This window comes from Massilia brevitalea, assembly GCF_030711405.1.
Lineage (GTDB): Bacteria > Pseudomonadota > Gammaproteobacteria > Burkholderiales > Burkholderiaceae_D > Telluria > Telluria brevitalea.
Genome location: NZ_JAULSI010000008.1, coordinates 1 through 56,575, shown reverse-complemented (window position 1 = coordinate 56,575; position 56,575 = coordinate 1). Strand labels below are relative to the sequence as shown.

Here is a 56,575-nt window from a genome sequence, read left to right as displayed (position 1 = left end):
AGCACCAGCCACGCGAGTACCGCCAGTCCGCACCCGGCGAGCATCACGACGCCGAGCAGTTCGGCGCGGAACCTGGCCAGCTGGCGCTGGCGGTCCTGCAGGCGTACCGCCAGCGGGACCAGCACGGCCGTCAGTACGCTTGCCCACACCCCGAGCGGCCAGCCGATCACGGTGTACAGGAACTGGTAGGCATCCACCTCCGGCCCCAGGCCATAGCGGTAGGCCACGGCCATTTCCTTCATGGCGCTGACCAGTTTGCCGACAAACACGAAAGCGGCGACCGTGAGCATGCCTTTCAGGATGGCGGCATGGTCCGGCGCGGCCGCGTGGAACCGGGTGCCGAGCGCGCGCAAGGGCTGCACGAAGACCGATCCGGTGGAGCCAGGCCGCATGGCGTCTATCCTGCGGTGGCGTAATGCGCGGCAGGCGCGATGGCCGTCCTGCTGCGCTCGACGTACCACGGAACGGTCGCGGCCAGGCCCTCGCGGATCCGGTACCGGGGCACATAGCCCAGTTCGCGCATCGCCTTGTCGATGTTCGCCTGCGAGCACGCGATGTCGCCCGCGCGCGCTGCCGTGTGCTCGGCCTGCTGGCACACCGCGACCCCGTTCACCGTCAACAGCTCCTTCAGGTAGCCGAACAGCTGGGTCAGGGTCGTGACGTCGCCGAGCGCCACGTTATAGATGCGGGACGCCGGACCGGCGGCGGCATGCGAGGCAAGCATGTTCGCTTGCACCACGTTATCGACGAAACAGAAATCGCGGCTCGTCTGCCCGTCGCCGTGAATCAGGACCTGGTGGCCGGCGAGCATGGCGCCGATCCATTTCGGGATGACTGCCGCGTAGGCCCCGGCAGGATCCTGGCGCTTGCCGAACACGTTGAAATAGCGCAGGCCGACCGTGCCGAACCCGTAGCAGCGTGCAAACACATCGGCGTACAGCTCGTTCACGTATTTGCTGACGGCGTAAGGCGACAGCGGCCTGCCGATCTGCGCCTCGACTTTCGGCAGCCCGGGATGGTCTCCATACGTGGAACTCGACGCGGCGTACACGAACGATTCCACGGCGGCGTCGCGGGCGGCGACCAGCACGTTCAGGAAACCGTTGACGTTGGTGTCGTTGGTGGCGATCGGATCGTCGATCGAGCGTGGCACCGAACCCAGGGCCGCCTGGTGCAGGACCTTGTCCACGCCCGCCATCGCATGCCGGCACGCCCCGCGGTCGCGGGTGTCGCCCCGGATGAAGCGGAAGCGGCGCCACTGCTCCGCGCTGACGAGGTCGCGAACATCGTCGAGATTGCGGAGGTGACCGGTCGACAGGTTGTCGAGGCCGACCACTGTCTGGTCATGGCGCAGCAGGTATTCGGTCAGGTTCGAGCCGATGAAACCCGCGCAGCCCGTGACGAGCCAGGTGCGGGGACGGGACTGCATGTCGTGCTCGATGTCGTGGAGGGTGTGCATGAGGTCGCTCCTGGTCAGCCGGCGGCGCATGGGCTGCCGCCCAGCACGCCGTCGTCTCGGGGATGCCGCGGCTGCGGACGCAAGCCGAGGATGACCGCCCGATGCCGGCAGTGCCCCCAGTGCCCGCGTACCAGCCGCATGTACACGGCGATGTAGAGCACGAACTGGAACAGGACCAGGGCGAAAGCGGCGGGAATGCTGTCGCCGACGATCAGGGAACATGCGGTGGCGCTAGCGATCCAGGCCGCAATGAAACACGCGACACCCGCATTGCACATCCACGGATGTTTTCTTGCCCGGATTCGCTGGCGGGCGCAGCGCCGGTAAAACAGCGAATGCAGGTGCAGGCGATCGGGCGCGCCGGCCCGTGTGCCGTAGATCATCGTGCGGCGGTAGATGCTGAATAAGACTTCGATGACCGGGTAGGCATAGATGGCGAGAATCTGCCACGCGTTGATTCCCGGATTGCGCATGATCGTCAATACCGCAATTTCGGCCGCCAGGAATCCCAGGAGATAAGCGCCGCCATCGCCCATGAACAGGCGGCCCGTCGGGTAATTCAGCATCAGGAAGCCGATGGTGGCGCCGATTGCAGTGGCTGCAAGCTGGAGGATCAGCATATCGCCGCAGCGCCACGCCATGATGCCCATGCCGGTGAGCATGATTACGATCGCGATACCGGCAACGCCATGGAAACCGTCGATGATATTGATCGAATTGGTGATTCCGGCGACGGCAAATACAGTTATCGCGATCGAGAAAGGAATAAACACGAGCATGCCGTCGATGCCCCACACATCGACCCGGGGCAGCGAGGCTCCCAGCAGCCAGACGGCAAGACAGGCACTGGCCAGGATGGCAAACAGGCGTTTTTTCGGCGTCACGGCCTTCGTCAGGTCTTCCATGACACCCGAGGAAAAGGCGGGAACCGATGCGATCAGCAGCAGGAGCATCCCGCTTCCGGCGTGCGTGCCGGCGGCAGCCGTGGTCGTTGCGAAGGCGTCGACACAGGCAGCGGCAAGCACACCGGCGCACAAGGCCAGGCCACCGGTTCGCGGCACCGATTTCTTGTGGACTTTCTGCACGCCGCCGGTATCCGAATCCAGGGAAAAGCGTCCATGCCAGCGCTGCGTGGTCACGATCAAAATGCAAACCGAGAAACTCACCACGCATGCGACAAGCAAATTCGGCAGGAATGAAAAAGCGGGTAATTGAAGTGGTACTGAACCAATATCATGAAAAGCAGGGGCATTTGACATGACAACTCCTTGGCGAATCTGCCGGCCAGTTGCAACCATATGTGGAACACTGAAACAAAACAGACTCTAGCGGATTGCACATCATATAAAAAGTGCAAAAAATCGATTCATTCACGCCTGCTTCCGGCATGTATACATGCCGGTTGCAGATATGTTTCTCGCAGTGCTGTTACGGGATATTAAGAGTGACAGCGACAGCCATTCCGGATTTCCTATCCGGTATTTTTATATTGCCGATGTGCGCACGTGCACCCATCCATGTCGGCCTTTATTCCAGGCGGCACGATGAATGCAAGGGAATGACTTCAGCCGGGGCGGCCCTGTGCAATCAGGCGGAAGCGGGTGTGACCCTGCGCCGGCAGGAATAGCCGCTTGCGCTGCAAGAAGAAGTTCTTGATGAACGATGCAAGCAGGCCGGCGGCAATGCCGGCGCAGCACGCCAGGACCAGCATCGTGGACCGGCCCAGCGTTACCGGGCGCAGCGAGGATTGCGGCGGCTCGAGCACCCGGACGTCGTCGCGCCCGGACAAGGCGACGGCATCGAACTTGCTGCGCTGGCCGGCCACGGCCAGCGCAGCCTCGTCCAGCGCCTGCTTCTCGCGCCGCACCTGCGCCAGTTCGCGCGAGGCCGCGGCCAGGGACGCGTACCTGGCCGCGTTGCGGCCCAGTACCCGGCCCGTATCGGCGATCTGCCCATTAATGGCTTGCATCTCCGGATGGCCATCGCCGATCCTGGCCGACAATTCGGCTTTCCTTTGCTGCGCGGCGGCCAGGCGCATTTCGAGCGCGCCCGACTGCTGCAACAACAATTGGCCTTCCGCTTCCGGGTCGCGCACACCCGAGCGCTGCAGCAAGCCGGCGTATTGCCTGTCCACCTGCCGCACTGCCGCCTCCGCCGCCTGGAGTTGCCGGTCGTAGGCCGCCGAGAGCGCGGCTGCTTCCGACGCCTGCTCCCCCCGTCGCCGCTGCCTGTACTCCGCCACGATGTCGCCGAGGATACGGCTCATCAATTGCTGGTTGGCGCCTTGCAGTGTCAGCCGGATGACGTCGGATTGCTTGGCATTCTCGGTCACCACGAGGGCGCGCTGTAATTGTTCGGTCGCCTGCGCCGGCGCAACTCGGCGCACGACCCACCGGGTTCCGGGGGCGGCGGCGCTGCTACCGACCAGGAAGTCGATCGGTCCGTAGCGTGAAGCCATCCTGAGCGGGGTTCCTGCAACGCCATCGGCGCCGATCCCGAGTTCGTCGCTCGCCAAGTGGAACGCCCCCCGGGCTTGCACCGTCATCGTGAACGGGACCGCCAGCAGCGCCGGCGGCAGGTCGAAGCGGACGACCTGTACCTGCGCATGCGGAGAAAGGTCTCTCTCCGCCGACTGGTCCCGGCCCGGCAGGCGGCGCAGGACCTGCGTGAACGTCGGCGGCGCCGGGTCGAGCGTAAGGTCGAGTTGCAGGCGCTCGGCCACGCGTGCAAGTACCGAGCGCGATTTCAGGATTTCCATCTCGGTCCCGACATTCGCCGCCGTCTGGAAATCGCTGGCGAACCCTGCATTGCGCTTGATCTGGATGACGGTGCTGGCCTCATACAGGGGCGTCATGCGCAGCGCATGCATGACCCCGAGCGCGGTGACCACGACGAAGACGCCGGCGATCAGCCACGCATTGCCGAAGACGCCCGCGGCCCGGCTGACCGCCTCCATGGACTGGCGCTGGTCCCTCATGCGTACCGCTTGCGCGTACTTGTCCAGGTTCTTGTCCATGCCCTCGCTCCCCTTACACGCTGTAGAATGCCGGGGCCGCACCGCCGGCCGGATCGGCGTCGGGCCTGGTGGCATGCTCGTTCGTTACCGCATGCAAGGCGTCGGCGAAGCGCTGCGCGCTCGAACCGGGGACCACGGCATGGCCGCGGGTGAGGTACATCTGCACCGTGTAACTGGCGCCGCAGTCGAGCGGAAGCATGCGCACCCAGCCATCGTCGAGCCAGCCCTGCACGCGGTACCTCGGCAACCATGCGTAGCCGAGCCCGAAGCGCAGGGCCTCCGCCGCACTGTCGAGGCTACTGACGCGCCAGGCCGGCAGTCCCCGGGACGAACGTCCCACGCCTAGCGGCTCCGCGTCATGACCGCCGACGCAGAACATGATCTGGAAGCAGCGGGCGAGGTCTGCATCCGTGACGCACCGGTTCATCTTGAACAAGGGGCTGTCCGCTGGCGCAATCGCGATGTGCTCCAGTTCGATCAGCTTGTTGCTGGCAAAGCCAGACAGGGTCTCCGCACTGATCGCAAGATCGGCCTCATCCTGGTACATCAGCTGCCGGATTTCTGCAAAGTACGTTTCCTTCACGTTCAACCGGATGTTTGCCGATTCGGTACTCAGTGCATTGAAGGTGCGGATCAACAGCTCGGCCGGGTAGTTTGGCTCGATGACGAGCCGTATGTGCGGCTCGGCGCCCACGCGCAGGAATTCACCGAGTTTTTCGAGCTGGCTGGCCTGGCGCAGCAGGTCGCGCGAGCGCGCCAGCAAAGTCTTGCCCTCTTCCGTAATCTGAGCCTTGCGGCCTTTTAAGGTCAACAAGGGCACGCCGAGCTGATCCTGGAGCTTGGCCAGTGCATGACTGATCGAGGACTGGCTGATGTGCAGCTTGTTGGCGGCGCCGACGAAACCATCGTTATCGATCACGGCATGGAACAGCCGCCATTGCTTCAAACTGATCCGTGGCATTCGTTCATTGAACTGCGTCATCTCCAATGTGTCAAAGACCGCATGTGCCCGGCTTTCGCTATCCTTGCCCATCTCGGCGTTTATTTGGCCAATGATGTCCATATGCTTACCTTCACTTATACCCACGATGTTATAAGACCGAGGACACATGTTCTTGAAACTGCATAAAACGGGCAAGCATCTGCTATCAGTGAACGCATAGCGATATGTAACAATGCGTATCACACGAGCTTGGCATGAATAACTATACCTTATGCAAATTGATTAAGGTCGCCTTCTGTCGTATTTACATCGAATTTGTTTGCGCAATATCAAAGACAGAATGCGCATAAGAGGAACCAAACTGGCAAGGCAGCAACATAATCCTTTCCTGATTTAAAGAGCTTCTATGAAGATGGGAATGCGTCCATCATATGAATATCGACATAATCGATGGATCGCCAGCTTTTGCCAGGACTTCATGCAATTGCTTCCCGAGGTAAAAAGGCAAAGAAGCAGGATGCGTATCCCCTTCCGCCTGGTTTAAAACGATCTATTTAATAGATGGATCGCAGTTGCCAACGCCGGGGGCCACCGACATCCTCCAGGACCGGACCATGGTGCGCCAGCCGGATGGAAAAGGCCCTGCCGGGGCCCGGCCCGGCGTATGCGTTGCACCACAAAGGGGCAGTCCGGCGCTGCTTCTTGCCGCCCATCGGCGCCACGCTCGCCTTGTCCGCACTCCCTGCCCTGGCCAGTCCAAGCTCGACATCCAGCACGCCAGCGGCACCACTACCGTCGTCGCCAATCCAAAAAAGGTCGTGGTCCTAGACCTGACCAGGCTCGACACCATGGCCGCCCTCGGCATCGATCTTGCCGGCGTCCCTGAATCGCCGATGCCGAAACACCTGTTCCGCTTCAGCGACAAGAAGTACACCCGCCTCCTCGGCACCCTGTTCGAGCCTGACTTCGAAGCAATCCACGCCGCCGAGCCAGACCTGACCGTGGTCGGCGGCGGTTAGGTGGTCTACCTCGATGGCGGCAACTGGTACGCCCTTGACGGCGCCGGCTTCACTGCGATACGACAGAACATGGCCTGCTGGCGCAGTCCCTCGCCGCCAAACGATGAGCCGTCTTGCCGAACCGGCGCCGGCAACCGACGGCGCGGCAGCGGGCCGGCGCCCGGCCTCCCATGGCTGGCTGGCGCTGGTGCTGGCTGTCGCCGACTGCCCCGTCTGTCGCCGGCGGCCCCGCTCCCCGGGCGTACCGGCAGGCTGCTGGGCGACCCCTCATCCTGGTGGCTTGTTTGCAGGATGTCGCCGACTGCCCCGTCTGTCGCCGGCGGCCCCGCTCCCCGGGCGTACCGGCAGGCTGCTGGGCGACCCCTCATCCTGGTGGCTTGTTTGCAGGATGTCGCCGACTGCCCCGTCTGTCGCCGGCGGCCCCGCTCCCCGGGCGTACCGGCAGGCTGCTGGGCGACCCCTCATCCTGGTGGCTTGTTTGCAGGATGTCGCCGACTGCCCCGTCTGTCGCCGGCGGCCCCGCTCCCCGGGCGTACCGGCAGGCTGCTGGGCGACCCCTCATCCTGGTGGCTTGTTTGCAGGATGTCGCCGACTGCCCCGTCTGTCGCCGGCGGCCCCGCTCCCCGGGCGTACCGGCAGGCTGCTGGGCGACCCCTCATCCTGGTGGCTTGTTTGCAGGATGTTTCGTGTCCGTAGTCCGAAGCGGATATTTTTTCGTTTTGGTTTTTGTGTTTTGTTGGTTAGTTACGTTTTTATGTTAGGGTAGCGTATGTCTGTTTAATGTGAGCGCATGATGCCGACCATCGTTTCCTGGGATCGCGATCCCGTCCCCGCCTTCAAGGCGTTCATCGCCAGCACCGCGTTTGCCGAGACCGGGCGACGCCAGCGCGCCGACGGCACGCTGCGGGTGCTGTCCGCCGAGTCGGCCCGGATCTACGTTTTCATGTTCCAGAACTTTGCAGGCTGGTGCATGGAACAGGGTCTCGCCTTCTCCACCCTTACCCATGCCGACCTGCACCGCTTCATCAATCGCACGGTCAAGGGCAAGCGTGTCCTGAACAGCAAGATCGCCTACCGCTACCTGCGCCTGCTGGAGCGCTGCTACGAGCACCTGGCCGTGGACCCGAATCCGGCGCAGTTGGCCATCCTCGGCATCGACCGCGCCCACATGACGAAGGACGAGGCCGGCCGCACCCTGTCGGAGGACCAACTGCAGCGCTTCTTCGCCGCCCTCCCCGCCGACACCCCGCGCAAGCGCCGCAACACGCCTTTCGACGGCTGGAAGCGCCGGCGCGACCGCGCCATGCAGGTGGTGATCGCGCTGGCCGGGCTGCGCGTATCGGAAGCCGTGGGCCTGCTGCTTGGCGAGGTGGGCAGCCAGCCCGGCTTAGACGGCGCTGTCGTGCTGACCATCACCCCCGACGAAAAGCACGACACCAGCCACGAACATGCCGTCACCCTGCCGCGCGAAGGCGTCGAGGAGCTGCTGCCCTGGCTGCAGGAGCGCGAGGCGATGGAGATTCCGGGCGAGTTCGTGTTCCCGGCCAACGTGGGCGGCGCCAGGCTGACCCGGAAGACGGTGTACGTTCAGATGCGCGCCACCTTCGAGCGCGCCGGCATGGACCTGTCGCGCGCCGGCGGGCGCACCCTGCGCAATACCTTCGCCCGGCGCCAGCTCGACAGCGGCACCCAGCCTGACGAGCTGAAGGACGTGCTGGGCCTGGCCCTGGAACGCTCCGCCGCCGACTACAAGCTCACGCGCGTGACGCCCGATCCTTCGGAGTGAAGGCGGCGGGGTCGCCGGCGCGCGATTGAGCGGCATCAAACGCCACGCCCCCTCGACCGGCAGACTGGGTCCGTCCGCGTGCCCAGCGCGCCAACCCGAGGAGTGACCATGTTCAAGCACATCCTGTTGCCCACCGATGGTTCCGAGCTGTCGGAACGCGCCGTGCTGGCCGGCGTCAGCTTCGCCAAAGACGTCGGGGCCCAGGTGGTGGGCTTCACTGCCCTGCCCGACTTCCGCACCTTCACCGCCGACGCCGAGATGCTGGCCACCACCGAGGACGAATACCTGGCCACGAGCGAAGCGCGCGGCGCGAAGGTCCTGGCCGTGGCCGAGCATGCCGCGCGCAGCGCCGGCGTGCCCTATGCCAGTCTCATCGGGCGCTCGAACCAGCCCTACGAGGCGATCCTGCAGGCGGCGCGCGAGCGCGGCTGCGACCTGATCGTCATGGCCTCGCACGGCCGCCACGGCATCACCGGCATGCTGCTCGGCAGCGAGACGCAGAAAGTGCTGGTGCACAGTGCGATTCCGGTGCTGGTCTACCATTGAGGCCTTCGTCCGGAAGCGGCGCAGAAGCGACAAAAAGCGGCGAAAAAAAAGCGCCGCAACGAATGCGGCGCCTTCAGCAAGCGGGATGACCAGCGGCGCGGATCAGATCCAGTAGATCAACGCAGCCACGCCGACAATCAGCGCCACCTTGGTGACCTTGTACGCGGTCTTGTTCCAGGCTTTATACCGGCGGCGGTACTGTCCCATCACGTGCGAGATGCGGAACAGTTTGCTGACCATGCCGGTCTGGTCGCCGGTCTCGTTCGGCGAGCTGGCGGCCGTCATCATGGTGCGGCCGAGCCAGCGGTTGATGGCCTGCATCCAGCGGTAGCGCATCGGGCGCTCGACGTCGCAGAACAAAATCACGCGGTCGCTGTCGCTGCCGTTGATGGCCCAGTGGATGAAGGTTTCGTCGAAGATCACGCCTTCGCCGTCGCGCCAGCTGTGGCGCTGGCCGTCGACGTCGATGAAGCAGCGGTCGTCGTTCGGCGTGGCCAGGCCCAGGTGGTAGCGCATCGAACCGGCAAACGGGTCGCGGTGCGGGTTCAGCTTGGCGCCAGGCGGCAGCTCGGCGAACATCGCGGCTTTTACCGAAGGAATCGACTGCAGCAGCGCATAGGTCTGCGGGCACAGGCGCTGGGCCGACGGGTGGCTGGCGTCGTACCACTTCAGGTAGAAGCGCTTCCAGCCGGTCTTGAAGAAGGAATTGAACCCGGCGTCGTCGTTCTGCTCGGCGGCCTTGATCTTCTTCAGCGCCAGCATGTTCTCGGCTTCGGCGCGGATGACTTGCCAGTTCTGCTGCAGCGGCGCCAGGTCGGGGAATTCGCGCACCGGGATGTAGGGCGTGCTCCGCACCTTCGAGAACAGATGCATGAAGATGTTAATCGGGGCCATGAACGACGAATGGTCGAACAGCTGGCGTCCGAACGGCAGGCGCACCTTGCCGCGGAAATGGATGTGGAGGATCGAGAGAAAATAGAAACCGATTACCACCCACTTCATCATGCACTCCCAGAACTGACCACGCGGTCAGCATCGAATTAAACAGGGCGCAAGAATAGCATATCCGCCAGGCGGCCGTTTGGCGCCCGGCGAAATCGACAGCGGACTGTCGCGTTCATGACGAAGCACGTATCGAGGCTGCCGCAAGTGTCGCCGAAGCGCACCAACAAGCCAGCCGCGGAACGCGCCGCGCGCTACATCAATGCAGCGCCGTCATGGCATAGCCCTTTTCGGAGAGCTGGCCATTCAGGTTGTCGATGTCGTAGTCGGGCAGTTGCTCGGCATTGTCGTCGACTTCGAAGGCGCGGGCCTCCACTTCCCAATCGGTATTGGTCGCTTCTTCAGGGATGTTGCGGGATTCCGGCACGACCAAGTAGGAGAACTTGCCGTCGCTTTCGGCTCTGCGGTAGATGTCCAGGCGCATAATCGTTTCCTTACGTTAAAGCTCGCTTTCGGATGAAAGCGGATGACTCCACAGTAACGAAGCACGATACGCGCGTCTGTTAATTGCCCCACTCAACGGAGTGCGAACCGCCGGGCGACGAATCGCCGGGCGGCGCTCCGCTCAGCGTCCTGGCGAGAAACCGAGGATACGCGCCGGCAGCAGGACGACGGCGCGCAGCAGCGCGAACACGGCTTCGACGCCGATTCCCAGCAGGCGCAGGGGCAGGAGCAGCAGCCAGACCAGCGGCCAGGCCAGCAGCGCCAGCAAGGCCAATGGCCAGCACAGGACGAGTAAAAGCAGCCACAGCAGGAAGCCCAGCATCATGCGCTCCGGTAAGATGAACGAGCGGCCAGTGTAGGCAAGCCACCCATTGCTTGCCAGCGCTGTGCGACGAATGGGGTCCGTGCGGGGCTGAACGGCCGCAAGCGCCGACAAGCGGGTGGCTCCCGTTCAGGCTGGCTGGCGGCGGTGCCCGGCCCACCAGCAGCCAAGCGCCAGCAGCACCAGGCCGCTGCCCAGGCCCAGCACCAGGGCGGCCTGGCGCATGGCCGGATCGCTGCCGTTGGCCGCCATCAGCGGATAGGTCCAGGGGAAGAAGCGCCAGTACTCCGAACTGCCGAGCTGGATGATGCCCATGGTGGCGCACACGCCGAGCGCCAGCGGCAGCACGATGTTCTGGCTGGTCCAGCTGAGCGTGTGCTGGAGCACCAGTACGGGGAGACTCGCCGCCAGCGCCGCCAGCAGGGCCGTCGCCATGGCCCTGGCCGGCTCTGCCCCGGCGCTCCCGCCCAGCAGCAGGACGCCAACCGCCATTGCCAGCAGCAACAGGCACAAGTGGGCCAGGGCCGCCATCGCCAGCGCCACCAGCAGCTTCGCCAGGTACAGGCGGCGCGCGCCGACCGGCAACGTCAGCATCAGGCGCCAGCCGTTCTGCCGATGCTCGACCGCGTTCACCAGGCCGGTACATAGCGCCAGGTAGAGCGGCAGCATGAAGTAGCACCACACGGCCTGGTTGCCCATCCAGAAGCCTTGCCAGGCCCTGGCGCCGATCCCATCCGGACCGGCATGGCGCAGCAGCAGCCCGGTATTCAGGAGCACCACCATCAGCGGACAGGCCAGCACCATGAGCAGGGCCAGGGAGCGGCGTGCCTTCAATACCTCAAGCCGGAACAGGGTCGCGAGCATGGCGCACTTCCTCCGGGTTGGTGATGTCGAGGAACCATTGTTCCAGGTTGGACGTGCGGTACACCGACTGGTACAGCGCCAGCCCGGCCCCGACCAGCGCCGAGTGCATGCGCGGACCTTGCGCAGCGGCGATGGGGCCGATCTCGAGCATCCGCGTTCCTGTGGCCCGCGCCGTGAGGCCCAGGCCTGCCAGCAGCGCCAGCGCCCGGCAGCTGTCGTCCACCTCGAGCAGGAACATGCCCGGCTGGCGCGCCAGCAACTGCGGCACCGCTTCCTGGCACAGCACGCGGCCGCCATGCAGCACGGCCAGGTGGGTGGCGATCTTCTCCACTTCGTCGATCTGGTGACTGGAGAGAAAAACGGTGCAGCCGGTCTGCTGCGGCAGGCTGGCCAGCAAGGTGCGGATGTCGCGCATGCCTTGCGGATCGAGGCCGTTGCCGGGCTCGTCGAGAATCAGCAGGCGGGGATTGCCGAGCATGGCATGGGCCAGGGCCAGGCGCTGGCGCATGCCCAGCGAAAAGCCTGCAATACGCGTGCGGGTGCTGCCGGCCAGCCCCACGACGTCGAGCACGCGTCCGCTCTCCGCCAGCGGCAAGCCCTTGATGCGGCGGCCAATCTCGAGGAACTCGGCGGCCGTCAGGTTCGGGTACAGCGCTGGCGAATCGACCAGGCAGCCGACCTCGCGCAGCAGCGCCATGCGCGCGGAACGGATCGGACGGCCGAGCACCTCGACCTTGCCGCGGTCGGCATCGAGCAGGCCGGTGAGGAGACGAATGGTGGTGGACTTGCCGGCGCCGTTATTTCCGAGAAAGGCGAATACGCTGCCGGCGGGAACGTCCAGCGACAGCTGGCACAGGATGTCGCGGCCGCCGAGGCGCTTGTCGACGCCGGCAAGCGAGATCGCGGCGCTCATGGGAGTTCACGCAGGGGGAAGACGCATCGCGGCATAAACATGTCCAGCGGAAACGAAAAGTCAACGATACCTGCTTCTTATTCAAACAGCAAGTATCGAGATGCCCTGTGTCGCGCCTACCGATGCGTGACAGGAAAGTAGGGGGAACTCAGCGGCTGGCCTGACGAATCGCCTGGGCCACGCGCGTCTTGCCCGCCCGGTCGGCGAGCTGCTCCGGCGTCAGTCCCTCGCTGTTCTTCAGGGACGGCTTGGCCCCGTGGTGCATGAGCAGCAGCGCCGTATCGTCCTTGCCTTCGCGCGCCGCCATCATCAAGGGCGTATACGCGCCGCTCTTCAGGGGCGAAGCCTGGTCGATCCGGGCGCCGTGCTTCAATAACAGCGCGACGATCTCGTTGTCGCCGGCCGCCGCCGCATAGTGCAGCGCCGTCCAGCCCGGCTGGTTGACCTTTGCCCCCTTCGCCAGCAAGGCCTCGATCACCGGCCGGTTGCGCTTGAAGGCCGCCATCATCAGCGCGGTATTGCCGTTTGCGGCCTTTGCTTCGAGATCGGTGCCCGGATGGGCAAGAAAGGCCTCCACCACGCGCAGCGCGTCTTCACGCACCGCCAGCACCAGGCCCGGCTCGCCGCCGAGGGGATTCGGTTGATTCGCATTCACGACGCTGCCGATCATCGCGTTCACGGTCCTGGCATCGTCAAGCTGGACCGCGCGGAAGAAGGCGGTCAGCTGGCGCCCGTCCGGTGCGGCCGGGGTCGCTGCGGCGGCCGGGACGGCATGGACCAGGCCGGCGCCGGCGCACATCGCGAACAGGATGCCTTGGAGGAGAACGCGGCGTTTGCGGATCATGTCAGGCCCTGGCGTGCTGGAACAGGTTGAAGAAGTTTTCGGAGGTGCGGTCCGCCACTTCGCGCAGCGGCACGCCTTTCAGGTTCGCGATGAACTCGGCCACGTGCGGCACGTAGCCCGGCTCGTTCACCTTGCCGCGGTAGGGCACCGGCGCCAGGTAGGGCGAATCGGTTTCGATCAGGATGCGTTCCAGCGGAATCGTGCGCGCCACTTCCTGCAAGTCTCTGGCGCTCTTGAAGGTCACGATGCCGGAGAAGGAAATATAGAAGCCCATCTCGATCGCCGCCTCGGCCACTTCCAGCGACTCGGTAAAGCAGTGCATCACGCCGGCCACACCGCCCTCTTGCACCGCCGCGCGCTCTTCCTGCAGGATGCGGATGGTATCGGCGCTGGCCGAGCGGGTATGGATGATCAGCGGTTTACGGGTTTCGCGCGAGGCCCGTATATGCGTGCGGAAACGCTCGCGCTGCCATTCGAGGTCGCCCTCCAGGCGGTAGTAGTCGAGGCCGGTCTCGCCGATGGCGATGATCTTCGGGTGATCGGCCAGCTCGACCAGCTGCTGCACGCTCGGCTCGGGCGTGTCTTCATAGTCGGGATGGACGCCGACCGAGGCAAAGATGTGGGGATATTGCTCGGCCAGGGCGAGCACCGAGGGAAATTCCGGCAAATTGACCGACACGCACATGGCGTGCGTGACCTTGTTCTCGGCCATCTTGGCCAGGATCTCGGGCATCCGGGCGGCCAGCTCGGGGAAATTGATGTGGCAGTGGGAATCGATGTACATGCCGACATTGTAAAGGCAGGCGCCTGACTGTGCCACGCAGCCGGGCGCCGGCCTTTCAGGTGCGAATTAGTCGACCACGCGCTTGCCGAGGATAATCAGGTCGCGCTCGACCCCATCCAGGTTCGCCACACGCGGGAAGTTGGCCCAGGTATCGAAGCCGAACTTGCGGAACAGCGCCAGGCTCGGTGCGTTGTGGCCGAAGATGAAACCGAGCAGCGTGTGCACCTTGATCTGTGGCGCAAACGCGATCGCCTGCTCCAGGCAGTACTTGCCCAGTCCCTTGCCGCGCCAACGCTCTGCGATGTAGATCGACAGCTCGGCCGTGCCCGAATACGCGGGGCGGCCATAGAAATTCGAGTACGACATCCAGCCGATGACTTCCGGGTCCGCCGAAGTATCGGCGGCATCGTGGATGGTCCACAGCGGGCGGCGTTCCGGCGTGTGGTCGTTGAACCAGCCGACGCGCGATTCGACCGAGACCGGCTCGGTATCGGCGGTGACCTCACGCGAGGCGATGGTGGAATTGTAGATGTCGACGATGACGGGCAAGTCGTCGCGGCGGGCAAGGCGGTGGACGTAGGACGGCATGAACGGAGGGTTAAAAAGAAAGTTACAGGGTATGGGTGGCGCGCGAGGAGCGCAACGCGGCGCCGAGGATTTCTTCGATGCGGGCCTTGGCGCGCTGGCCGGTCTCGTCGGCCGGGAAATGCACGCCGACGCCTTGCGCCTTGCTATTGTTGGCGCCGGCCGGGGTGATCCAGGCCACCTTGCCGGCGATCGGGTACTTGGCAGGGTCTTCCATCAGCGACAGGATGAGGTAGATCTCGTCGCCGATCTTGTACGGCTTGTTGGTCGGCACGAACAGGCCGCCGTTCTTCAGGAAGGGCATGTAGGCGGCGTACAGGGCCGCCTTTTCCTTGATCGACAGCGACAGGACCGCCGGTCGCGGCAGCGAGGTATTCGGGTCGGTGGTGTTGCCACTCATGTTAGCGCTCAGATTGCCGCTCATCGCTTTCCTTTCAGACAGGGCTCAGACGGGGCTGCAGCAGGACGTGTAATCGAGCAGCATGTCTTCGACGAACAGTTTAGCCGACAACGGATGATCCGCCACCGCGCGCCGCTCGTTCGCAGACTTTACCGCACGCAACACATTTGCAGTGTGCACATGACCGGCCAGAGCGGCAAGTTCCTTCTGGTAGCGCGGATAGTAACGCACCACACCGGACAATTTCATCGACAGCAGGTCGTACAGCCAGCGCTGCTGCCAGGCCACGAGCGCGGACAGCGGCGTCTTGCTGAGTTTTTCGGCACTGCGCAGTGCGCTATCCGTAGACGGCCGCGCCAGGAAGTGCAGCAGGGCCTCGAGTTCCTCGCGGCTGCCGTTCTCGGCCTGGGTGCGGGCCGCCAGCGGGGCGCCGCCTTCTTCGCGCAGCCAGCTGTCGGCATCGGGCACGCCCTGCTCCTTCAGCCAGGCCAGGGCCGCCGGGTGGTCCGGCATCGGCAGCGCGAACTTGCGGCAGCGCGACAGGATCGTCGGCAACAGGCGATCCAGCCCGTTCGAGGCCAGCAAGAAGACGGTGCCCGGCGGCGGCTCTTCCAGCGTCTTCAGCAGGGCGTTCGAGGCCGGCATGTTCAGCGCCTCGGCCGGATACAGCACCACCACCCGCAAACCCTGGCGGTGGGTCGAGATGTTCATGAAGTCCGCCAGGTTGCGGATCTGCTCGATCTTGATCTCTTTCGAGGGCGCCTTGGCCGACTTCGACTTCTTGTCGCCCTCGCCGCCCTCTTCGCCTTCCGGCGCGGGTTCGTCTTCCAGCGCTTCCGGACGCACGCGCCGGTAGTCGGGGTGGTTGTGCTGGACGAACCAGCCGCAGGACGCGCAGGCGCCGCAGGCATGGCCGTCGGCTTGTACGTTTTCGCACAAGAGCGCTTGCGCAAAGGTTTCGATGAAGTCGGCCTTGCCGATGCCGGCCGGGCCATGAAACAGGATCGCATGCGGCAAGCGCTCGCGCATCTGCTGCAGGCGGGTCCAGGCGGTTTGCTGCCAGGGGTAGATCACAAGAATTTCTCCAGGGCCTCGCGAAGAGTCTGCTGCGTGGCCTCGATGCTGCGGGTCGAATCGACGACGATGAAACGGTCCGGGAACTGCGCCGCGCGGCGCAGGTATTCGGCGCGGCAGCGGGCAAAGAATGCACCCTGCTCCTGCTCGAACTTGTCCAGGGTGCGGGTGGCGTCCAGCCGCTCGCGCGCCACGTCCAGGGGCACGTCGAACAGCAGGGTCAGGTCGGGCTGCAGATGGGGGTGGACCCAGGCTTCCAGCGCTTCCATCCTGGCGCGGTCCAGGCCGCGCCCGCCGCTCTGGTAGGCGAAGCTGGCGTCGCTGAAGCGGTCGGACAAGACCCAGGCGCCGGATGCCAGGCCGGGCTCGATCACTTGCGCGATGTGCTCGCGGCGGCTGGCGAACATCAGCAGGGCTTCGGTTTCCAAATGCATGGTTTCATGCAGCAGCAAATCGCGCAGCCTCTCGCCCAGCGGCGTGCCGCCCGGTTCGCGCGAAGCGACGACGGTCTTGCCGTGCGACTTGATCAGTTCGGTAACGAAACCGATGTGGGTCGACTTGCCGGCGCCGTCGATGCCTTCGAAGGTGATGAACTTGCCGCGCACGGGAGTTTGCACACTGTTCATGGCCGGGACACTCCCCGCTGGTACTGGTTCACGGCGCGGTTATGATCGTTCAGGTTGTCCGAGAACTGGCTGGTGCCGTCGTTGCGCGAGACGAAATACAGGGCGTCGGTCTTGGCCGGCGCCATTGCCGCGGCCAGCGACTGCACGCCCGGCAGCGAAATCGGGGTCGGCGGCAGGCCGAAGCGGGTGTAGGTGTTGAACGGGGTGTCGGTCAGCAAATCCTTCTTGGCGATCTTGCCTTCGTAGCGCGGGCCCATGCCGTAGATTACGCTCGGGTCGGTCTGCAGCATCATGCCGGTGCGCAGGCGATTCACGAACACGCCGGCGATCATCGCGCGTTCGCTCTTCTGGCCGGTTTCCTTTTCCACGATCGAAGCCATGATCAGCGCCTCGTACGGATTCTTGTACGGCAAATTCGGGTCGCGCTTTTCCCAGGCCGCGTTCAGGCGGTTCACCAGCATCTGGTGCGCCTGGCGGTAGATCTGCAGGTCGCTCGAACCCTTGGCAAACAGATAGGTGTCGGGGAAGAACAGGCCCTCGGGCTGCTTGAATTCCGGGGTGATCTTGGCCATCAGCTCGGTATCCGACATCCGGGCCGTTTCGTGGCGCAGGGTCTTGGTGGCGGCGATCGCCTCGCGCATCTGGCGGAAGGTCCAGCCTTCGATGATGGTCACGGCTTCCTGGGCGAACTCGCCGCGCACCAGCTGCGTGAGCAGGCGGCGCGGCGTGGTGTTCGGTTTCAGCTCGTAGCTGCCGGCCTTGATGCGGCCGCTGTCGCCGCTGAAGCGGGCCAGCAGCTGGAACAGGAAGGGGCTCACCGGCACGCCGGCCTTGGACATCTGCTGGGCAGCCGCGTTGACGCCGCTGCCGGGGGTGATGGTGAATTCGATCGGCGGCTCGGCCGTGGTCAGCGGGTGGCCCGACCACCAGGCGAATCCGCCGGCCGCCGCGACTGACACGATCGCGCCGGTAAAGAGAAGTTTTTTTATCAGTGCCATTCTTTTTTGGTTTTGACGGGCGGCGCAAGCCGAGGCGTAGCAGGTTTGCGCGCTTCCGGTTTTTCGCCGTCTCCGGCGCGATTCGCTCGACAACTCTATAATGAGGCCGTAATGATATAGCCTAATCGCACAGCATATGGCATTTATGAGCAACTGGACAGACTATCTGGCGTCGCACGGCGCCCGCTTTCATATCGATGAAGCGACCCAGGCCGAAGACTTCGGCCGCACCCTCACCGCAGACGAGCTGGCGGCCGGCTTCGTCGCACCCGTAACCGACCTCGGCCTGATCGCCGTGGCCGGCGAGGATGCGGCCGGCTTCCTGCACAACCAGCTGACCAACGACGTCGAGCACCTCGGCACGGGCGACGCGCGCCTGGCCGGGTATTGCACGCCGAAGGGCCGGCTGCAGGCGACTTTCCTGTACTGGCGCGACGCGGAGGCTGTGTACCTGCAGCTGCCGCGCGCCATCCAGGCGCCGCTGCAAAAGCGCCTGAGCATGTTCGTGCTGCGCGCCAAGGCCAAGCTGCGCGATGCGACCGGGGAAGAGGCCTTTGCGGCCGTCCTCGGCATCGGCGGCGCCAAGGGCGAAGCGGCGCTGCGGGCCCAGGTCGGCGAGCTGCCGGCCGCGCCCTACGGCAAGACCTCTGGCGAGCACGGCACCGTGATCCGCCTGGCCGACGCCTTTGGCGCGCCGCGCTACCTCTGGATCACGTCGGCCGCTACGGCCCAGGCTGCGTTCCCTGCGTTGACGGGTGAACTGGCCCTGGGCGGCAATGCGGCCTGGCAACTGGCCGCGATTCACGCCGGCGTGCCCCAGGTGACGCAAGCGACACAGGAGCAGTTCGTGCCGCAGATGATCAACCTGGAATTGCTGGGCGGCGTGAACTTCAAGAAGGGCTGCTATCCAGGCCAGGAAATCGTCGCGCGCAGCCAGTACCTCGGCAAGCTGAAGCGCCGTACGGCCCTCGCCACGGTCGAGAACGCCGCCGCGCGTGCCGGCGACGAAGTGTTTGCGACTGCCGACCCGGACCAGCCCTGCGGCATGGTGGTCAACGCCGCGCCGAACGGCCAGGGGGGAGCCGATTTGCTGGTGGAAATGAAGCTGGCCGCGCTGGACGAGGACGTGCGCCACGGCTCGGCCGCCGGCCCGGCCCTGCGCTTCCAGCCGATGCCTTATCAGGTCGATGCGGCGCTCGATGCGCTCGACCTCTAGCATGGTCGACCTGTACGTGTACTACAAGGTGCCGCAGGCGAACGCCGCCCGGCTCGAGCCGCTCGTGCGCGCGCTGCTGGCGCGCCTGGCCGCCGACACCGGCGTTCTCGGCCAGCTGAAGCGCCGCCCGGAGAGGGAGGACGGCGTGCAGACCTGGATGGAAGTGTTTCCCGGCGTCGACGCCGGTTTTGCCGCCCTGCTGGACACGTATGCCGGCGAGGCCGGCATCGCCGGCTTGATCGACGGTCCGCGCCGGGCCGAGGTTTTCGTGGAGTTCACATGTGCCTGATCGTCTTTGCCTGGCGCGTCATCCCGGGCGTACCCGTCATCGCCGCCGCCAACCGCGACGAATTCTATGACCGTCCCGCGGCCCCGGCCGCGCCCTGGCCGGAAAACCCGAACGTGATCGCCGGGCGCGACCTGGAACACGGCGGCAGCTGGATGGGCATCACGCGCGAAGGGCCGAACGGCCCGAAGTTCGCCGCCCTGACCAACATCCGCGCGCCGCACGAGGTGAAGCCGGACGCCCCCTCGCGCGGCGCACTGGTGGCCGACTTCCTGAACGGCTCGTTCTCGGCGGCCGACTACCTGGACGTGATCCGGGGGCGCGGCGACGTCTACAACGGCTACAACCTGGTGCTGGGCGATGCGAAAGCCCTGTACTGGTATTCCAACCGCGCCGGCGACGATGCCCGCAACGGCCAGCCGCTCGAAGAGGGCCGCATCTACGGCATCTCGAACAGCCTGCTCGATGCGCCGTGGCCGAAGGTCACGCGCACCAAGGCGCAGTTTGCCAGCCTGCTGTGCCAGGGCGCGCCCGAGGATGCCTATTTCGAGATGCTGGCCGATACCACCCGTGCGCCGGACATGCGGCTGCCGGAAACCGGCGTGTCGCTCGACCTGGAGCGGGTGCTGTCGGCGGTGTGCATCGAGACCGCCGGGTATGGCACGCGCACCTCGACGGTGGTGAAGCTGTACGACGGCGCGCCGGCGGAGTTGCACGAGCGGATATTGCAGCCCTGAGGCCAAACCCGGATCGCGGCGGATGTCGTAGGGTGGGCACTCTGTGCCCACGCGGTGATACGTACCGGCCGCATCATCGTGCCCGATACCGGAGCCGATAACGATCACCGCGTGGGCACGAGTGCCTAGCGCGGCCCGGCCCACCCAACGATCTCAGCGACGTTCGAGGTCGCCAGCCATCGTCGTTACAGCTTCGCGCGCAGGATGTCGCGCACGTGCGGCGTGGCCGCGTAGGGATCGGGCGGGTTCTGCGCCTGCACGATCGCCTCCATGCGCTCGCCCACGCCACCCAGTGCGTGCGGATGCGAGAAGATGTAGAACTGCCCGTCGCGGATCGCATCGAAGGTCATGCGCGACACGTCGCGCGCCGAGACCTTGCCCGACTCCACCGCTTTGACCGTCAGTGCCTGGGCTGCGATCTGGCTGTTGGTCGGCGAACCGTCGGCCTTCAGTTCTTCCGGACGGTTGCGGTGCGAGTGGCTGATCCCGGTCGGAACAAAATACGGACACAGCACCGAGGCGCCGATCGGCGCATTCACCAGCTGCAAATCGTGGAACAGCGTTTCCGACAGCGACACCACGGCGTGCTTCGACACGTTATAGACACCCATCGCCGGCGCATTCAGCAGCCCGGCCATCGAGGCCGTGTTCACGATATGCCCCTCGAAGGCAGGATCCTTCTTTGCGCACTCCAGCATCGCGCGGGTGAACACCCGCACGCCATGGATCACGCCCCACAAATTCACGCCCAGCACCCATTCCCAGTCCTCGGCGCTGTTTTCCCAGATCAGCCCGCCCGAGCCGACGCCGGCGTTGTTGAACACCAGGTGGATGCCGTGGAAGCGTGCCAGCGCCGCATCCGCCAGCTCTTCCACATGGGCTGCCTTGCTGACGTCGCACACCATCGCCAGCACCTCGACACCCTGCGCCAGCAGTTCGTCCGTCGCTTTTTCCAGGGCGTCGGCCTGGATGTCGGCCAGCACCAGCTTCATGCCCAGGCTGGCCGCCGTGTCGGCGAATTCACGTCCCAGCCCACTTCCCGCGCCGGTGATGACGGCAACTTTACCGCTGAAATTCTTCATGTTCCATTCTCCCCTTCAGACTGCGGACACGCCGCCGTCGACCGCCAGGATCTGGCCCGTGATGTGCTTGCCGGCGTCGGAGGCGAACAGCACCACCGCACCTTTCAGGTCCTCGTCGTCGCCCAGGCGCGCCAGCGGCGCATCCTTGGCCAGCACGTCGGCGCCGATGGTCGCCAGCACGCCCTTGGTCATTTTAGACGGGAAGAAGCCCGGCGCGATCGAGTTCACGGTGATGCCATGGCGGCCCCATTCGCCGGCCAGCGCGCGCGTGAAATTCACGATCGCACCCTTCGAGGTGTTGTAGGCGATCGTGCTCATGGTGCCCGGCGGATTGCCGGCCAGTCCGGCAATCGAGGAAATGTTCACGATGCGGCCATAGCCGCGCGGGATCATCGACAGCTTGCCCACCGCCTGGCTCACCAGGAAGATGCTGCGCACGTTCAGGTTCATCACCTTGTCCCAGGCGTCGAGCGGATGGTCCTCGGCCGGTGCGCCCCAGCTGGCGCCGGCGTTGTTGATCAAAATGTCGATCTGGCCGAGGCGGCGCAATGCTTCCTCGACGAAGGGCCCGACGTTTGCTTCGTGCGACAGGTCGGCCGCGATTGCCGAGGCGTCGATGCCTTTCGACGTCAGGTGGGCCACGGCGAGGTCGAGTTCTTCCTGCTTGCGCGAGGAAATGACCAGGCGCGCGCCCTGCTCGCCGAGCGCTTCGGCCATCTGCAGGCCGAGCCCGCGCGAGCCGCCGGTCACGAGGGCGGTCTTGCCTTGGAGTGAAAAGAGTTCCTGGGTAGTGCGCATGCTGTCTCCGTTGTTATTGATCTCGGTTGATTCAGACTTCGTAATCCATGCACTGGCGCTCGTCGCGCACCGCCTTGAAGAACGGCATCAGCGCCTTGTGCGTCGGGTGATTGGCGTAGGCTTCCAGCGCGTCGCGGCTCTCGAACGCCGAGTTCAGGATCACGTCATAGGTCGCTTCCAGGCCCGGCTGGGCCAGCGCTACCTCGAAGTGCAGGATGCCGGGCACGATGCTGGCGCACTCGTCCAGGCGGCGTTTCATTTCGCGGGCATTCGCCAGGCGGTCGGCGCCTTCGGCTTCTTGCTTCAGTTTCCACATCACGATGTGCTTGATCATATGCCTCTCGAATCTGTTTCGTTCATTCGCATGGTTTTACATATCACAGGCGGGCTTACAGTACCTCGAACAGCCCCGCCGCGCCCTGGCCGCCGCCGATGCACATCGTCACCACGACGTACTTCACACCACGGCGCTTGCCCTCGATCAGCGCATGGCCGACCAGGCGCGCGCCGGACACGCCATACGGATGGCCGACCGCAATCGCGCCGCCGTTCACGTTCAGGCGCTCCATCGGAATGCCGAGCGTATCGGCGCAGTACAGCACCTGCACGGCAAAGGCTTCGTTCAGTTCCCACAGGCCGATGTCGTCGACCGTGAGGCCGGCCTTTTGCAGCAGCCTGGGCACCGCGAACACCGGGCCGATGCCCATCTCGTCCGGCTCGCAGCCCGCCACCGCAAAGCCGCGGAACACGCCCAGCGGCGCCAGCCCCCTGGCTTCGGCCAGGCGCCGGCTCATCACGATCGACACCGAGGCGCCGTCCGAGAACTGGCTGGCATTCCCGGCAGTGACCACGCCGCCCGGCAGCGCCGTGCGGATCTTCGCTACGCCCTCGAGCGTGGTATCGGCGCGGATGCCTTCGTCGGCGGCGATCGTCACTTCGCGCGTCAGCAGGCGGCCCGAGGCCTTGTCGGCCACGCCCATCACGGTCGTCATCGGCACGATTTCCTGGTCGAAGCGGCCCGCTTCCTGGGCGGCGGCCGCGCGCAGCTGGCTCTGCACGCCGTACACGTCCTGGCGCTCGCGGGCGATGCCGTAGCGCTTGGCCACCATCTCGGCGGTCTGCAGCATCGACCAGTAGATTTCGGGCTTCTGCGCGCGCAGGGCCGGGTCGCGCAGCATGTGGGTATTCATTTCCTGCTGCACGCAGGAGATCGATTCGACGCCGCCGGCCGCGAAGATCTCGCCTTCGCCGGCCAGCACACGCTGGGCCGCCAGCGCAATCGTCTGCAGGCCCGAGGAACAGAAGCGGTTGACCGTCATGCCCGGCACCGTGACCGGGCAGCCGGCGCGCAGCGCGATCTGGCGCGCAATGTTGCCGCCGGTGGCGCCTTCGGGATTTGCGCAGCCCATGATCACGTCCTCGACCTCGCCCGCTTCGATACCGGCGCGTTCGATGGCGGCGGCCAGCACGTGGCCGCCGAGGCTCGCTCCGTGGGTCATGTTGAAAGCCCCTTTCCACGACTTGGCCAAGCCCGTGCGGGCGGTCGAAACGATGACGGCGTCTTGCATTCTGGTCTCCCTGGTTGTTGGTATCGATCAAACCAGAATAGCACAGATAAGTACGGTCGTTCGCAAATATGGAGGCTTGCGCCTCATCATATGCAGACGGGATTTCGAGAGGCGAAACGCGGTCCAATGTTCAGTACGGGACAGGTGGAATGCCGCTGGCGAGGACACGAACGGCCTCGTCAAGCGACCTGATCAAGCATCAGTAAGTTTGCAGTAAGTTTGGAGCAAGCATGACGTAAGTTTGGCGGTCCACACTCCGTTCCAGCTGACCAAGTATCGGCTAGTCGCAGACTTTATTACTACACGGAGACAACAACATGGCTATCACACCCGGCATGACCGCTGGCGGCAAGGCAGTGCCTTCGTCCCAGGGAATGACCAAGGAAGAACGCAAGGTGATCTTTGCGTCCTCGCTTGGCACCGTATTCGAATGGTACGACTTCTACCTCTACGGTTCGCTTGCCGCCATCATCGGCAAGCAGTTCTTCCTCGGCGACCCGACCACTTCGTTCATCTTCGCCCTGCTCACCTTTGCCGCCGGCTTCATCGTGCGTCCTTTCGGCGCGCTCGTGTTCGGCCGCCTCGGCGACATGATCGGCCGCAAGTACACCTTCCTGGTCACCATCCTCATCATGGGCGGCTCGACCTTCCTCGTCGGCCTGCTGCCGGGCCACGCCTCGATCGGCATCGCGGCGCCGATCATCCTGGTCACCCTGCGCATCCTGCAAGGCCTGGCCCTCGGCGGCGAATACGGCGGTGCAGCCACCTACGTGGCCGAGCACGCCCCTGAAGGCAAGCGCGGCGCCTTTACCGCCTGGATCCAGACCACCGCGACCATGGGCCTGTTCCTGTCGCTGCTGGTCATCCTCGGCACCCGTACCGCCGTCGGCGAAGAAGAATTCCTGGCCTGGGGCTGGCGCATTCCCTTCCTGCTCTCCGTCCTGCTGCTGGGCATCTCCGTCTGGATCCGGATGTCGATGCACGAGTCGCCTGCCTTCGCCAAGATGAAGGCCGAGGGCAAGACCTCGAAGCGTCCGCTGTCGGAAGCCTTCCTGCAATGGAAAAACGCGAAGATCGTCATCCTGGCCCTGATCGGCCTGACGATGGGCCAGGCCGTGGTCTGGTACACCGGCCAGTTCTACGCCCTGTTCTTCCTGACCCAAACCCTGAAGATCGACGGCCCGACCGCGAACATCCTGATCGCCATCGCCCTGCTGCTGGCCACCCCGTTCTTCCTGGTGTTCGGCGCGCTGTCGGATAAAATCGGCCGCAAGTGGATCATCCTCGGCGGCTGCGTCATCGCCGCGGCCACCTACTTCCCGATCTTCAAGGCCATTACCCACTACGGCAATCCGGCCCTGGAGCAGGCGATCAACTCGTCGCCGGTCGTCGTCGTCGCCGACCCGGCATCGTGCAACTTCCAGGTCGATCCGAGCGGCACCCGCAAATTCCCGGCTTCCTGCGACATCGCCACCCGCATGCTGACCAACGCCTCGGTCAACTACACGACCGTCGACGCCCCGGCCGGCACCGTGGCCACCGTCAAGGTCGGCGACAAGGTGTTCCAGTCCTTCAACGCCAACATGACTGCCGACGGCCTCAACTTCGACGTCGACAGCAAGGCCCGCGAAGACGCCTTCAAGAAGGAAATCACCGGCGCCCTGAAAACGGCCGGCTATCCGGACAAGGCCGATCCGAACGGGATCAACAAGCCGATGGTCGTGCTGCTGCTGTTCATCCTGGTGCTGTACGTGACCATGGTCTACGGCCCGATCGCCGCCATGCTGGTCGAAATGTTCCCGACCCGTATCCGCTACAGCTCGATGTCCCTGCCTTACCACATCGGTAACGGCTGGTTCGGCGGCCTGCTGCCCACCATCTCGTTCGCCCTGGTGGCAGCCAACGGCAACATCTACTACGGCCTCTGGTACCCGATCATCATCGCCCTGATCACCGTCGTGATCGGCGCCCTGTTCGTTCGCGAAACCAAGGACAACAACATCTACGCCGCTGACTAAGCCATCTCGGCTCCGTCGAAAGCAAAATGCCGCTGGAAACAGCGGCATTTTTATTTGCTCCAACGTTACGTACGTTCGACGAGGCCCGGGCCATCGACCGTACGGTGGGCACCCCGTGCCCACGCGGTACGCACATAACCGGTGGCCCGCGGCAGCGGCATGTCGCCCGCCAGCTCCCGCCCAGGACACGACAACATCAATTCCCGGGTTTTCAAATCACCCCACCTGGCTCACCAGATAAGCACACCTTCTCGCCCCCTCCAGTTGATGCTCGATCCGCACCACCGACACCCCCGGCCCCAGCACCCGCCGGAACACCTCCAGCTCCGAGCGGCAAAACTGCTGACAAGCCTGGGCCGCCGCACAGATCGGACAATGGTTCTCCAGCAACAGCACACTCCCATCCACGCGCGGCTCCGCTTCCGCCATATACCCCTCCAGCGACCGCGCCGCCGCCAGCGCGTCCACCTGCTGGTCCAGGGTCCCGCCCGGATCGACCTGCGCCCGATACGCCTGCTCGCTCGCCGCCTCGCGCGCCACGATCAATTTCTCCAGCCCACTCTCGCCAAACAGCGCACGCACCCCGTCGATCAAGTCCAGCGTCACCTCGGCATGCCGGTCGGGAAAGCGCGCATGCCCCGCATCGCTCAGCTGCCAGCGCCGCACCGGCCGCCCGACCTTGCCCGGGCTGTCGTGGTAGCTCACCAGCCCCTTGTCGACACCGAGTTCGAGCTGGCGCCGCACGCCCATCGCCGTCATGCCGAGCAGCCCGGCCAGCGCCTGCGCCGTCTGCGCGCCGCGCGTCTTCAACATCATCAGCACCTGGTCGAAGGTATTCATTTTGCCTCCACAGAAAAGCCAATCGTGCGCCCGCTCCATTGGCGCAGCGCCAGCGCGGCCCAGGCCGCCAGCAAGCCGCCGACGATCAGCACCAGGCGCGTGTCGACCAGGGTCAGCACCCCGCCGGCCAGCGCCATCACGATATTCGCCAGGCAAAACGTCGTGGACAGCAGGCCCATCACGGCGCCCTGGCCATGCGCGGCAAACTGGTCCGCCGACCAGCCCTGCAGCGTGGCGTTGTAATAAGCATGCGGCAGGCCGAACAGGACAATGCCCACCAGCCCGACCCACAGGCTGCCGAATCCCACCGCCAGGATCGCTGTCGCCGCCAGCGCCGCCTGGCCACTGGCGCGCCTGCGCGGCTCCAGCGGACTGGCCCGCCCAGCAAACAGGGCGGCGAACGTCATCAGCGCGCACATGCCCATGTTCACGAAAGCGATCTGGCGCGTGTCGTAATGTCCGACGTCCACCAGCCACAAGGGAAAGAATTCGTAAAAGGCCGCCACGCCGCAGGCGTAGGCAAAGTGCACCGTGAACAGGGTGCGCAGGGAGCCGTGGCGCAGCAGGGTCAGCGCATGCCGCTCGCGCGCCACCGCCCACCAGCTTCCCGCCTGGGTCGCCTGTGCATGGCCGACAGGTTCGCGCTCCAGCGCCAGCGCCGCCAGCCCCGCGCCCAGCAGCAGCGCGCCGGCGGCAATATAGAACGGCAGCGTGATCCCGGCGCCGACCGTGAGCCCGGCCAGCAAGGGTCCCACCAGCCAGCCCAGGTTGAAGGAGCCGTTCAGCCACGACAGCGCATGGTTGCGCAGCCCGCCCGTCAGGCGTTCGGCCAGCATCGCGCGCATGATCGCCCCATTCCCTTCCAGCAGGCCGGTCACGAAGCGCGCCAGCAGGAACAGCGGATACGACTGGGCCACCAGCGCCATCGCGGTGAGCCCGTGGCCGATGGCGGCGCCGATCGCCGTGACCAACAGCAGGCGGCGCCGCCCGAAGCGGTCCGACACCGGCCCGAGCATGGCGCTGCCGATCAGCAGGCCGAGCGGATTGATCATCAGCGCAATGCCGAACAACAGCTTCGGCGGCAAGCCCAGGAAGTTGGTCAGCGCATTGTCGCTGCCGCCGGCAAACAGCGGCGGCAGGATCGGGTAAGGCAACGAGGCGCCGGTGGTGGACAGCAAACCCAGCAGGCAAGCGCTGGCGATCAGGAGCACGGTCTTCATGGAATAGGATCGACGTTGCAATACCAACATCGTAGGCCCGGCTCGGCGATAAGTAAACGACTTTGTTTATTTATTCGCCGAGCAAAAAAATGGCGCTGTCACCGTTAGCTATGGATGAGGATTGAACTGCTGAGCTCATTCGCGGTCCAAGCCGTATCGCCATCGATACGGGATGACCATGAAAGCACCTCGCTTCACGAAGTGGTTTGCCGCATTGCCCGCACTCAATCAGCCCCAGCGGCTACGGGTCCTCGACGCCTTGCGTCCGGCGGCCGGGCTGCACCAGGTGCTCGCCCTGATCGAACAATTCCGGTCGCCGGGACGACACTGTCCTCACTGCCAGTGCGCGCGCTGGCACCGGCATGGCCACGCCAACGACCTGCAGCGCTACCGCTGCTTCGCCTGCCGGCGCACCTTCAACGACTTGACTGGTACGCCATTGGCACGCCTGCGGCTGAAAGGGAAATGGCTCGATTATCTCGATGCGCTGCGTGCGTCGCGCCCGGTGCGCGCGGCGGCAGATGAGGTCAAGGTGCATCGCAACACCGCTTTTCGCTGGCGCCATCGCTTTCTCGACCGGGTCAAGGAGGACCGGCCGGCGCGCCTGAACGGCATCGCCGAGGCCGACGAAATGTTCATCCTGGAATCCCAGAAGGGGTCGCGCAAGCTCGACCGGCCAGCGCGCAAGCGCGGCGGCGTTGCCGGTAGACGCGGCATTTCACGCGAGCTCGACTGCATCCTGGTGGCGCGTGACCGCAGCAAACAGACGATCGATGCTGTCACTGGCCGCGGCCCCGTCAGCAAAATCCAGCTGGAGCGCCACCTGCTGCCCTTCCTGGACGGCGACGTCTTGCTCGTGACGGATGCGAACGCAGCCTATCGCGCTTTCGCCCGTGCACACGGCATTGCGCACCAGGCCGTCAATGTCAGCGCCGGCAAGCGTGTGCGCCTGGGTCCGCACGGCGCTATCCACGTACAGAACGTGAATGCCTATCACGGGCGCTTGCGCGAATGGTTGCTGCCCTTTCATGGCGTCGCCTCGCGCTACCTGCCGAACTACCTGGGCTGGCGCCGCATGCTCGATGGCGGAAGAATTGCATCTGCCAATCAATTGTTTCACTTAGCAATCGGGCCCATCCACAGCAAACGATGACAGCGCCAAAAAAAACGCCGCTGAATCCAGCGGCGTTTGTCGACGCACCTGCGCGCACTGCGCACATTGCGCCAGCGAACAAGGCATGCTCAGCCGTTAAAGGCCTTGCCCTCGCTCGCCAGGCGCTCCAGCAGCGGCGCCGGCTGCCAGGCTTCGCCATGGCGTCCGCGCGCGAACTTGCGGATCGTCTCCAGCACGTTGCCCAGGCCCACCGTGTCCGCGTACAGCATCGGCCCGCCGCGGTGCAGCGGGAAGCCATAACCGGTCAGGTAGACCATGTCGATGTCCGACGCACGCAGCGCAATGCCTTCTTCCAGGATGCGCGCGCCTTCGTTCGCCAGCGCAAACACCAGGCGCTGCACGATTTCGGCGTCGGAAATCGCGCGCCGCTCGATGCCGGCTTCCTGCGCATAGCCCGCGATCATGTCGTTGACCAGCGGCGACGGCTGCGGTTTGCGCTCGCCCGCCTGGTAGTCGTACCAGCCGGCGCCGGTCTTCTGGCCGAAGCGGCCCGCTTCGCACAGGCGGTCCGGGATCGGCGAGTACACCAGGTCCGGCGACTCGGCATAGCGGCGCTTGCGGATATACCAGCCGATGTCGTTGCCGGCCAGGTCGCTCATGCGGAACGGCCCCATGGCAAAGCCGAACTTCTCGATCGCCTTGTCCACTTGCTCCGGCAGCGCCCCTTCTTCCAGCAGGAAGAAGGCCTGGCGCAGGTATTGCTCGACCATGCGGTTGCCGATGAAGCCGTCGCACACGCCCGACACCACGCCGGTCTTGCGGATCTTTTTCGACAGCGCCAGGGCAGTGGCCAGCACGTCCTTGCCGGTCTGCGCGCCGCGCACGATTTCCAGCAGCTTCATCACGTTGGCCGGGCTGAAGAAGTGCAGGCCGATCACGTCCTGCGGCCGCTTCGTGAACGCGGCAATCTTGTCCAGGTCCAGCGTGGACGTGTTCGAGGCCAGGATCGCGCCCGGCTTCATCACTTCGTCGAGCTTGCGGAACACCTGGGCCTTGACCTCCATGTCCTCGAACACGGCCTCCACCACGATGTCGGCCTGGGCAATCTCCTCATACGCCAGCGTGCCGGTCACCAGGCCAATGCGCTGCTCGGCCTTTTCCGGCGCCAGCTTGCCCTTCCTGACCGTGTTCTCGTAGTTCTTGCGGATGGTGGACAGGCCCTTGTCCAGCGCTTCCTGTTTCGTTTCCAGGATGGTCACCGGAATGCCGGCATTCGCAAAATTCATGGCAATGCCGCCGCCCATGGTGCCGGCGCCGATCACGGCGGCGCGCGCAATCTCGCGGGTCGGGGTGTCGGCCGGCACGTCCGGCACCTTGCTGGCGGCGCGCTCGGCAAAGAAGGCATGGCGCAGCGCCTTCGATTCGTCGGTCTGGGCCAGGGCAAAGAAGCGTTCGCGCTCGAATGCCAGGCCATCCTCGATTTTCCTGGTCACCGCCGCGGCCACGCACTCCACGCATTCGAGCGGCGCCGGGAACGGGCCGGCCATGGCTTTCACGGTATTGCGCGAGAACTGCAGGAAGGCCTCGGCGTTCGGATAGTCGATCTTCAGGTCGCGCACCTTCGGCAGCGGACGCACGTCGGCGATGCCGTTGGCAAATTCCACGCTGGCTGCGATCAAATCGGCGCCGGCATCGAATACGCGGTCGAACAGCTTCGTTTGCGCCAGCTGTTCCGACAGCACCGGGTTACCCGAAACGATCATGTTCAGGCCCAGCTCCAGGCCGACCACGCGCGGCAGGCGCTGGGTGCCGCCGGCGCCCGGCACCAGGCCGATCTTCACTTCCGGCAGGCCGACCTGGGCGCCGGGCAGCGCCACGCGGTAGTGGCAGCCGAGCGAGAGTTCGAGGCCGCCGCCCATGCAGACGCCGTGGATGGCGGCGACGACCGGCTTTTCCAGATTCTCGGCGGTGGCGATCAGGGTGTGCAGGTTCGGTTCGGCCAGGGCTTTCGGCGAATTGAATTCGCGGATGTCGGCACCGCCCGAAAACACCTTGCCGGCGCCGGCGATCACGACCGCCTTCACGGCGGCGTCGCTCTCGGCGCGGCGCAGGGCGGCGACGGCGGCGGTGCGCGTCTCGAGGCCCATGCCATTGACCGGCGGATTGTTCAGGGTGATGACGGCAACGCTGCCGTGAACGACGTAGTCTGCACTCATGTCTCTTCCTTTTAATAATGAACTGCGAATGAACTGCGCGAGTTGAACTGCCTGGATGACTATAACGCAAAAAAGTACGGTCGTCTTATTTCTTCACTGACTTATCCATCGTGAATGGCTGGCGCACGCGGCGGCCCTGCCGTTATCATGCGCGCATGACCAAACCAAGCCATTACCACCCGTGAAGCCCGTGCTCGACCCGCTCGATGTCGAGTTCAGCGCCATCCGCGCCCAGGGCCCGGGCGGCCAGAACGTCAACAAGGTGTCCTGCGCCGTGCACGCGCGCTTCGACATCAAGGCGTCTTCCCTGCCCGAGGCCGTGAAAACCCGCCTGCTGGCGCTGCACGACAGCCGCCTGTCGCAGGACGGCGTGCTGGTGCTGAAGGCCCAGCAGTCGCGCAGCCTGGAACAGAACAAGGAAGACGCGCTGCGCCGCCTGCAGGCGCTGGTCGACGCCGCCGCCCAGGTGCCGCTCGTGCGGCGCCCGACCCGGCCCACGCGCGGCTCGCAGTTGCGCCGCCTCGACGGCAAGACGCGCAGCAGCCAGGTGAAGGCGCTGCGCCGCAAGATTACCGACTAAAAGGAACCCATGCTCAAGCTGATCCAGGAACTGATGCGGCTCTACCTGCCGCAAGGCGTCGTCACCGAGGAAGCGCTGCAAGCCCACATCCTCGGCCAGCAGACCCTGCCGCCCGACATCACCACCGTCGACGGCCTGACCCGCACCATCGCGATTCCCTTCCACCGGATTCCGAAAGCCGCCGAAGGCCGCCACTGGGCCTTGCTGTGCGAGGTCGCCAACGCCCTGCAGGACGAGCTCGACTTGCCGGCCCCGGCCGTGAGTATCGCCAGCCAGGAAGGCTTTTGCCTGTGGCTGTCGCTGGCCACCCCGCTGCCTTCGCTGGAAGCCGGCCAGTTCGTCGAACTGCTGCGCCAGGTCTATTTCCCGGAAACCGAGCCGGTGCTGGGCGCGCCGATCGAACTGCCGCCCTGCCTGAACCGCGACACCGGGCGCTGGACCGCCTTCATCAACCCCGGCATGGGCGCGTCCTTCATCGGCGAGCCGGGGCTGGAGATCGCGCCGCCGCAAGCGGCCCAGGCCGCCTTCCTGGAAGGGCTGGAAAGCATCGACGCCGCGCGCTTCGACGCCGCCCTGGTGCGCCTGCGGTCGCGCAGCGCCAGCGCCGCGGGCTCGGTGGGCTCGGCGGCGCATGCCGCGGCCATCCCGGTGGCGCCAGGCAGCGCCACGCCCGATGGTTTGTTGCTGAAGGACGCGACCCTGGAAGACATCGTGCGCCACCTGCATGCGCTGCACATCGAGCCGACCTTCCGCCATTTGTTGCCCGGCAGGCGCTAAGGCCTGGCAAGGGCCACACTTGCCAGATCGGCAACAAGTCCGTACACTGGACCGACACAGCCGTCGCCCGTATCGGGCCGACGGTCCCGGGCCATGGACAGCGAACATGCACAATCAAACAGAAAACATCCCGTCGTTCTCCTGGCCGCTCATTGCCTGCTGGCTGATCGGGCTCTACCTGATCCTGGGCTCGGCCTATACCGCGTGGACACTGCACTCAAACTGGTCCACGCTTACCGACATGGGCGTGATCGAGACGATGGGCGGCCCGGCGCTCATGGCCTTGCCATGGCTGCTGAGGCTGGCAACCAGCATCTGTTTCCTGATCCGCTCGACATGGCTGCTGCTTGCCATGCCCCTCTGGATAGGCGCCTTTGCCTGGCAGATCGTTCGCATGAATACCTGGGACACCCTGCCTTCCGACTTTTTCCTCGCGCTAGGGATACAAGGTTGCATGGCCTGCTTTGCGATCTGGCTCCATGCCGGCGCTCACCTGAAACGCTGACCGGGGGTTAGTGAAAAAAGCGCGCGGAAGGACGCGCTGGCGCCAGTCAGCCGCTGATCCGCCTCCCGGCCACCGACGCCAGCGCCTTGCCCAGCCGGGCGCTCTGCGCCGCCGTGCTCGCCGCCAGGAAACCGCGCGCATACGCCGCCTGGCGCGCCACCTGGGCGTTGCTGCCCTTCAGCTCGTCCAGCAGGCGGTCGGCGACGGCGTAGTCGTTCAGCACGCCGAGCTTGTCCTGCAGCTTCGACAGCCGCCCGGCATAGGGTTTCACGCGCCTGGCCGGCAACAGGTCCTGGAAGCACTCGGCGGCGTAGCGCGCCTTCTTGGCGGCGATACGGGTGCGGTGGCGCGCTTCGGCGTCCGCCGGGTCCAAACCGGCAATGCGCTTGTCGAGGCGTTTCTCTGCCTTGCGCAGCAGCGGCCGCATGGCGCGCCCGGCCGGCGCGGCCAGCGGCGAGTCTTTCGGCAGGCCGTCGCCCGCGCGCCATGCCCGGCCGTGCAGCCAGCCGCCCACCTGCAGCAGCACCTGCGTAAAGTGCGGCGCACGCAGCGTTTGCGCCAGCTGGCGGTGGTGGGCTTCGGCCTTGGTTTCGGCGGCCTGGCGCAGGCTTGCCGGGTCGAGTCCGGCAATGCGTTCCAGCGTCGAACCGGCCAATACATCCCAGTCGCGGGCGGCGCCGAGTTCTCCCGAGAGCCAGTCCAGGCCTTCGCGCACGGCGGCGGGCGCCTGCACCAGTTTCTCGAACATCGCGACCAGGGCGCGCAGGCGGCGCAGGCCCACGCGCATCTGGTGCAGGCTCTCGACGTCGCGCTCGAGCACGCCGGGTACGTTCGACTCCAGTTGCGCCAGGCAATTCGCGCCAATGGCAAGGAATGCCTGCTCCAGCGTCATCTTGCCGCGCAGGCGCACCGGCGCCGCTTTGTGGGCGCGCTGCACCTGGGCCTGCGCGGCGTCGAGCAGTGCATAGCCGCGCGCGGCCTTGCTGTCGAGCGCCAGTTGCAGCGGCACTGCATGGTGCAGGTCCAGCGCCAGCTGGAACAGCTGGGCCGGATCGCCCTCTTTCAGTTCGAGTTCGAGTTCCGCGACCGACGCCTGGCGATCTCCGGCGGCGATGCTGCCGGCGTCCAGTGCGCATGCGAGTTCCTGGCCCTCGGCGGACGCAATGCGCCAGGCGGTGCGGTGGGTGGTGTTCTGGAACAGCGGCGCCAGGTCGGCCGCGACTGCTGCGCTGCGCAGCAGTTCGGCCAGCGCAGACGGCTTCACCTGGCCCGCCAGCAGACCGGGCTGCGGATGGGCGTCGGGCAGTTCGCATTCCCATTCGCCGCGCCGGTGCAGGCTGCCGGAGGCCTCATGCGCCGTCTTGACGGTCTGGATCCAGCGCCCGCCGTCGGCGCGCACGCGCAGGCTCAAGCCGGCCTGCCAAAGCGCGCGTTCCGGTGTGTCGTAATAGGTGTCGACCAGATGGTGTTCGACGGGGTCGCCCAGTGCACGTCCTGCCAGCATGGGATGGCGCCGTAGGCGTTCCAGTTCGTCTGCGGGTACTTTCAGCTTGAGTTCAGTTTCCATGTGTCCTCCTTTGCCTTCAGTACAGCACAGGCGTCACGGATGAGGCGCACGGACGGTCACCGCGCCTTTACAACTATCGGTGGCGCAGTAATGCAGTGGTCATAATGACGCGTCACACTGGTGGCTCCAACCTGAACGGGGACCACTGTGAAAACCAGGAACGAGATACCAGATGAGCAAGGCGCGGGCAACCAGGAAGGCATTGGCGAAGGCGCTGCCGACAAGGCCACCGTGGCGGCAGCGCGCGCCATCCAGGCCGACGCCGGCACCACGAGCGCGGTCGAATACCTGAAAGCCCTGGATGTCGAAGCCAGCGTCATCGAAGACATCCTGGCGGACGAGATCGGATCGTCCAGCAATTGAGGCCGACCCGTGCGCGGCAAGAAAAAGCCCGCAGGCTGCGGGCTGATACAGTTGTCCGGCCAGATCAGGCCCGGGCCGGCCTGCGCCGCGCAGGGTGGGTCAGAGTCAGGGCCAGGACAGCCAGGCTGGCGCCGAACAAGGCCAGGCTGGCCGGCTCGGGTACCTCGTTCTCATCGACAATACGGCCGTCGACCACCCTGACACTGCCGAGCAGGATATTCCTGATACCGTCGGGATCGGCACCCTCGAACACGTTGCCCCAGTAAAGCGCGATGGTGCCCGTGCCCATGGTGTTCAGGTAATCGGTTCCACCCCAGGTCAGGGTCACGGCATTGCCTGTACCGCTGAGTCCAGTCAGGTCGTTATTGAAGCCGAGCCAGGAGTAGGTCGTCTGGCCGCCAAACCCGCCCGTGTTTCCGAACCACAAGCCGCCAGCACCGTCGAACGGGTCGGCGCTCAAGGTGTTGGACGCGTAGTCCATGGTACTGCCGGACCAGAGCGTGCCGGTGTACAGGATGTCGATCTCGTCCGGGAAGCGCGCCGGTGCGGTGCCGTCGGCCCCGGGCATCTCGCCGTCGAGCGTGAACGTAATCGAACTCGACGTGTAGTCGTTGACCGTGAATCGCACGGCCCATGCCGGTTGGATCGTCGCCGCGACAAGCGTCGCAGCCAGGAACGTCTTTGCAATCGACATATTTCCTCCCCTCCATTGGTGTCTGGACGAATACCCGTGCGGCCGGCCACAGGGCATCGGCTGCGCCAAAGGCGCAGCAAGGAACATGCCACGGACATAAGTCCTTGATTACGCTGCGCTTGCGCTGCTCGTCATGTGTGACGTGCAGGAGAGTGTCAATACCACCGACAAGGCAGCGACGTCGTCGCAGCCTGGTCCGCAAGCGATCCTCGCGCCGTTGCCGTTTACGCCGTCGGCAGCTTGTGCTCCCGGTACTGGTCGCGCAGGCGGTTCTTCTGGATCTTGCCGGTGGCGCCCATCGGCAGCGCTTCGGTGAACACGACGTCGTCCGGCAGCCACCATTTTGCCACCTTGCCCTCGAAGAAGCCCAGCAATTCCTCGCGCGATACTTCCTGGCCTGGCCGCTTGACCACCACCAGCAAGGGCCGCTCGTCCCATTTCGGGTGGGCCACGCCGATGCAGGCCGCCTGCAGCACGGCCGGGTGGGCCATGGCCACGTTTTCCAGGTCGATGCTGCCGATCCACTCGCCGCCGGATTTGATGACGTCCTTGCTGCGGTCGGTGATCTGCATGTAGCCGTCGCCGTCGATGGTGGCCACGTCGCCGGTCGGGAACCAGCCATCCTTCAGCACGTCGCCGCCTTCGTTGCGGAAGTAGCCCGACACGATCCACGGCCCCTTCACATACAGGTGGCCATAGGTCTCGCCATCCCAGGGCAGTTCCTCGCCATCGTCGCCGACGATCTTCATGTCGACCCCGAAGATGGCGTGACCCTGCTTCTGCAGGATCTTGCGCTGCTCGCCCTTCGGCAAATCCCGATGCTTGGCCTGCAGGCCCCCAGTGGTGCCGAGCGGCGACATTTCCGTCATGCCCCAGCCGTGGATCACGTGCACGTCGAGCTTGTCGATCAGGGTGTCCATCATCGCCGGCGGGCAGGCCGAACCGCCGATCACGGTGCGGCGGAAGGTGGAGAACTGCAGATTGTTCTGCAGCGCATGGTTGATCAGGCCCAGCCAGACCGTCGGCACGCCGGCCGAGAAGGTCACTTTTTCTGCTTCGAACAATTCGTACAGCGACTTGCCGTCCAGCGCCGCACCCGGGAACACCATCTTGGCGCCCGACAGCGGCACCGAGTATGGCAAGCCCCAGGCGTTCACGTGGAACATCGGCACCACCGGCACCACGGTGTCGAGGCAGGACACGTTCAGCGCGCCCGGCATGCTCGAAGCGTAGGCGTGCAGCAGGGTCGAGCGGTGCGAATACAGGACGCCCTTCGGGTTGCCGGTCGTGCCCGAGGTGTAGCACAGCGAGGCGGCCGAGTTTTCGTCGAACTGCGGCCACACGTAGTCGTCGCTGCTGGAGGCAATGATGTCCTCGTAGCACAGCAGGCTGGGAATCTTGGTCTCCTGCGGCATATGGGCGCGGTCGCTCATCAGGATGAAGGATTTCACGGTCTTGCAGTGCGGCGCCACCGCTTCGATCAGCGGCAGGAACGTCAGGTCGAAGAACAGGTACTGGTCTTCGGCGTGGTTGACGATGTAGGCGATCTGCTCGGGATGCAGGCGCGGGTTGATGGTGTGCAACACGGCGCCCGAGCCGGACACGGCATAGTAAAGCTCCATGTGGCGGTAGCCGTTCCAGGCCAGGGTGGCGACGCGGTCGCCCATCTGTACGCCGAGGCCGGTGAGCGCATGCGCCATGCGGCGGGCGCGTTGTTCGCAGTCGCGGTAGGTATAGCGGTGGATGTCGCCTTCGACGCGGCGCGATACGATTTCGTTGTTGCCGTAATGGCGAGCGGCGAACTCGATGATGCTCGATATAAGCAGGGGCTGGTCCATCATCTGGCCCATCAGCGGGCTCTTCGGGTACGGCGTCATCGATCGTCTCCTGTGGTCTGATTGTCAAGCTCGAACGAGTGTGATTCGGCTCGATGCAGCGCGTCAACATGTTTCGATGCTGCGGCGCAGCAGCCAGCAAGATATGCACCAATGTCGGGCAATGGCGAAGTGTTATCGGATGTAAGCGCGCTTGCGGAAGCGGTGCGCGCGAATAGAATCTGTCCGGTACGGTAGAATTCCGCTGAATCTTGATCGCACCGTCGATAACACCTTGTAAGGGAACTGCCATTACACCCAACGATCTCTCCTTCGGCAACGGCTTTGCCGCCCTGCCCCCGGCGTTCTACACGCGGCTGATGCCGACGCCCATGCCGGCACCGTATTTCGTCGCGGCCAGTTCGCGCGCAGCCGCGCTGGTCGGTCTCGACCCGGCGACCCTGGCGCAGGAAGATTTCGTGGCCGCCTTGACTGGCAACGCGGTGCCGGAGGGCGCCCAGCCGCTCTCGGCCGTGTATTCCGGCCACCAGTTCGGCGTCTGGGCCGGCCAGCTGGGCGATGGCCGAGCCATCCTGCTCGGCGACGTGCCGGGGCCGGAAGGACGCATGGAACTGCAGCTGAAAGGCGCCGGCAAGACGCCGTATTCGCGCATGGGCGATGGCCGCGCCGTGCTGCGCTCCTCGATCCGCGAGTTCCTGTGCTCGGAAGCCATGGCTGCGCTCGGCATCCCGACCACGCGCGCCCTGGCCGTTACCGGCTCGAACCAGCGCGTGATGCGCGAGTCGCTGGAAACGGCGGCCGTGGTCACGCGCATGGCGCCGAGTTTCGTGCGCTTCGGTTCCTTCGAACACTGGCACTACCGCGACAAGCCGGAAGAATTGCGCACCCTGGCCGATTACGTGATCGATACCTTCTATGCCGACTTGCGTGGCGCTGCGAATCCCTACGCTGCCCTGCTGGCCGAAGTCACGCGCCGTACCGCGCGCATGATCGCGGGTTGGCAGGCGGTCGGCTTCATGCATGGCGTAATGAACACCGACAACATGTCGATCCTCGGCCTGACGCTGGACTATGGTCCCTTCGGCTTCATGGAAGCCTTCGACGTCAACCACATCTGCAACCACACCGACCAGGGCGGACGCTATTCGTATGCGAACCAGGTCGCGATCGGCCACTGGAACTGCTACGCGCTGGGGAATGCCTTGCTGCCGCTGATCGAGACCGTGGAAGCGGCCCAGGAAGCGCTGGACGTCTACATGCCGGAATTCGAACGCCACCTGGACCTGCTGCTGCACGCCAAGTTCGGCCTGGCGGAGACGCGCGAGGGCGACCGCGCCCTGATCGACGGCCTGTTTACCATCATGCAGGCCAGCCACGTCGACTTCACCCTGCTGTTCCGGCGCCTGGCCGACCTGAAAGTCGACGAGCCCGGCAGCGAGGAAACGATACGCGACCTGTTCATCGACCGCGCCGCCTTCGACGACTGGGCCCTGCGCTACCGCGAGCGCCTGCGCGCCGAAGGCAGCCAGGATGCCACGCGCCGCGCCGCCATGAACCGCGTCAACCCTAAGTACATCCTGCGAAACTATCTGGCCCAGGGGGCGATCGAACGGGCACAGAACGGCGACTTCAGCGAAGTGAGCAAACTGCTGGCCATCCTCGAGCAGCCCTACGACGAGCAGCCCGAGCACGATGCCTATGCGGCGCTGCCGCCCGACTGGGCCGCGCATCTCGAAGTCAGCTGTTCCTCGTGATTTCCTTGTTTTACACGCTGATCCTGCCGCATGCTTATACTGCCGAGTGTTTATACTGCATGCCTACACTGCGTCCTGTGCGCAGGCTTTGAAAAGAAAGACCGACATGACCGATAAAGTGACCAAGACCGACGCCGAATGGCGTACCCAGCTCGACCCGATCGAATACCAGGTGACGCGCCACGCCGCCACCGAGCGTGCCTTCACCGGCAAATTCTGGGACCACCACGAGCACGGCATCTATACCTGCGTCTGCTGCAACACCCCGCTGTTCGAGTCCGACGCCAAGTTCGAGTCCGGCTGCGGCTGGCCCAGCTATTTCAAGGCGCTCGACCCGGACAACGTGATCGAGAAGGTCGACCGCACCCACGGCATGGTGCGCACCGAGATCATCTGCGCCGTGTGCGACGCCCACCTCGGCCACGTGTTCCCGGACGGCCCGCCGCCGACCGGCCTGCGCTACTGCATCAACTCGGCCTCGCTCAGCTTCAAGCCGCTGTAAGCCCGGCCCTGCGCCTTCATACAAAGCATTACCCCAAGCTTTACCTGGAGCCCCATGAAATTCTTGTTCGACTTCTTTCCGCTGATATTGTTCTTCGCGGTTTATAAATACGGCACCGGCAACGAGGCGGCTGCAGTCGCCCTCGCCGAGACCTACCTCGGCGGCCTGGTCTCGGGCGGCAAGATCATCGCCAGCCAGGCGCCGATCATGCTCGCCACCGTGGTCGGCATCATCGCCACCGTGCTCCAGGTGGGCTATTTGCTGATTCGCCGGCGCAAGGTCGACACCATGCTCTGGGTGTCCTTCTTCGTGATCGTGGTGTTCGGCGGCGCCACCATCTATTTCCACGACGAGACCTTCATCAAGTGGAAGCCGACCATGCTGTACTGGATCTTCGCGGCGGCCCTGTTCGTCAGCCAGGTCTTCCTGAAGAACAATTTGATGCGCAAGGTGATGCACGAAGCGCTGCCGCTGCCGGAAGCCATCTGGCCGCGCGTTGGCTTCCAGTGGATGGGTTTCCTGTTCTTCCTGGGCGCCCTGAACCTGGTGATGGCCTTCATGGTCTTCAAGAACGACACCAACGCCTGGGTGAACTTCAAGGTCTTCGGCATGACCGCGATTTTCTTCCTGTTCTCGGTCGGCCAGGCCATGATGCTGGTAAAACACGTTCCACAGGAGGAAGCATGAGTCTCGATAACCGCGTCGACACCCGGGTGGAGCGCATCGAAGCGCACCTGACCGAAGCCCTGAACCCGCTCGACCTCGCCGTCGGCGACGATTCGCACCTGCATGCAGGACACGCCGGCGCCGCCTCGGGCGGTGGTCATTACAGCGTGCGCATCGTCTCCGAACGCTTCGAGGGACTAAGACTCGTCATGCGCCATCGACTGGTGTATGATGCCGTGCACGATATGATGAAAGCCGAGATCCACGCCCTGGCAATCACTGCCCTGGCGCCCTCCGAGCTGTAGTCGGAAAGCATGCTGGACACGGACTGAGGCCAAGTTCAGCATAGCTTAAGAAATCTCTCGCACAATTGAATTGCTCTGCAAAAGAATTAATCAGAACTCCGTCCAAGCAACTCCCCTCCCACAGGAACACCATAATGACTTTTAAGCCAGCGCAACTGCTGTTAGCCCTGATCGCCGTTATCGCAGCACCCGCATTCGCCCAGAACCTCGCCGTCGTCAACGGCAAGCCCATCCCGACCTCGCGCGTGGACGCGATCGTGAAGCAAGTCGTGGCCCAGGGCCAGGGCGAAGATTCGCCGCAAACGCGCGACATGATCAAGAAGCAGCTGATCGAACGCGAAGTACTGATGCAGGAAGCGATCAAGCAAGGCTACGACAAGAAGCCGGAAGTCAAGCTGGCCCTCGACAATGCCCGCCAGGCCATCGTCGTCAGCCAGCTGGCGCGCGACTACATCGCCAAGAACCCGGTGACCGACGCCGAGATCAAGGCCGAGTACGACCGCTTCGCCAAGACCCAGGCCGCGGAAAAGGAATACCACGTGCGCCACATCCTGCTGGCCACCGAAGACGAAGCGAAAGCCGTCATCGCCAAGATCAAGGGCGGCGCCAAGTTCGAAGAGCTGGCAAAGCAAAGCAAGGACACCGGTTCGGCCAACAACGGCGGCGACCTCGACTGGGCTAGCCCGGCCGCCTTCCCGCCGGAATTCGCAGCCGGCTTCACCAAGCTGCAAAAAGGCGGCGTGACCGAAACCCCGGTGAAAACGGGCGCCGGTTTCCACGTGATCAAGGTCGACGACACCCGCGCCGTGAAAGTTCCGGCAATGGAAGAAATCAAGTCGCAGATCGCCGAAAGCCTGACCCAGACCAAACTCGCCTCCTATCAGGAGGAAATGGTCAAGAAGGCAAAGGTACAGTAAGATGTTGTGCCTCCGGCGCGCCGCTCTTTGGGTAACGCGCCGGGTTTCGTCGCCAGCGGGCGACTTTATCGCGTTTTTATAGGATCCGAACAATGATTTTGAAGCCCACCCGCCTGTTGCTCGCCATGACCGCTCTGATCGCCGCGCCTGTGTTCGCACAGAACGCCGCCACCGTGAATGGCAAGCCGATCCCGGCGGCAAAGGTTGACCAGGCGGTCAAGCAGATCGTCGCCCAAGGCCGTGCCACGGATTCGCCGCAGCTGCGCGACATGGTCAAGAAGGAACTGATCGGCCGTGAAGTCCTGATCCAGGAAGCCGACAAGCAAGGCGTCGGCGGCCGTGCCGACGTCAAGGCAGCGGTCGACAATGCCCGCCAGAGCATCATCATCAACGCGATGCTGGCCGACTACGTCAAGAAAAACCCGGTCAAGGACGCCGAGATCAAGGCCGAGTACGACAAGGCCAAGGCCCAGGCGCCGGAGAAGGAATACCACGCCCGCCACATCCTGGTCGAGAAGGAAGAAGACGCCAAGGCCATCATCACCAAGCTCAAAGGCGGCGCCAAGTTCGAAGAACTGGCCAAGCAGAGCAAGGACGGCACCGCCCAGAACGGCGGCGACCTGGGCTGGGCCGACCCGCGCGGCTTCGTTCCCGAGTTCTCGAAAGCCATGACCTCGCTGCAAAAAGGCGCGATCACCGACACCCCGGTGAAGACCCAGTTCGGCTTCCACATCATCAAGCTGGAAGACGTGCGTCCGGTGCAGGTCCCGCCGCTGGACCAGGTCAAGCAACAGGTTGCAGAATCGCTGCAGCAGAAGAAGCTGGCCGAGTTCCGCGAGTCGCTGCTGAAGAAGGCCAAGGTGCAGTAATCCTGGCTGGCTGAGATCATCGGCTGAAACAAGAAAAGGCGCTTCCACGGAAGCGCCTTTTTTGTAGGGTGGGTTCTCGAACCCACCGGACGGCGACGCATGCATGCGCGACGTTTTGCCGATGATCGACCGATGAAACCGGTGGGTTCGAGAACCCACCCTACATCACCCGCCACATTCGTGTCCAAACAAAAACGCCTCCCGAAGGAGGCGTTCTCATGTCTGCGTTCTACGCCAAGCGCCGATCAACCCACCCACTTGCGCGCATTGCGGAACATGCGCATCCACGGGCCATCCTCGCCGTAGCTCTCCGGCGCCCACGAATGCACCACGGTGCGGAACACGCGCTCGGCGTGCGGCATCATGGCCGTGAAGCGGCCGTCCGGGGTGGTTACCGCCGTCAGGCCGCCCGGCGAGCCGTTCGGGTTGAACGGATACTGCTCGGTGGCCTGGCCGCGGTTGTCGACGTAGCGCAGCGACTGCACCACCTGCGAGATATCGCCGGTCAGCGAGAAGTCGGCAAAGCCTTCGCCGTGGGCGATCGCCAGCGGCGCCTGCGTGCCGGCCATGCCCTGGAAGAAGATCGACGGCGACTCCAGCACTTCGACCATGCCGAAGCGTGCCTCGAACTGCTCCGATTTATTCCGCGTGAACTTCGGCCAGGCCTGCGCGCCGGGGATGATCGGCTTCAGGTTGGCCAGCATCTGGCAACCGTTGCACACGCCCAGGCCGAAGGTATCCTGGCGCGCGAAGAAGCGTGCGAACTGCTCGGCCAACTGTTCGTTGAAGAGGATGGTCTTGGCCCAGCCCTCGCCCGCGCCCAGCACGTCGCCGTAGGAGAAGCCGCCCACTGCGATCACGCCCTTGAAGTCGTCGAGCTTGACGCGGCCGGCGATCAAATCGCTCATGTGTACGTCGACCGCATTGAAGCCGGCCTGGTACATGGCAAACGCGGTCTCGATGTGCGAGTTCACGCCCTGCTCGCGCAGGATGGCCACGCGCGGACGCACGCCCGTTGCGATGAACGGCGCCGCCACGTTCTCGTTCATGTCGAAAGCGATCTTCGGCGTGAAGCCCGGATCGGTTTCGTCCAGCAGGCGCTCGTATTCCTGGTCGGCGCAGTCCGGGTTGTCGCGCAGGCGCGCGAGGCGCCAGCTGGTATCGGACCACAGGCGGTGCAGGCTGCTGCGCTTCTCGTGGTAGATCACCTTGGCGTCGCGCGTGAACTCGACCACGCCGCGGTCATTCACTTTGCCGATGATGTGGCTGCAGGCGCCGAGGTTCAGTTCGCGCAGCACGTTCATGACCGCGCTCTTGTCATCGTGACGCACCTGCACCACGGCGCCCAGCTCTTCCGAGAACAGCGCGCGCAACGTCATTTCGTTGCGGCGCTCGCCCACTTGCGTGGCCCAGTTCTTGGCGTCGCCCCAGTCGGAGGCGTGCTCGCCTTCCATGGTGAGAATGTCGAGATTCACCGACACGCCGGCGCGGCCGGCAAAGGCCATCTCGCACAGGGTGGCGAACAAGCCGCCGTCGGAACGGTCGTGGTAGGCGAGCAGCTTGCCGTCCGCGTTCAGGCGCTGGACCGCGGCAAAGAAGGCCTTCAGGTCTTCTGGCGAATCGACGTCCGGCACCGCGTCGCCCAGCTGCTGGGTAACTTGGGCCAGTGCGGAAGCGCCCATGCGATTCTTGCCGCGACCCAGGTCGATCAGGATCAGGGCGGTCTCGCCCAGGTCCGTGCGCAGTTGCGGCGTCAGCGTGCGGCGCACGTCCGGCACCGGCGCGAAGCTCGACACGATCAGCGACACCGGGGAAATCACCGACTTGGCTTCACCCTCGTCGTTCCAGGTGGTGCGCATCGACAGCGAATCCTTGCCGACCGGGATGCTGATGCCCAGCGCCGGGCACAGCTCCATGCCCACCGCTTTCACGGTATCGAACAGGGCCGCGTCCTGGCCCGGCTGGCCGCAGGCGGCCATCCAGTTGGCGGACAACTTGATGTCTTCGATCGAGCCGATCGGTGCGGCGGCGATATTCGTGATCGCTTCGCCCACGGCCATGCGGCCCGATGCGGCGGCGTCGATCACGGCCAGCGGCGTGCGCTCGCCCATCGCCATCGCCTCGCCCACGTAGCCCTCGTGGCTCATCACGGTGACGGCGCAGTCGGCCACCGGCACCTGCCACGGGCCGACCATCTGGTCGCGCGCAGTCATGGCGCCGACGCTGCGGTCGCCGATGGTGATCAGGAAGGATTTGTCGGCGACGGTCGGCAGCAGCAGCACGCGCTGCGCCGCTTCGACCAGGTCGATGCCGGTCAGGTCGACGGCCGGCAGCTTGCGCCCCACGTGCTCGACATTGCGCAGCATCTTCGGCGGTTTGCCGAGCAGGACTTCCATTGGCATGTCGACCGGGTTGTTGCCAGCCTCGTCATCGACCACGCGCAACTGGCGTTCCTCGGTGGCGACGCCGATCACGGCGAACGGCGCCCGTTCGCGTTCGCACAGCGATGCAAACCTGGCCAGGCTCTCCGGCGCAATCGCCAGCACATAGCGTTCCTGCGATTCGTTCGACCAGATCTCCTTCGGCGCCATGCCCGACTCCTCGAGCTGGATCTTGCGCAAATCAAAAGTCGCGCCGCGCCTGGCGTCGTTCACGATTTCCGGGAAGGCGTTCGACAGTCCGCCGGCGCCAACGTCGTGGATCGAGATGATCGGGTTGTCCGCGCCCAGCTGCCAGCAGCCGTTGATCACCTCCTGGGCACGGCGCTCCATCTCCGGGTTGCCGCGCTGGACCGAGTCGAAGTCGAGGTCGGCGGTGTTGGTGCCGGTGGCCATCGACGAGGCGGCCGAGCCGCCCATGCCGATGCGCATGCCGGGGCCGCCCAGCTGGATCAGCAGGCTGCCCGGCGGGATGTCGTTCTTGTGCGTATGCTGGTCCGAGATGTTGCCGATGCCGCCAGCGATCATGATCGGCTTGTGGTAGCCGTACACGCCGCCCGCCGCCTGCGCGTTCTGCTCGTAGGTGCGGAAGTAGCCGCCCAGGACCGGACGGCCGAATTCGTTGCTGAAGGCGGCGCCGCCGAGCGGGCCGTCGATCATGATCTGCAGCGGCGAAGCGATGCGGTCCGGCTTGCCGTAGACAGGTGCATCCGCTTTATCGCCGGCAGTGGTAACGTCGGCCGCATTCTCCCAGGCGCGCCGGGCATCCGGCAGGTTCAGGTTCGAGACCGTGAAGCCGGTCAGGCCCGCCTTCGGCTTGGCGCCGCGACCGGTGGCGCCCTCGTCGCGGATTTCGCCGCCGGCGCCGGTGGAGGCGCCCGGGAACGGCGAGATCGCGGTCGGGTGGTTGTGGGTTTCGACCTTCATCAGCGTGTGGGTCAGTTCGCTCAGGGTCGCGTACTCGCCATCTTCGCGCGGGAAGAAGCGCGTAACCGTCGTCCCTTCCATGATCGAGGAGTTGTCGCTGTAGGCGACAATCGTCCCCTTCGGCTGCAGCTGGTGCGTGTTCTTGATCATGCCGAACAGCGACTTGTCCTGCTTCACGCCGTCGATGATCCAGTCGGCGTTGAAGATCTTGTGGCGGCAGTGTTCCGAGTTCGCCTGGGCGAACATCATCAGTTCCACATCCGTTGGATTGCGCCGGGCCCTGGTGAAGGCCTCGTCCAGGTAGTCGATCTCGTCATCCGACATCGCCAGGCCAAGTTCGACGTTCGCGCGCACCAGGGCGTCGCGGCCCTGGCCCAGCACGTCGATCGATTCCAGGCCCTTGCCCGGCAGTTCGTCGAACAGGCGCACGGCATCGTCGGCGCTGCGCAGGACGCTCTCCGTCATGCGGTCGTGCAGCAGGTCTGCTACGGCGGCGATGGCGGCGGCGTCCAGCTTCTTCGGGGCGCCGATGCTGCTGCCGAGGATGCCGCTCTTGAGGACCACCTTGTACGCCACGCCGCGCTCGATGCGGTGCACGTGCGACATGCCGCAGTTGTGCGCGATGTCGGTTGCTTTCGAGGCCCAGGGCGAGATCGTGCCCAGGCGCGGAATCACGAAGAACTCTTCGACGGCGCCCTCGTACAGGGTCTCGGGCACAGGCTCGCCGTAGGTGAGCATGGCCGTCAAACGCTCGGTGTCCGCAGTGGACAGCGGTGCGCTGGCGTCGATGAAGTGGTAGAAGCGAGCCTGGACCGAGGCAATCGCGGGAGCGACTGCTTGCAGCTGGTTCAGGAGACGTTGGCTACGAAATACCGAAAGGGCGTTGGAACCCGGCAGAATCAACATGGCTGGAAGTCGGTTGATGCAGCGTGGCTGCGGGTGGAAGATAGCCCGCTATTATACAGGGTAGACCAGCCTCGCCGCGCCCCGTGGCAGACTGCCAGTTGCCGCGCCCTTCCCTTGCCGGTATTGTAGCGTTTGAAGCGTCCGCACCGGAGCAACGAAAGAGAACACATGCAAGACAACAGCAAGCTGTCGGTACTGGTCATCGACCCCAATCCTGGCATGCGCAGCAACCTGCAGAACATGCTCAATGCCGCCAGCATCAGCAAGGTCGAGTACGCGATCAATGCCGGCACCGCGATCCGCCAGCTGACGCGCCGCGCCTACGACATCATCCTCTGCGAATACGACCTCGGCGGCGCCAGCAGCGGCGGCGCCGGCGACGGCCAGGACGGCCAGCAACTGCTGGAAGACCTGCGCCACCACCGCCTGATCGCGCCGTGGGCGATCTTCATCATGCTGACCTCGGAAGCGGTGCACGGCAAGGTAGTCAGCGCGGCCGAACTTTCGCCCACCGACTACGTGCTGAAACCGTTTACCGCCGAAACCCTGGGCGCGCGCATCGCCCGTGCGCTGGAGCGGCGCGCCGTGTTCCAGCCGACCTGGCAGCTGGTGGCGCAGAACAACCTGCATGAAGCGATCCGCAGCGCCGCCGCGGCCGAGCTTCACCACACCCGCCACGCGCTCGACTTCGCACGCCTGCGCGCCGAGCTGCACGTGCAGCTCAAGGAGCACGGCGAGGCCGAGCAGATCTACCGCAAGGTGCTGGCCTTCAAGCCGCTGGGCTGGGCCGGCCTGGGCCTGGCGCGCGCGCAGTTCGCGCAGGGCCGCGTCGACGAAGCACGCGATACCCTGCAAATGCTGGTCGCGGCCCACCCGCAGCTGATGGGCGCCTACGATTTGCTGGCGCGCTGCAACGAGGCGGCCGGCGCCCACGCCCAGGCCCAGAAGATCCTGGAAGAAGCCGTGAATTTGTCGCCGCACCTGGTGCGGCGCCTGCGCAAACTCGGCGAAGTGGCGCTGGAAGCCGGCGACGCGGCGGCGGCGGAGCGCGCGCTCAAACAGGTGGTGAGCAAGGCGCGCTACTCGGAATTCCGCGACCCCGAAGACCACGTGAAACTGGTCAAGGCCCTGGTCAAACGCGGCGACCTGCCGCAGGCAACCGGCGTGGTGCGCGACCTGGAACGCTCGCTGCGCGCCAGCCCGGAGACCGACGCCTGCCTGGCGATCGCCAACGCGGCCGTGCACGACGCGGCCGGTAATCGCCCGGCGGCACTGAACGATCTGCACACGGCGGTGACGGCGGTGCGCGCCAGCAGCGGCCTGTCGCCGGCGCTGCGCCTGGGCCTGGTGCGTTCCTGCCTGGGGCACCGGCTCGATGGCCAGGCGCAGGAGGTGATGATGACGGTAGTGAACGATCCTGCCGCCGGCATGAGCACCGCCGGCGCGCTGCAGCTGTTCGCCGACGCCGGCCGCCGCGACCTGCTTGATGGCATGGGCCAGCAGCTCAAGGCGCAAGCCCAGATCCTGCTCGGCGTGGCCGACGAAAAGCGCAACATGGGCGACGTGCGCGGCGCGGTCCAGACTTTGCTCGAAGCGCTGCGCATGGCGCCGGGGAATCTGCAGGTGATGATCGCGGCGGCGGGCGGGGTGCTTCGCCAGATCAACGAGCTGGGGTGGGATCACCCGTTGGGGGAGCTGTGCTTTGCGCAGCTGGAGAATATCCGCGCGGTGGATGCCCAGCATCCGAGGCTGGGGCCATTGACGGACGAGTACATGGCGATGCGGCGGAAGTACGGTATTTCGTCGTAATGCGTCCGTTTGGCCCGCAGCGCCACCCGTACGGTGGGCACCCCGTGCCCACGCGGTTACGTGCTCTCGCACCGGACACGTGCAGCGAGGTGTCGCTCGTATCGCTGAACGGAGTCACACCGCAAAAGGATACGCACGTAACCGCGTGGGCACGGAGAGCCTGGCGCGGCCGGCCCACCCTACGGGATACGCCCACGGCCGCCTTACACGCTGCCGTACCCGCCCCCACCCGGCGTCTCGATCACGAACATGTCGCCCGCCGCCATCTCGACCTTGCCGATGTGCCCAACCTGCTCGACGCTGCCGTCGGCGCGCACCACGCTGTTGACGCCACGTGCCGCCTGCTCCCCGCCCCCCATGCCGAACGGCGCATACACCCGGTTGTTCGACAAAATCGCCACCGTCATCGGCTCCAGGAAGCGCACCTTCCTTACCCCGCCATTCCCGCCCGTCCACCGCCCCGCCCCGCCGGACCCGGCGCGGATCGCATAGCTCTCCAGCCGCACCGGGAAGCGGAATTCCAGGATCTCCGAATCGGTCAGGCGCGAGTTGGTCATGTTGGTCTGCACCACATCGGTCCCATCGAAATCCTCACCCGCCCCGCTGCCGCCGGAAATCGTTTCGTAGTACTGGTACTTCGCATTCCCGAAGGTGAAGTTGTTCATCGTCCCCTGCGAAGCCGCCATCACGCCCAGCGCGCCGTACAGCGCGTTTGTGATGCAGGTCGAGGTCTCGACGTTCCCCGACACCACCGAGGCCGGATAATGCGGATTGAGCATCGAGCCCGGCGGAATGATTACCTTCAGCGGTTTCAGGCAGCCGCCGTTCAGCGGTATCTCGTCCTCGACCAGGGTGCGGAACACATACAGCACCGCCGCCATGCACACCGCCGAGGGAGCATTGAAATTGTTGTCCAGCTGGGCCGAGGTGCCCGTGAAATCGATCTCGGCGCTGCGTGCTGCGCGGTCGACGCGGATCGCCACGTCGATGTGGGCGCCATTGTCCAGCTCCAGCGTGAACGCGCCATCCTTCAGCGCCCCGATCACGCGCCGCACGGCTTCCTCGGCATTGTCCTGCACGTGGCCCATGTAGGCGCGTACGACATCCAGGCCGAAATGGGCCACCATGCGGTGCAGCTCCTCGACGCCCTTCTGGTTCGCCGCCACCTGGGCGCGCAAATCGGCCATGTTCTGGTCCGGGTTGCGCGCCGGGTAGCGTGCGCCAGTCAGCAGCGCGCGCGCCTCGGCCTCGCGCAGCACGCCGTCAAACCCGTCGACCAGCTTGAAATTGTCGATCAGGACGCCCTCCTGCTCGATGTGGTGCGAGTCCGGCGGCATCGAACCCGGCGTGGTGCCGCCGATGTCCGCATGGTGGCCGCGCGAGCCGACGTAGAACAGGATGTCCTGGCCTGCTGCGTCGAACACCGGCGAGATCACCGTTACATCGGGCAAATGGGTGCCGCCGTTGTAGGGATCGTTCAGCACGTAGACGTCGCCGGCGCGCATGCGGCCAGCATTCTCTCGCATGACGGTCTTGATCGATTCTCCCATCGAACCCAGGTGTACCGGCATGTGCGGCGCGTTCGCCACCAGGTTGCCGTCGGCATCGAAGATCGCGCAGCTGAAGTCGAGGCGCTCCTTGATGTTCACCGAATAGGCCGTGTTCTGCAGGCGCAGGCCCATCTGCTCGGCGATCGACATGAACAAATTTGTTGAAGATCTCCAGCATCACCGGGTCGGCCGTGGTGCCGATCGCGCGCCGCTCGGGCAACGCTTCCACGCGCGTGAGCACGAGATGCTTGTAGAGCGTGACCTCGGCCTGCCAACCGGCTTCCACCACCGTGGTGGCGTTGTCCTCGGCGACGATGGCCGGGCCCTTGATGACATCGCCCGGCCCGATGTCGGCGCGGCGGTAGATGCCGGCATCGACCCATTCGCCGTTGCCGAACATGCGCACGCGTTCCGACGCGCGCAATGCATCCTGGCGCGGTGCGCTTTCTGCGATGGTCTCGGGCGGCGCCTCCGAGCGGCCCAATGCTTCCACCGACACCGCCTCCACCACCAGCGCGCGTGACGGCATCAGGAACGAGAAGCGCTTCTTGTAGGCTGCTTCGAACTGCGCCTGCATTGCCTCGACCGCGCCGAAGTCGACCACCAGCGCCGAATCCGTGCCTTCGTAGCGCAAGTGCACGCGCCGGATCACGTCGATGCGTTCGGCGCCCACGCCCTGCGCCAGCAGCTCGCCGCGTGCGGCTTCGGCCAGCGCATCCAGGCGCGCGTCCAGTGCCGTGTCGCTGGCCGCGCCCAGCTTTTCCTCGACCGCCTGCTCGCGCATCGCGCTCTGGTCGGCCAGGCCCATGCCATAGGCCGACAGCACGCCGGCCAGGCTGTGGATGAAGACCGTCTTCATGCCAAGCGCATCGGCCACCAGGCAGGCATGCTGGCCGCCGGCGCCGCCGAAGCTGGTCAGCGCGTATTCGGTCACGTCATGCCCGCGCTGCACCGAGATCTGCTTGATCGCATTCGCCATGTTCCCCACTGCGATCTGGATGAAGCCTTCGGCCACCTGCTCGGGCGTGCGCCGGTCGCCGGTGGCGGCGAAGATCTGCCCGGCCATGTCGGCAAAGCGCGCGCGCACGGCGTCGACATCGAGCGCTTCGTCGGCATTCGGCCCGAACAGCTTCGGGAAGTGCGCAGGCTGGATCTTGCCGAGCATGACGTTGCAGTCGGTGACCGCCAGCGGCCCGCCGCGCCGGTAGCTGGCCGGGCCGGGATTCGCGCCCGCGCTGTCGGGGCCGACGCGGTAGCGGCTGCCGTCGAAGTGCAGGATCGAGCCGCCGCCTGCCGCCACCGTGTGAATGCTCATCATCGGCGCGCGCATGCGCACGCCGGCCACCTGGGTCTCGAACACGCGTTCAAACTCGCCGGCGTAATGCGAAACGTCGGTCGAGGTGCCGCCCATGTCGAAGCCGATGATCTTCTCGAAGCCGGCCAGGCGGCTCGCGCGCACCATGCCGACGATGCCGCCGGCCGGCCCGGACAAGATGCTGTCCTTGCCCTGGAAGGCGCGCGCATCGGTCAGGCCGCCGTTCGATTGCATGAACTGCAGGTTCACGCCCGGCAGCTCGGAGGCCACCTGGTCGACGTAGCGGCGCAGGATCGGCGACAAATAGGCGTCGACCACGGTGGTGTCGCCGCGCGCGACCAGCTTCATCATCGGACTGGTTGCGTGCGAGGCGGAGACTTGCGTGAAGCCGATCTCGCGTGCGATGCGCGCCACCTCGGCTTCGTGCGCCGTGTAGCGGTAGCCGTGCATGAAGACGATCGCCAGTGCGCGCAGCCCCTGGTCATACGCAGCCTGCAGGCCGGCGCGCGCCGCCGCTTCGTCCAGCGGCTGCACGACTTCGCCGTGCGCGCCGATGCGTTCGTCGATCTCGACCACGTGCGAATACAGCAGCTCGGGCAGCACGATGTGGCGGTCGAACAGGCGCGGACGGTTCTGGTAGGCGATGCGCAGCGCGTCGCGGAAACCGCGCGTGATGGCCAGCGCGGTCGGCTCGCCCTTGCGCTCCAACAGCGCGTTGGTAGCGACCGTGGTGCCCATCTTCACCGCCTCGACCTGGGCGGCTGGCAGCGCCGCGCCGGCAGCGACGCCGAGCAGGTGGCGGATGCCGGCCACCGCCGCGTCGCGGTACTGTTCCGGATTCTCGGACAGGAGTTTGTGCGTCACCAGCTGCCCATCCGGGCGGCGCGCCACGATGTCGGTGAAGGTGCCGCCGCGGTCGATCCAGAACTGCCAATCCATGTGTGTCTCCATGCAGGTTGTCTTTTCCCTATTGTAGCCGCCGTCGCGCCAGGATCAGGCACAATGCGGGCAAGGACATTCAAGAGAAGATAAATGGATAACAAGCTTTACAGCGGCAAGCTTTACAGCGTCGCGCAGATCCGCGCGGTCGAAGAGGCGGCGATGCAGGAACTGGAAACCGGCACGCTGATGACGCGCGCAGGCCGCGCCGCCGCCGACCTGGCGCTGCAACTCGTGGGCGAAGCGAAAGCCCGCCCGGTGCTGGTCCTGGCCGGCCCCGGCAACAACGGCGGCGACGCCCTGGAGCTGGCCGCCAACCTGGGCGAGGACGGCCTCGACGTGGTGGTGCTCTACTTCGCCCCCACCGGCCAGCCCTCGCCGGAAGCCGCCCAGGCCCTGGCGCGCGCCCGCGCCAGCCGCGCCAACTTTGCCGACGTCGCCCCCGACACGCGCGATTGGTCGCTGGTGGTCGACGGCCTGTTCGGCATCGGCCTGGCGCGCAACCTGGTGGGCCGCTACCCGGAACTGGTCACCGCGCTGTCCGACGTGCGCTGCCCGGTGCTGGCGCTGGACGTGCCGAGCGGCCTGGATGCCGACACCGGCGTGCCGGTGGGCGAAGGCGGCGTCGCCGTACGCGCCACCCACACCATCACCTTCATCGGCGACAAGCCCGGCCTGCACACCGCCTGCGGGCGCGACCACGCAGGCCAGGTCGTGGTGGCCGACCTCGGCATCGCGCCTGCGCTGTACCCGCCGCCAGCAGCATTGGTTTCCGCGCCTGCCCTGTTCGCAGCGCAGCTGGCGCCGCGCCGCCAGAACACGCACAAGGGGAGCTTCGGCGACGTGGCGATCGTCGGCGGCGCGCACGGCATGTGTGGGGCCGCCGTGCTGGCCGGACGCGGCGCGCTGCACGCCGGCGCCGGACGCGTGTTCGTGGCCACGGTGGATGTCGGGCCGGGCTACGACAGCATGCAGCCGGAACTGATGTTCCGCACCACGCACGATTTCGATATCGATGGCCGCACCCTGGTGCTGGGGCCGGGCATGGGCGACGCGCTCGAGGCCATGCGCGTGCTCGGGCACGGGATCGACGCGGCCGCGCCGGTGGTGATCGATGCCGACGGCTTGAACCTGGTGTCCGCCAGCACCGACCTGCAGGCGCGCGTGGCCAGGCGCGTGGCGGCGACGGTGATCACGCCGCACCCGCTGGAAGCGGCGCGGCTGCTGGGGGTGTCCGCGGGCGAGGTGCAGGCCGACCGCCTGGGCTCGGCGCGCACGCTGGCGAAGCGCCTGCATGCGGTCGTGGTGCTGAAGGGATCGGGCACCGTGCTGGCGGCGCCGGATGGGGCGCTGGCGGTGAATCCGACCGGGAACCCGGGCTTGGCGACAGGCGGCACCGGCGACGTGCTGGCGGGCGTCGTGGGGGCGCTGCTGGCGCAGGGCTGGCCGGCGTGGGAAGCGGCCGTGGGTGCAGTGTGGATGCACGGCGCCGCGGCGGACCAGCTGGTGGCCGATGGCGTCGGGCCGATCGGCTTGACGGCCGGCGAGCTGCCGGCCGCGATCAGGAAGGTGTTGAACGGCCTGGTCACGCGCTAGGCGCTCGTGCGCCGCGGTCGTACCGTGGCATCCCCCACCATTACCGGAACGCCGGGCCGTTGTGGGTGGGCATTCGTAGTGCTGGCATTTAGCCAGCCCTACTGCCCACGCGGTCGTACCGTGGCATACCCACACGTTACCGGAACGCCGGGCCGTTGTAGGGTGGGCTCTCGAGCCCACGCGGTCGTACCGTGGCATACCCACACGTTACCCGGAATGCCGGCGGTCAGACCGCGTGGGCAGTAGGGCTGGCTAAATGCCAGCACTACGAATGCCCACCCTACAACGGCGCACCCACGCAGGGGTCGCGGGCGAAATCAAGCCAGGCGCCCCGCCGCAATGGTCAGAGTGCGCCCACAACGCGCCGCCATCGCCGGATCGTGCGTGACCAGCACCAGCGTCGACCCCCGCTCGCGGTTCAGTTCGAACATCAACCCGATCACCGCCTCCCCCGTCGCCGCATCCAGGCTGCCGGTCGGCTCGTCGGCAAACAGCAGCGGCGGTTCGGTGACGAACGCACGCGCCAGGGCCACGCGCTGCTGTTCCCCACCCGACAAATACTTCGGATAATGCTTCAGCCGGCTAGACAGCCCCACGCGCCCCAGCATCGCCTCCGCCTTGGCGCGCGCGTTGTCATCGCCGCGCAATTCCAGCGGCAGCATCACGTTCTCGACCGCATTCAAATGGGCCAGCAACTGGAACGACTGGAACACGAACCCCAGCTTGGCCTTGCGAAACGCCGCACGCCCATCCTCGTCCAGGGCAAAGATATCGGTGCCATCGAGCAGCACCTTGCCGTCGCTCGGCGTATCCAGGCCGGCCAGCAGGCCAAGCAGGGTCGACTTTCCTGAACCCGATGCGCCGACGAGCGCGAGCGTCTCGGCCGCTCCCACGGTAAAATCGATGCCATGCAGGATGGTGAGTTCGCCGCTGGCGTCCGCCACCCGCTTGGACAACCCGGTCACCTCGATGGCGGCCGGTCGCCCCGCTGCGGCGGATACGTCATTTTTGAAAGCCTCGGGATTATCACGCATGCTTGCTCGTCTCAAGAAATTGTCTGTCGGTTTGCTCATGCTGGCTGCATCAGCGAGCGCTTATTCTGCACCAAAAACCGTGCTGGTGGTGGGCGATAGCCTGTCGGCCGAATATGGCCTGACGCGCGGCGCGGGCTGGGTCGCCCTGCTCGAACAGAAACTGAAAGCCGAAAAGATCGACGCGCGCATCGTCAACGCCAGCATCAGCGGCGAGACCACCAGCGGCGGGCGGGCGCGCCTGCCGGCCCTGCTCACCGCCCACAAGCCGCAGATCGTGGTCATCGAACTGGGCGCCAACGACGGCCTGCGCGGCCTGCCGGTGGCCTCGGCCGAGGCCAACCTGCGCCAGATGGTCACGCTCTCGCAACAGCAGGATGCGAAGGTCATGCTGATCGGCATGCGCATGCCGCCAAACTATGGCCGCGCCTACACCGAACGCTTCTTCGGCATGTACGGCACCCTGTCGAAGGACTTGAAGGCGCCGCTGGTTCCCTTCATGCTGGAAGGCGTGGCCGACAAGCCGGCGCTGTTCCAGGCCGACCGCCTGCACCCGAACGCCCAGGCCCACCCCATCATCCTGAATACCATCTGGCCGACCTTCTCCAGCCTGATCCGACAACGATAACCGGAATCCGTTCCCCGACGATGAAATACCCTGCCGTACTGCCTTTCGCCGACATCCTGCCCGAACTCGACAGCTTCGATGCCATCATCGACGCCCGCAGCGAAGGCGAGTTCGCGCTCGACCACATTCCGGGCGCGATCAATTGCCCGGTGCTGAACAACGAAGAGCGTATCCGGGTCGGCACGCTGTACAAGCAGGTCGGCGCGTTCGAGGCGAAGAAGCTCGGCGCGCCGATCGTGGCGGCGAATATCGCGCGCCACATCGAGCAACTGTTCGCCGACAAGCCGCGCGAATGGAAGCCGCTGGTGTACTGCTGGCGCGGCGGCAACCGCAGCGGCTCGATGGCGCATATCCTGGCCAAGATCGGCTGGCCGGTGGTGCAGCTGGAAGGCGGCTACAAGGCTTACCGGGCCCAGGTGAGCACGGCGCTCGAGAATCCGCCGGAAGTGGACTTCCGCGTGATCTGCGGCACCACCGGCAGCGGCAAGAGCCGCCTGCTGGAAACCCTGGAGCGCGTCGGCGCCCAGGTGCTGGACCTGGAACGCCTGGCCGCCCACCGCGGCTCGGTCCTAGGCCACCTGCCGCACGAACCGCAACCGACCCAGAAAATGTTCGAAAGCCAGATCTGGAACAAACTACGTCACTTCGATCCGAACCAACCGGTGTTCGTCGAGTCTGAAAGTAAAAAGGTCGGCAACCTGCGTGTGCCCGACGCCGTGATGGCGCGCATGCGTGCCTCGCCCTGCATCGCGGTAGAATTGTCGCGCCCGAACCGGGTGCGGCTGCTGATGGAAGACTACGAACACTTTGCACAGGATGCCGATGCGCTGAACGGCCAGCTCGATCATCTCGTGCAACTGCATGGGCGAGCGAAGATCGATGCCTGGCATGCGCTGGCGACTGCCGGCGCCATGCCGGAGCTGGTCGATCAACTGCTGGTGGACCATTACGACCCAGCCTACCTGCGCTCGATCGACCGGAATTTCACGGAGTATGCAAGGGCGCAGGTGCTGGAGTTGCCGGATATTGCGCAGGAGGATTTCGTGCGTGCGGCGAGGAGCCTGCACGCGGCTTGATTTCAGCGTGCCGCTGACGGTGGCATGCAGCTGAAGCTGGTCCGCGGGAAACGATCACATACGGCGTCACGATGGCACGCGGCCTTGACCGTACGGTGGGCACTCCGTGCCCACGCGGTTACGTGCTGATCCGCTACTCCGCAGCGATGACTGTTCGCTCCGGGACGCCGACTCGAATGATGGGCTAACAATGCGCTTCTGGGACGTTTGCCATTACGCGGCCCTCGCTTCATCGTTATCGGCTAACACCGTGCATGCTTTCGCGTGGGCACGGAGTGCCCACCCTAATGTGATGGACTCCACCCT

General features: G+C 65.4%; 51 protein-coding genes and 1 pseudogene (1 of these 52 cut by a window edge). 22 read left to right on the top strand and 30 right to left on the bottom strand.

Annotated features, from left to right (window positions below; genetic code table 11):
• From murJ to QWL29_RS06720, 5 genes are all read right to left on the bottom strand, one after another.
• On the bottom strand, positions 1–392 hold the beginning of the coding sequence (gene murJ / locus QWL29_RS06740) for a murein biosynthesis integral membrane protein MurJ (RefSeq protein ID WP_305822115.1). 1,057 nt of this gene lie to the left of the window's left edge; 392 of the gene's 1,449 nt are visible here — the first part of the coding sequence; it begins with the start codon at positions 390–392; its stop codon lies beyond the left edge, outside the window.
• A gap of 5 nt (positions 393–397) precedes the next feature.
• Complete coding sequence (locus tag QWL29_RS06735) at positions 398–1,459, bottom strand: SDR family oxidoreductase (protein ID WP_305822114.1); 1,062 nt, start codon at positions 1,457–1,459, stop codon at positions 398–400.
• A gap of 14 nt (positions 1,460–1,473) precedes the next feature.
• Positions 1,474–2,718 (bottom strand): MraY family glycosyltransferase, encoded by a 1,245-nt coding sequence (locus QWL29_RS06730; protein ID WP_305822113.1) that lies wholly within the window; start codon positions 2,716–2,718, stop codon positions 1,474–1,476.
• A 305-nt stretch (positions 2,719–3,023) separates the two neighbouring features.
• A complete protein-coding gene (locus QWL29_RS06725; protein ID WP_305822112.1) occupies positions 3,024–4,475 on the bottom strand; it encodes a Wzz/FepE/Etk N-terminal domain-containing protein in 1,452 nt (483 codons plus the stop codon).
• 13 nt (positions 4,476–4,488) lie between these two features.
• Positions 4,489–5,538, bottom strand: a complete 1,050-nt coding sequence (locus tag QWL29_RS06720) for a LysR family transcriptional regulator (RefSeq protein ID WP_305822111.1) — start codon at positions 5,536–5,538, stop codon at positions 4,489–4,491.
• Between the two features lie 452 nt (positions 5,539–5,990).
• Here QWL29_RS06720 and QWL29_RS06715 point away from each other — a divergent pair, with 452 nt between their 5' ends.
• The 3 genes from QWL29_RS06715 (at position 5,991) to QWL29_RS06705 (ending at position 8,769) form a co-directional block, all read left to right on the top strand.
• On the top strand, positions 5,991–6,437 hold the full coding sequence (locus tag QWL29_RS06715; protein WP_305822110.1) for a substrate-binding domain-containing protein: 447 nt from the start codon (positions 5,991–5,993) through the stop codon (positions 6,435–6,437).
• 790 nt (positions 6,438–7,227) lie between these two features.
• On the top strand, positions 7,228–8,223 hold the full coding sequence (locus QWL29_RS06710) for a tyrosine-type recombinase/integrase (protein ID WP_305822109.1): 996 nt from the start codon (positions 7,228–7,230) through the stop codon (positions 8,221–8,223).
• Between the two features lie 108 nt (positions 8,224–8,331).
• Entirely contained in the window at positions 8,332–8,769 is a 438-nt protein-coding gene (locus QWL29_RS06705) for a universal stress protein (protein WP_305822108.1), read from the top strand.
• A gap of 102 nt (positions 8,770–8,871) precedes the next feature.
• Here QWL29_RS06705 and lpxO read toward each other — a convergent pair whose 3' ends face one another.
• The 12 genes from lpxO to mltG all read right to left on the bottom strand — a co-directional run bounded on the left by lpxO (position 8,872) and on the right by mltG (position 17,625).
• Entirely contained in the window at positions 8,872–9,774 is a 903-nt protein-coding gene (gene lpxO / locus QWL29_RS06700) for a lipid A hydroxylase LpxO (protein WP_305822107.1), read from the bottom strand.
• A gap of 196 nt (positions 9,775–9,970) precedes the next feature.
• Complete coding sequence (locus QWL29_RS06695; protein ID WP_305822106.1) at positions 9,971–10,195, bottom strand: DUF6139 family protein; 225 nt, start codon at positions 10,193–10,195, stop codon at positions 9,971–9,973.
• Positions 10,196–10,336: 141 nt separating this feature from the next.
• Positions 10,337–10,540, bottom strand: a complete 204-nt coding sequence (locus QWL29_RS06690) for a hypothetical protein (protein ID WP_370663672.1) — start codon at positions 10,538–10,540, stop codon at positions 10,337–10,339.
• 126 nt (positions 10,541–10,666) lie between these two features.
• Positions 10,667–11,401, bottom strand: coding sequence for an ABC transporter permease (locus QWL29_RS06685; RefSeq protein WP_305822105.1), 735 nt, complete (start codon positions 11,399–11,401; stop codon positions 10,667–10,669).
• Positions 11,376–12,314: an ATP-binding cassette domain-containing protein gene (locus QWL29_RS06680; protein ID WP_305822104.1), complete on the bottom strand. Its 939-nt coding sequence runs from the start codon at positions 12,312–12,314 to the stop codon at positions 11,376–11,378. The genes QWL29_RS06685 and QWL29_RS06680 overlap by 26 nt, the downstream gene beginning before the upstream one ends.
• 148 nt (positions 12,315–12,462) lie before the next feature.
• Complete coding sequence (locus QWL29_RS06675; RefSeq protein WP_305822103.1) at positions 12,463–13,158, bottom strand: ankyrin repeat domain-containing protein; 696 nt, start codon at positions 13,156–13,158, stop codon at positions 12,463–12,465.
• 1 nt (position 13,159) lies between these two features.
• Positions 13,160–13,942 carry a TatD family hydrolase gene (locus QWL29_RS06670; RefSeq protein WP_305822102.1) on the bottom strand — a complete coding sequence of 261 codons (783 nt, stop codon included), beginning with the start codon at positions 13,940–13,942 and terminating at the stop codon, positions 13,160–13,162.
• Positions 13,943–14,008: 66 nt separating this feature from the next.
• A complete protein-coding gene (locus QWL29_RS06665) occupies positions 14,009–14,530 on the bottom strand; it encodes a GNAT family N-acetyltransferase (protein WP_305822101.1) in 522 nt (173 codons plus the stop codon).
• Positions 14,531–14,552: 22 nt separating this feature from the next.
• A complete protein-coding gene (locus QWL29_RS06660) occupies positions 14,553–14,927 on the bottom strand; it encodes a PilZ domain-containing protein (RefSeq protein WP_305822100.1) in 375 nt (124 codons plus the stop codon).
• A gap of 45 nt (positions 14,928–14,972) precedes the next feature.
• Positions 14,973–16,007 (bottom strand): DNA polymerase III subunit delta', encoded by a 1,035-nt coding sequence (locus tag QWL29_RS06655; RefSeq protein ID WP_305822210.1) that lies wholly within the window; start codon positions 16,005–16,007, stop codon positions 14,973–14,975.
• Positions 15,998–16,627 carry a dTMP kinase gene (gene tmk, locus QWL29_RS06650; protein WP_305822099.1) on the bottom strand — a complete coding sequence of 210 codons (630 nt, stop codon included), beginning with the start codon at positions 16,625–16,627 and terminating at the stop codon, positions 15,998–16,000. The genes QWL29_RS06655 and tmk overlap by 10 nt, the downstream gene beginning before the upstream one ends.
• Positions 16,624–17,625 (bottom strand): endolytic transglycosylase MltG, encoded by a 1,002-nt coding sequence (gene mltG, locus QWL29_RS06645; protein WP_305822098.1) that lies wholly within the window; start codon positions 17,623–17,625, stop codon positions 16,624–16,626. The genes tmk and mltG overlap by 4 nt, the downstream gene beginning before the upstream one ends.
• A gap of 145 nt (positions 17,626–17,770) precedes the next feature.
• Between mltG and ygfZ the strand changes: the two genes are divergently transcribed.
• From ygfZ to QWL29_RS06630, 3 genes are read left to right on the top strand one after another with little or no spacing between them, the layout of a single operon-like run.
• Entirely contained in the window at positions 17,771–18,841 is a 1,071-nt protein-coding gene (gene ygfZ, locus QWL29_RS06640) for a CAF17-like 4Fe-4S cluster assembly/insertion protein YgfZ (RefSeq protein WP_305822097.1), read from the top strand.
• Complete coding sequence (locus QWL29_RS06635) at positions 18,825–19,130, top strand: DUF4936 family protein (protein ID WP_305822096.1); 306 nt, start codon at positions 18,825–18,827, stop codon at positions 19,128–19,130. Before ygfZ ends, QWL29_RS06635 begins: the two co-directional genes overlap by 17 nt.
• Complete coding sequence (locus QWL29_RS06630; RefSeq protein WP_305822095.1) at positions 19,121–19,864, top strand: NRDE family protein; 744 nt, start codon at positions 19,121–19,123, stop codon at positions 19,862–19,864. The genes QWL29_RS06635 and QWL29_RS06630 overlap by 10 nt, the downstream gene beginning before the upstream one ends.
• A 185-nt stretch (positions 19,865–20,049) precedes the next feature.
• On the opposite strand, the gene QWL29_RS06625 is transcribed toward QWL29_RS06630, so the two are convergent.
• From QWL29_RS06625 to QWL29_RS06610, 4 genes are read right to left on the bottom strand one after another with little or no spacing between them, the layout of a single operon-like run.
• Positions 20,050–20,946 carry an SDR family oxidoreductase gene (locus QWL29_RS06625; protein ID WP_305822094.1) on the bottom strand — a complete coding sequence of 299 codons (897 nt, stop codon included), beginning with the start codon at positions 20,944–20,946 and terminating at the stop codon, positions 20,050–20,052.
• A 15-nt stretch (positions 20,947–20,961) separates the two neighbouring features.
• Positions 20,962–21,744 (bottom strand): SDR family oxidoreductase, encoded by a 783-nt coding sequence (locus tag QWL29_RS06620; protein ID WP_305822093.1) that lies wholly within the window; start codon positions 21,742–21,744, stop codon positions 20,962–20,964.
• Positions 21,745–21,775: 31 nt separating this feature from the next.
• On the bottom strand, positions 21,776–22,078 hold the full coding sequence (locus QWL29_RS06615; RefSeq protein WP_305822092.1) for a Dabb family protein: 303 nt from the start codon (positions 22,076–22,078) through the stop codon (positions 21,776–21,778).
• A 55-nt stretch (positions 22,079–22,133) separates the two neighbouring features.
• The gene (locus QWL29_RS06610) at positions 22,134–23,312 is read right to left on the bottom strand and encodes an acetyl-CoA C-acyltransferase (RefSeq protein ID WP_305822091.1); all 1,179 of its coding nucleotides are present in this window, start codon (positions 23,310–23,312) and stop codon (positions 22,134–22,136) included.
• 317 nt (positions 23,313–23,629) lie between these two features.
• Between QWL29_RS06610 and QWL29_RS06605 the strand changes: the two genes are divergently transcribed.
• Entirely contained in the window at positions 23,630–25,330 is a 1,701-nt protein-coding gene (locus QWL29_RS06605; protein WP_305822090.1) for an MFS transporter, read from the top strand.
• A 216-nt stretch (positions 25,331–25,546) separates the two neighbouring features.
• Here the strand turns inward: QWL29_RS06605 and QWL29_RS06600 are convergent, their stop codons facing one another.
• Positions 25,547–26,170, bottom strand: coding sequence for a helix-turn-helix transcriptional regulator (locus QWL29_RS06600; RefSeq protein WP_305822089.1), 624 nt, complete (start codon positions 26,168–26,170; stop codon positions 25,547–25,549).
• The gene (locus QWL29_RS06595; protein ID WP_305822088.1) at positions 26,167–27,390 is read right to left on the bottom strand and encodes an MFS transporter; all 1,224 of its coding nucleotides are present in this window, start codon (positions 27,388–27,390) and stop codon (positions 26,167–26,169) included. Before QWL29_RS06595 ends, QWL29_RS06600 begins: the two co-directional genes overlap by 4 nt.
• A gap of 178 nt (positions 27,391–27,568) precedes the next feature.
• Here QWL29_RS06595 and QWL29_RS06590 point away from each other — a divergent pair, with 178 nt between their 5' ends.
• A complete protein-coding gene (locus tag QWL29_RS06590; RefSeq protein ID WP_305822209.1) occupies positions 27,569–28,543 on the top strand; it encodes an IS1595 family transposase in 975 nt (324 codons plus the stop codon).
• An 89-nt stretch (positions 28,544–28,632) separates the two neighbouring features.
• Here the strand turns inward: QWL29_RS06590 and QWL29_RS06585 are convergent, their stop codons facing one another.
• Complete coding sequence (locus QWL29_RS06585; protein WP_305822087.1) at positions 28,633–30,720, bottom strand: 3-hydroxyacyl-CoA dehydrogenase NAD-binding domain-containing protein; 2,088 nt, start codon at positions 30,718–30,720, stop codon at positions 28,633–28,635.
• A gap of 181 nt (positions 30,721–30,901) precedes the next feature.
• Between QWL29_RS06585 and arfB the strand changes: the two genes are divergently transcribed.
• The 3 genes from arfB (at position 30,902) to QWL29_RS06570 (ending at position 32,582) form a co-directional block, all read left to right on the top strand.
• On the top strand, positions 30,902–31,300 hold the full coding sequence (arfB, locus tag QWL29_RS06580; protein ID WP_305822086.1) for an alternative ribosome rescue aminoacyl-tRNA hydrolase ArfB: 399 nt from the start codon (positions 30,902–30,904) through the stop codon (positions 31,298–31,300).
• Positions 31,301–31,309: 9 nt separating this feature from the next.
• The gene (locus tag QWL29_RS06575) at positions 31,310–32,077 is read left to right on the top strand and encodes a hypothetical protein (RefSeq protein WP_305822085.1); all 768 of its coding nucleotides are present in this window, start codon (positions 31,310–31,312) and stop codon (positions 32,075–32,077) included.
• Positions 32,078–32,183: 106 nt separating this feature from the next.
• A complete protein-coding gene (locus tag QWL29_RS06570) occupies positions 32,184–32,582 on the top strand; it encodes a hypothetical protein (RefSeq protein ID WP_305822084.1) in 399 nt (132 codons plus the stop codon).
• 46 nt (positions 32,583–32,628) lie between these two features.
• On the opposite strand, the gene QWL29_RS06565 is transcribed toward QWL29_RS06570, so the two are convergent.
• A complete protein-coding gene (locus tag QWL29_RS06565) occupies positions 32,629–34,149 on the bottom strand; it encodes a CYTH and CHAD domain-containing protein (RefSeq protein WP_305822083.1) in 1,521 nt (506 codons plus the stop codon).
• A gap of 147 nt (positions 34,150–34,296) precedes the next feature.
• Between QWL29_RS06565 and QWL29_RS06560 the strand changes: the two genes are divergently transcribed.
• On the top strand, positions 34,297–34,512 hold the full coding sequence (locus QWL29_RS06560; protein ID WP_305822082.1) for a hypothetical protein: 216 nt from the start codon (positions 34,297–34,299) through the stop codon (positions 34,510–34,512).
• Between the two features lie 64 nt (positions 34,513–34,576).
• Here the strand turns inward: QWL29_RS06560 and QWL29_RS26750 are convergent, their stop codons facing one another.
• Both QWL29_RS26750 and QWL29_RS06550 read right to left on the bottom strand, forming a co-directional pair.
• Positions 34,577–35,140 (bottom strand): PEP-CTERM sorting domain-containing protein, encoded by a 564-nt coding sequence (locus QWL29_RS26750; RefSeq protein ID WP_305822081.1) that lies wholly within the window; start codon positions 35,138–35,140, stop codon positions 34,577–34,579.
• Between the two features lie 290 nt (positions 35,141–35,430).
• On the bottom strand, positions 35,431–37,083 hold the full coding sequence (locus QWL29_RS06550) for a 3-(methylthio)propionyl-CoA ligase (RefSeq protein ID WP_305822080.1): 1,653 nt from the start codon (positions 37,081–37,083) through the stop codon (positions 35,431–35,433).
• Between the two features lie 209 nt (positions 37,084–37,292).
• On the opposite strand from QWL29_RS06550, the gene QWL29_RS06545 reads away from it, so the two are divergent.
• From QWL29_RS06545 to QWL29_RS06520, 6 genes are all read left to right on the top strand, one after another.
• Positions 37,293–38,795 (top strand): protein adenylyltransferase SelO, encoded by a 1,503-nt coding sequence (locus QWL29_RS06545; RefSeq protein ID WP_308635006.1) that lies wholly within the window; start codon positions 37,293–37,295, stop codon positions 38,793–38,795.
• A gap of 106 nt (positions 38,796–38,901) precedes the next feature.
• On the top strand, positions 38,902–39,297 hold the full coding sequence (gene msrB / locus QWL29_RS06540; protein WP_305822079.1) for a peptide-methionine (R)-S-oxide reductase MsrB: 396 nt from the start codon (positions 38,902–38,904) through the stop codon (positions 39,295–39,297).
• 54 nt (positions 39,298–39,351) lie between these two features.
• Positions 39,352–39,984, top strand: a complete 633-nt coding sequence (locus QWL29_RS06535) for a septation protein A (protein ID WP_305822078.1) — start codon at positions 39,352–39,354, stop codon at positions 39,982–39,984.
• The gene (locus QWL29_RS06530; RefSeq protein ID WP_305822077.1) at positions 39,981–40,268 is read left to right on the top strand and encodes a BolA family protein; all 288 of its coding nucleotides are present in this window, start codon (positions 39,981–39,983) and stop codon (positions 40,266–40,268) included. Before QWL29_RS06535 ends, QWL29_RS06530 begins: the two co-directional genes overlap by 4 nt.
• A 134-nt stretch (positions 40,269–40,402) precedes the next feature.
• Positions 40,403–41,185 (top strand): peptidylprolyl isomerase, encoded by a 783-nt coding sequence (locus QWL29_RS06525; RefSeq protein ID WP_305822076.1) that lies wholly within the window; start codon positions 40,403–40,405, stop codon positions 41,183–41,185.
• Positions 41,186–41,277: 92 nt separating this feature from the next.
• Positions 41,278–42,054, top strand: a complete 777-nt coding sequence (locus tag QWL29_RS06520) for a peptidylprolyl isomerase (protein ID WP_305822075.1) — start codon at positions 41,278–41,280, stop codon at positions 42,052–42,054.
• Positions 42,055–42,299: 245 nt separating this feature from the next.
• On the opposite strand, the gene purL is transcribed toward QWL29_RS06520, so the two are convergent.
• Positions 42,300–46,325 carry a phosphoribosylformylglycinamidine synthase gene (gene purL / locus QWL29_RS06515; protein ID WP_305822074.1) on the bottom strand — a complete coding sequence of 1,342 codons (4,026 nt, stop codon included), beginning with the start codon at positions 46,323–46,325 and terminating at the stop codon, positions 42,300–42,302.
• Positions 46,326–46,493: 168 nt separating this feature from the next.
• On the opposite strand from purL, the gene QWL29_RS06510 reads away from it, so the two are divergent.
• Positions 46,494–48,134: a tetratricopeptide repeat protein gene (locus tag QWL29_RS06510; RefSeq protein WP_305822073.1), complete on the top strand. Its 1,641-nt coding sequence runs from the start codon at positions 46,494–46,496 to the stop codon at positions 48,132–48,134.
• A 203-nt stretch (positions 48,135–48,337) separates the two neighbouring features.
• Here QWL29_RS06510 and QWL29_RS06505 read toward each other — a convergent pair.
• Positions 48,338–51,938: pseudogene (locus tag QWL29_RS06505) on the bottom strand (hydantoinase B/oxoprolinase family protein).
• 93 nt (positions 51,939–52,031) lie between these two features.
• Between QWL29_RS06505 and QWL29_RS06500 the strand changes: the two are divergent.
• Positions 52,032–53,534, top strand: a complete 1,503-nt coding sequence (locus QWL29_RS06500) for an NAD(P)H-hydrate dehydratase (protein ID WP_305822072.1) — start codon at positions 52,032–52,034, stop codon at positions 53,532–53,534.
• A 317-nt stretch (positions 53,535–53,851) separates the two neighbouring features.
• Here QWL29_RS06500 and QWL29_RS06495 read toward each other — a convergent pair whose 3' ends face one another.
• The gene (locus tag QWL29_RS06495; protein WP_305822071.1) at positions 53,852–54,568 is read right to left on the bottom strand and encodes an ABC transporter ATP-binding protein; all 717 of its coding nucleotides are present in this window, start codon (positions 54,566–54,568) and stop codon (positions 53,852–53,854) included.
• Here QWL29_RS06495 and QWL29_RS06490 point away from each other — a divergent pair.
• A complete protein-coding gene (locus tag QWL29_RS06490) occupies positions 54,567–55,193 on the top strand; it encodes an arylesterase (protein WP_305822070.1) in 627 nt (208 codons plus the stop codon). The genes QWL29_RS06495 and QWL29_RS06490 overlap by 2 nt on opposite strands.
• A gap of 20 nt (positions 55,194–55,213) precedes the next feature.
• Positions 55,214–56,269 carry a tRNA 2-selenouridine(34) synthase MnmH gene (mnmH, locus tag QWL29_RS06485; RefSeq protein ID WP_305822069.1) on the top strand — a complete coding sequence of 352 codons (1,056 nt, stop codon included), beginning with the start codon at positions 55,214–55,216 and terminating at the stop codon, positions 56,267–56,269.
• The last annotated feature ends 306 nt before the right edge of the window (positions 56,270–56,575 follow it).

What these genes read in the sequence shown, in the direction of transcription:
- QWL29_RS06510 (WP_305822073.1), top strand. Translation starts at nt 46,494, where the DNA reads ATGCAAGACAACAGCAAGCTGTCGGTACTGGTCATCGACCCCAATCCT.
- QWL29_RS06575 (WP_305822085.1), top strand. Translation starts at nt 31,310, where the DNA reads ATGCTCAAGCTGATCCAGGAACTGATGCGGCTCTACCTGCCGCAAGGC.
- QWL29_RS06735 (WP_305822114.1), bottom strand. Translation starts at nt 1,459, where the DNA reads ATGCACACCCTCCACGACATCGAGCACGACATGCAGTCCCGTCCCCGC.
- purL (WP_305822074.1), bottom strand. Translation starts at nt 46,325, where the DNA reads ATGTTGATTCTGCCGGGTTCCAACGCCCTTTCGGTATTTCGTAGCCAA.
- QWL29_RS06630 (WP_305822095.1), top strand. Translation starts at nt 19,121, where the DNA reads ATGTGCCTGATCGTCTTTGCCTGGCGCGTCATCCCGGGCGTACCCGTC.
- QWL29_RS06625 (WP_305822094.1), bottom strand. Translation starts at nt 20,946, where the DNA reads ATGAAGAATTTCAGCGGTAAAGTTGCCGTCATCACCGGCGCGGGAAGT.
- msrB (WP_305822079.1), top strand. Translation starts at nt 38,902, where the DNA reads ATGACCGATAAAGTGACCAAGACCGACGCCGAATGGCGTACCCAGCTC.
- mnmH (WP_305822069.1), top strand. Translation starts at nt 55,214, where the DNA reads ATGAAATACCCTGCCGTACTGCCTTTCGCCGACATCCTGCCCGAACTC.
- QWL29_RS06595 (WP_305822088.1), bottom strand. Translation starts at nt 27,390, where the DNA reads ATGAAGACCGTGCTCCTGATCGCCAGCGCTTGCCTGCTGGGTTTGCTG.
- QWL29_RS06675 (WP_305822103.1), bottom strand. Translation starts at nt 13,158, where the DNA reads ATGATCCGCAAACGCCGCGTTCTCCTCCAAGGCATCCTGTTCGCGATG.
- QWL29_RS06550 (WP_305822080.1), bottom strand. Translation starts at nt 37,083, where the DNA reads ATGACGCCGTACCCGAAGAGCCCGCTGATGGGCCAGATGATGGACCAG.
- QWL29_RS06710 (WP_305822109.1), top strand. Translation starts at nt 7,228, where the DNA reads ATGATGCCGACCATCGTTTCCTGGGATCGCGATCCCGTCCCCGCCTTC.
- QWL29_RS06665 (WP_305822101.1), bottom strand. Translation starts at nt 14,530, where the DNA reads ATGCCGTCCTACGTCCACCGCCTTGCCCGCCGCGACGACTTGCCCGTC.
- QWL29_RS06610 (WP_305822091.1), bottom strand. Translation starts at nt 23,312, where the DNA reads ATGCAAGACGCCGTCATCGTTTCGACCGCCCGCACGGGCTTGGCCAAG.
- QWL29_RS06680 (WP_305822104.1), bottom strand. Translation starts at nt 12,314, where the DNA reads ATGAGCGCCGCGATCTCGCTTGCCGGCGTCGACAAGCGCCTCGGCGGC.
- QWL29_RS06495 (WP_305822071.1), bottom strand. Translation starts at nt 54,568, where the DNA reads ATGCGTGATAATCCCGAGGCTTTCAAAAATGACGTATCCGCCGCAGCG.
- QWL29_RS06685 (WP_305822105.1), bottom strand. Translation starts at nt 11,401, where the DNA reads ATGCTCGCGACCCTGTTCCGGCTTGAGGTATTGAAGGCACGCCGCTCC.
- QWL29_RS06530 (WP_305822077.1), top strand. Translation starts at nt 39,981, where the DNA reads ATGAGTCTCGATAACCGCGTCGACACCCGGGTGGAGCGCATCGAAGCG.
- QWL29_RS06585 (WP_305822087.1), bottom strand. Translation starts at nt 30,720, where the DNA reads ATGAGTGCAGACTACGTCGTTCACGGCAGCGTTGCCGTCATCACCCTG.
- QWL29_RS06695 (WP_305822106.1), bottom strand. Translation starts at nt 10,195, where the DNA reads ATGCGCCTGGACATCTACCGCAGAGCCGAAAGCGACGGCAAGTTCTCC.
- QWL29_RS06705 (WP_305822108.1), top strand. Translation starts at nt 8,332, where the DNA reads ATGTTCAAGCACATCCTGTTGCCCACCGATGGTTCCGAGCTGTCGGAA.
- QWL29_RS06615 (WP_305822092.1), bottom strand. Translation starts at nt 22,078, where the DNA reads ATGATCAAGCACATCGTGATGTGGAAACTGAAGCAAGAAGCCGAAGGC.
- QWL29_RS06535 (WP_305822078.1), top strand. Translation starts at nt 39,352, where the DNA reads ATGAAATTCTTGTTCGACTTCTTTCCGCTGATATTGTTCTTCGCGGTT.
- QWL29_RS06660 (WP_305822100.1), bottom strand. Translation starts at nt 14,927, where the DNA reads ATGAGTGGCAACACCACCGACCCGAATACCTCGCTGCCGCGACCGGCG.
- QWL29_RS06590 (WP_305822209.1), top strand. Translation starts at nt 27,569, where the DNA reads ATGAAAGCACCTCGCTTCACGAAGTGGTTTGCCGCATTGCCCGCACTC.
- QWL29_RS06670 (WP_305822102.1), bottom strand. Translation starts at nt 13,942, where the DNA reads ATGTACATCGATTCCCACTGCCACATCAATTTCCCCGAGCTGGCCGCC.
- QWL29_RS06520 (WP_305822075.1), top strand. Translation starts at nt 41,278, where the DNA reads ATGATTTTGAAGCCCACCCGCCTGTTGCTCGCCATGACCGCTCTGATC.
- QWL29_RS06635 (WP_305822096.1), top strand. Translation starts at nt 18,825, where the DNA reads ATGCGCTCGACCTCTAGCATGGTCGACCTGTACGTGTACTACAAGGTG.
- QWL29_RS06690 (WP_370663672.1), bottom strand. Translation starts at nt 10,540, where the DNA reads ATGATGCTGGGCTTCCTGCTGTGGCTGCTTTTACTCGTCCTGTGCTGG.
- QWL29_RS06500 (WP_305822072.1), top strand. Translation starts at nt 52,032, where the DNA reads ATGGATAACAAGCTTTACAGCGGCAAGCTTTACAGCGTCGCGCAGATC.
- QWL29_RS06600 (WP_305822089.1), bottom strand. Translation starts at nt 26,170, where the DNA reads ATGAATACCTTCGACCAGGTGCTGATGATGTTGAAGACGCGCGGCGCG.
- QWL29_RS06525 (WP_305822076.1), top strand. Translation starts at nt 40,403, where the DNA reads ATGACTTTTAAGCCAGCGCAACTGCTGTTAGCCCTGATCGCCGTTATC.
- lpxO (WP_305822107.1), bottom strand. Translation starts at nt 9,774, where the DNA reads ATGATGAAGTGGGTGGTAATCGGTTTCTATTTTCTCTCGATCCTCCAC.
- QWL29_RS06730 (WP_305822113.1), bottom strand. Translation starts at nt 2,718, where the DNA reads ATGTCAAATGCCCCTGCTTTTCATGATATTGGTTCAGTACCACTTCAA.
- QWL29_RS06725 (WP_305822112.1), bottom strand. Translation starts at nt 4,475, where the DNA reads ATGGACAAGAACCTGGACAAGTACGCGCAAGCGGTACGCATGAGGGAC.
- tmk (WP_305822099.1), bottom strand. Translation starts at nt 16,627, where the DNA reads ATGAACAGTGTGCAAACTCCCGTGCGCGGCAAGTTCATCACCTTCGAA.
- QWL29_RS06720 (WP_305822111.1), bottom strand. Translation starts at nt 5,538, where the DNA reads ATGGACATCATTGGCCAAATAAACGCCGAGATGGGCAAGGATAGCGAA.
- QWL29_RS06490 (WP_305822070.1), top strand. Translation starts at nt 54,567, where the DNA reads ATGCTTGCTCGTCTCAAGAAATTGTCTGTCGGTTTGCTCATGCTGGCT.
- QWL29_RS06620 (WP_305822093.1), bottom strand. Translation starts at nt 21,744, where the DNA reads ATGCGCACTACCCAGGAACTCTTTTCACTCCAAGGCAAGACCGCCCTC.
- QWL29_RS06570 (WP_305822084.1), top strand. Translation starts at nt 32,184, where the DNA reads ATGCACAATCAAACAGAAAACATCCCGTCGTTCTCCTGGCCGCTCATT.
- QWL29_RS06565 (WP_305822083.1), bottom strand. Translation starts at nt 34,149, where the DNA reads ATGGAAACTGAACTCAAGCTGAAAGTACCCGCAGACGAACTGGAACGC.
- ygfZ (WP_305822097.1), top strand. Translation starts at nt 17,771, where the DNA reads ATGAGCAACTGGACAGACTATCTGGCGTCGCACGGCGCCCGCTTTCAT.
- QWL29_RS06605 (WP_305822090.1), top strand. Translation starts at nt 23,630, where the DNA reads ATGGCTATCACACCCGGCATGACCGCTGGCGGCAAGGCAGTGCCTTCG.
- mltG (WP_305822098.1), bottom strand. Translation starts at nt 17,625, where the DNA reads ATGGCACTGATAAAAAAACTTCTCTTTACCGGCGCGATCGTGTCAGTC.